The organism is Leisingera sp. XS_AS12, assembly GCF_041224635.1.
Lineage (GTDB): Bacteria > Pseudomonadota > Alphaproteobacteria > Rhodobacterales > Rhodobacteraceae > Leisingera.
The window spans coordinates 1-43776 of record NZ_JBGFGM010000050.1 but is presented as its reverse complement, the minus strand read 5'-3'; the positions used below and the strand labels follow the sequence as shown (position 1 = coordinate 43776).

Sequence of the window (43776 nt, the reverse complement as noted above, 5' to 3'; positions counted from 1 at the left end):
CTCGCAATCCGAAAATTTGAGAAGGATGGCCGGAACGTACGGGAATGGTTTGCGGCCCGCAATCAGTTCGCCATAATGTTCGGCGAGCGCTTCGACGCTTGAGTATTTGAAACCGCATGGGCCGGGCCAGATACACAGACTGCAGGACACTCCCCATCCCACTAGCTCAACCAGCCACCTCAGCTTGAAGGAGCCGACGTATCCTAAGCATAGTTGGCAACCCACCCTGTAGCATCGCCTCTATTGGTTTGCGTCCATTCATGATTGCTCCCGAATTCTTAGCAGCGATCCATCTTGCTACGCGAGAAATATCGCCCGAATAGACTCTCATCAACGCGGCGTGCACGCCAATGAGGACTGCCACACGCTGCATCTGTTCGCTACCTAGGGGAGAGTTTGGCTGATCGTTTTTGAGGCAATCCCACTCTTCGGTTGTCAAGCGGAGCAGTTGGACACATTCGTCGTCATTCAGCTTCCAAGCTTGTAGAAGTCGAGGTGCAACCCTAGACAGGGCGTGCTGCTCAGGTACGGTCAGTTCGTCGATCATCGGTTCTCCCCTCATGACTCTGGTCATAACGTCGTGCCGAATAGTATAGACACTTTCGATATCCCGGTGCGCTTGGTCGCAGATTAGACCCGGATCATTCCGGGTTCTGCGGAACATCCCTCTTTTTCGCTTCAATCGCGGAAAGTTGGCATTCCCAAGTAGAAAGAACTTCGAAGAGTGTGTTCGAACTTTCTCCAGTTAAGCGCACCATCAGCTTTCCTTAAAAGCCCAACTTTCTTCGATCGACATGCACGAGCACTTCCGCTCCCAGCGGGCATTCCGGGGCAACTTGAAAGATACGGGCATGCACGCGTTTGCACCAAGTACAAGGCAGAGAAAGAGATCCAATCGGGAAGCGCCGTTCCAGGCGGCGTAAACAGAGCCTAAGAAAGTGTAGCCTGAAGGAGCTGACACTCGGAGAGGTCACGGTACAGGCTGCTGACAGGCATCCATTCCGCGATCACACAGGCGGCAACTGTCCTGTGATGGATGTCAAACCCGCGCCAGCGCACTACCGGCCAAGAGGCCAAGCCGCCACGGCCCAGCCGTCCGCGGCCTGCCCGGGGTCCGTCAGGGTCCGCAGGCAGCGCCGAAAACAGCGATCCCGGTTGCAGGCGGGACCATGACAGGCAGACCTGCGGACCGGTGGCTGTGTGGTTGCAGCCTCAGATACTCAGGCAGCAGTATTTCAGTTCAAGGTAATCCTCGATCCCGTATTTCGAGCCTTCCCGGCCCAGACCGGACAGCTTGACGCCGCCGAACGGCGCCACTTCGGTGGAGATCAAGCCCGTGTTGACACCCACCATTCCGTACTCAAGCCCCTCCATCATCTTGTAGATGCGGCTCAAGTCGCGGCTGTACAGATAGGACGCGAGGCCAAACTCGGTGTCGTTGGCCGCGGCCAGGACCTCATCCACCTCAGAGAACCGGAAGACGGGAGCCAGCGGGCCAAAGGTCTCTTCGCGAGCCACCGCCATCTCCTGGGTCACGCCGGTAATCACCGTCGGCTGAAAGAACGTCCCGCCCAACGCATGCGGCCTGCCTCCGGTCGCGACCTGCCCGCCTTTGGCGACGGCATCGCTGATGTGCTCGTTCACTTTGCTCACAGCGGAGGCGCTGATCAGCGGCCCGATGGCGGTTCCTTCGGCGAAACCGTCACCGACCGGCAGAGCCTTCACCGCGGCACAGAGTTTTTCCACGAAGGCGTCGTGGACAGCATCCTGCACATAGATCCGGTTGGTGCACACGCAGGTCTGGCCGGCATTGCGAAACTTAGAGATCAGCGCGCCTTCGACCGCGGCATCCAGATCGGCGTCGTCGAACACGATGAAGGGGGCGTTGCCGCCCAGCTCCAGCGACAGTTTCTTGATCTGGGCAGCTCCCTGGCGCATCAGGATGCTGCCGACGTTGGTAGACCCGGTGAAACTGATCTTCTGCATCGCCGGGTTTTCGCAGAACTCCAGTCCGATCCCCTTGCTGTCGGTTGACGGCAGCACCGAGAAGACGCCCGCGGGAAGTCCCGCTTCCTCGCCGAGCCGGGCTATGGCCAGGGCCGACAGCGGCGTTTCGCTGGCGGGGCGCACCACCATGGCGCACCCGGCCGCCAATGCCGGACCTGCCTTGCGCGTGATCATCGCGTTGGGGAAGTTCCAGGGCGTGATGGCCCCGACCACACCGACCGGCTGCTTCATCACCAGAATCCGCTTGTCCCGCTGATGGCCGGGAATGGTGTCGCCATAGATCCGCTTGGCCTCCTCCGCGAACCATTCGATGAAGCTGGCGCCATACATGATCTCGCCTTTGGCTTCGGCCAGCGGCTTGCCCATCTCGGCGGTGAGGATGGCGGCCAGATCATCGGCATGGGCGACCATGAGATCGAACCACCGGCGCAGGACCGCGGCGCGCTCCTTGCCGGTCCACTGGGCCCAGTCCCGCTGGGCAACACTGGCAGCCGCGATGGCGGCCCTGGCGTCGTCGACGGTGCAATCTGCCACATTGGCCAGCACCGCGCCGGTCGAGGGGTTGAGCACCTGGAACCGGCTGTCGCGGGCCAGCCATTCGCCGTTCACATAGGCATCCTGCAACAGCAGATCGGGACGGGAGAGAGAGAGCACTTGCAAAACTCCTGTGCGATAGAATTGGGGGCGAGCTGTCCCGCCCCCTGTTTGACGTTGGCTTGCGCCGATCAGGCGTGCAGATCCTGGTTGAGGGAAGTGCCATCCGGGGCCTCGTCCGGGCTGCTCGTCACGGCGGCCGGATCCTCCATCAGCGACTTGATCACGCCCCAGGCCATCATCACCACCAGCACCGAGATCGGCAGGGCGGCCGCAATCGCCGCAGTCTGCAGCGCCGACAGCCCACCGGCCAGCAGCAGCACGGCGGCAACCAGCCCCTGAGCCGCGCCCCAGACCACACGATGCAGTTTGGGAGGATGCGCATTGCCCATCGACAGGATGGTGGTCACCACCAGGGTGCCGGAATCGGAGCTGGTGATGAACCAGGTGGCAAGCAGGAAGGTGGTGAGGGCAGAGATGACCCAAGCCAGCGTCCCGCCATCTGCCAGCAGGTCGATGGTGCCGAACAGGGTACCGCCCAGGTTCCAGCTGTTGACCATATCCACCAAGCCCGCGGTTCCGACGCCGCCTTCGGCATTGAGTTCAAGGAACAACGCGCTGCCGCCGAACACCGAGATCCAGATGAAGGCCATCGAGGTTGGAACCAGCATGGCGCCGAACATGAACTCGCGGATGGTCCGCCCCTTGGAGATGCGGGCGATGAACATGCCGACGAAGGGCGCCCAGCTCAGCCACCAGCCCCAGTAGAAGATGGTCCAGCCCCCCTGCCAGGCGACGTCGCCCGGCGTGGAAGCGGTCCAGAACCCCATCGACAGGAACTGGGTCAGGTAGTCCCCGGTTGCATTGAGCAGGAAGCCGGCCAGCCATTGGGTGGGGCCTGCGAAGACAAAGAAGAGGATGAGGGCGATGGTCAGCACGACATTCCATTCCGACAGGATCTTGATACCCCTGCCAATGCCGGACACCGCCGACAGCGTCGCAATGACCGAGATGATGACGATCAGCGCGACCTGGGTGCCCACGCCCGGATCGATCCCGAACAGCACGTTCATGCCATGCGCCATCTGGGTCACTCCAAGCCCCATCGAGGTGGCGATGCCGAACACCGTGCCAAAGACTGCCAGCAGATCGACGGCGTGACCGGCCGGACCATAGATCCGCTGGCCAAGGACCGGATACAGCGCCGAGCGGAAGGTCAGCGGCAGCTTTTTACGAAAGGCAAAATAGCCGAGGGCCAGACCGGTCAGCGTATAGATCGCCCACCCATGCAGCCCCCAATGGAAGTTGGTCACCCGCACGGCGTCCGCCGCGCGCTGCACATCCATCTCGGTGTGGCCCGCCGCATCCGCGAAGGGGTTGTTGGGATACCCCCACCCCGCCGAATTGTCGAAGTAGAACAATGGTTCGGCAACGCCAAAGAACATGATGCCGATCGACACCGATGCGGAAAACAGCATGGCGAACCAGGAAAAACGGCTGAACTCCGGCTTGCTGTCGTCATCGCCGAGGCGGATCGACCCGAACCGGCTGAACATCAGGAACAGGCAGGCAGCCAGGATGACGATCACGGTGCTGATGTAATACCAGCTCAGCGCGCCTTCGATCCAGGCGCGAATGCCGCCATAGATGCGGCCTGCATAATCCACGTTCAGGATCGTGAACACGACAAAGGCAGCCACCATCGCCTTGGACGCGATGCTCATGCCGTTGTGAAGCCCTTTGAAAACCCCTTTGTCGGAGACCAGCTGGCCTCCCTGTCCTATTTTGTCGTCGCTCGCCATGGTTTCCTCCCTTTGACAATGACTGGGTGACCGGAGGCGCGACAGGCGCCTCCGGCAAGCAATTTTCTTCTGTTGGGATCAGTCCCGCTTTACCGCATCACGAAAGGGTCCGGGATGGGATCGTCGCTGGTGCGCAGCCAGACCGCTTTCAGCTTGGTGTAATCCAGCACCGCCTGAAGCCCGCCCTCGCGGCCGTGGCCGGACAGGCCGTGGCCGCCGAAGGGCGCAATCGGGCTTACCGCGCGGTAGGTGTTGACCCAGACGATGCCCGCCCGGATCTTGCGGATCATCCGGTGTGCGCGGGTCAGGTTCTGGGTGAACACGCCCGAGGCGAGGCCAAACGCGGTGTTGTTTGCGATCTCCACGGCCTCTGCCTCGGTCTCGAAGTCAACCACCGAGAGGACCGGGCCGAAAAACTCGTTCGACAGGCACGGCGCAGTCGGCGCATCGGAGCAATCCAGCACGGTGGGCGGAAAGAAGTAGCCCTGCCCCTCCGGCACAACGCCGCCCGTGACCAGCCTCGCGCCCGCCTGAAGCGAGGCCTCGATCAGCCGCACCGCGTGATCGCGCTGCCTCAACGTGCACAAAGGCCCCACCTCGGTGTCCATGTCCTGCGGCATGCCGATCACCACGGCCTCGGCCTTCTCCTTCAGCCGCTGGAGAAATTCCGCCTTGATCCCTTTCTGGATCACCAGCCGGGATCCCGCAACGCAACTTTGCCCGGTCGCGGCAAAGATGCCCGAGACCTGGGCATTCACGGCGCTTTCAAGATCGGCGTCGTCGAACACGATGAAGGGGGACTTACCCCCCAGCTCCAACGAGGTGGACGCGAGGTTCTCGGCCGAGTTGCGCACGATATGGCGCGCCGTCTCCGGCCCGCCGGTGAAGGCCACATGGGCGACCGATGCATGGCTGGTCAGCGCGGCACCGGCCTGCGGGCCGCCGGTGATGACGTTCAGCACGCCGGGCGGAAAGCCCGCCTGGTCAAAGATCCGGGCGAATTCCAGCATTGGCGCCGGGGCTTCCTCGGAGGCTTTCAGAACCACCGTGCAGCCTGCTGCCAGTGCCGGGGCGATCTTTACCGCGGACAGGAACAGCTGCGAGTTCCAGGGCACGATCGCGGCCACCACGCCCACCGGTTCGCGGCGCAGCCAGACTTCCATGTCCGGCTTGTCGATCGGCAGATGGGCGCCCTCGATCTTGTCGGCAAGGCCCGCGTAGTAGCGATAGTATTCCGCCACATAGGCAATCTGTGCCGAAGTCTCGCGGATGATCTTCCCGGTATCACGGGTTTCCAGTTCCGCCAGTCGCGGAGCGTTCTCCGCGACCAGGTCCGCCAGGCGCATCAGGAGCTTGCCGCGCTGGGTCGCCGTCATCTCGGCCCAGTCAGGGGAGAAGAACGCAGCCTCCGCCGCCGTTACCGCCCGGTCCACATCCGCCTCAGAGGCCGCGGGCATTTTTGCCCAGGGCGCGCCCGTGGCGGGGTCGCGACTGTCGAAGGTGGTGTCGGCATCCTCAAATGCGCCACCGATATACTGCTGGAAGGTCTGCATTCTCAGGCTCCCTTACTGAAACGCGGGCATCACGTGCGCAATGAAACGCTCGAGCGAGGCCTTCTTACGCTCGAAACTCATGCTGCTGTCGATCCAGAACGCATATTCATCGTAGCCGAGCGACTCGTATGTCTTCAGCCGTTCGATCACCGCTGCCGGTTCCCCGATCACCAGGTCCCGCTCCATCGCCTCGGGCGAGTAGAACGGATGCGCGGCGATCTCCTCGTCCGACAAGGGAGCAATGAGACCCTGCGAGATGTCCCGCTTGTTCATGAACCACGCGCCGAAGTAGTTGTAGAAGCGGTTCAGCTCCTCCGCGCCGCGTTTCACATCGGCGGCGCTGTCCGCGACATAGGTGTGCTGCAGCAGCATGATCTTGGGCCGCGGCACGTCGTTATGCTTTTCACAGGCCGCGTTGAACTTGCTCATCAGGTCGGCGATTTCCTCGTCGCCCTTCCACAGTGGTGTCACCTGAACGTTGCAGCCATTGGCCACCGCGAATTCATGGCTGTTCGGATCGCGCGCTGCGACCCAGATCGGCGGGCCGCCGTCCTGCAACGGCTTGGGCGAAGACGTGGTCTTGGGGAAGGAGTGGAACTCCCCCTCCTGCGCGTAATCGCCCTGCCACAGCCCCTGCAGTGCCGGGATCAGCTCCCGCATCCGCAGGCCCGCCTCCCAGGCGTCCATACCCGGCATCATGCGCTCGTATTCAAAGGAATACGCGCCACGGGCGATACCCAGATCCAGGCGACCGTCGGTGATGATGTCGGTCATCGCCGCCTCGCCCGCCAGCCGGATCGGATGCCAGAAGGGCGCAATCACCGTACCCGTGCCGAGGCGGACATTCTTGGTGTGTCGCGCCACATCGACGAGGTTCAGGAACGGGTTGGGCGCAATCGTGAAATTCATCCCGTGGTGTTCGCCGGTCCACACCGCGTGCATGCCGCCGTCATCGGCGATTTTGCAAAGCTGGATGAACTCGTCGTAGAGCTGTTTCTGATCCTGATCCGCAGAAATCCGCTCCATATGTGCAAAGAGAGAAAATTTCATGCCCGCGTGCTCCCTGTCCCCACGGGGCGCACTTGCCCGGTGGTCTGGTTTCCATAATACACCCCGAAATTGCCGATCCGGCTTTCGTTGGCGAACCGCTCCAGCATGGTGCAGACCGCCGCATCCGCGATGTCCATCAGCGTGGTCTGGCTGAGCTGGGTGAAGGTGCCCTTGGCCGGGGTGCCCCCGGCAGACTGACACAGAAACGAAATATGCTGATGTTCCCGCGCTTCGTCTTCGAACACCGAGTAGATGAACCCCGGCTCCGCTTCGACACCGGTTTCGGCAATCAGCCGGGCCAAGGCCGCGGAGGCTCCCTCCTTGCCGACCCGCGTTTCCGGCAGCGTCAGCTTGCCGAGGTCATTGCCCATCAGCAGCACCTTGCCCTCATGCTCGATGAGGGCAGAGACGATCAGCTTGGCACCCTGTGTCAGAGCCTCGGCTTCGGCCGCCGCCGTCACGTAGGCGCCGCGGGCATAGCCCAATCCCGGCGCGGGCGAGGTCTCGAAGGCCTCTACCTGCCCGATCAGGATCAAATGGTCGCCCGCTTCCACGCGTTTGTGCATGGAGCAGTCGAACCAGGCTGAAACGCCTTCGAATACTGGGCTGCCTTGCGGGCCTTTCTGCCATTGAACGACCGAGAAACGATCCTCGACCGGCCTTGCAAAGGTGTTGGAGACGTCCTTCTGGTCCTCTGCCAGCACGTTCACGGCAAAGCCGTCGGCCTGTTCGAACGCGGCATAGTTCCTGGAGGAATTGGCGAGGCACACCAACACCAGTGGCGGGTCCAGCGACACGGAGGTGAAGGAGTTGGCGGTGAAACCGATCGGATTTCCGTCGGGATCATGTGTCGTCACCACCGTAACGCCTGTCATGAAGGTGCCAAAGGCATTGCGCAGCGCGCGTGGATCGATGTTGCTCATGACAGCTCCTCCTCTGTGTTGAGCCAGGTCCGCAGGGCGGTGTTCACTTCCTCCGGTGCGGTCAGGTTCACCATGTGGCGGTGGCCTTCGATGACCACTGCCCGCCCGTGGGGCGCAGCATCCGCCATGGCCCGCGCCATTTCCGGCGTCGAGTTCGGGTCACCATCACCGGTCAGCGCCAGGAGCGGGCAGCGGATGTCGGAAAACCCGTCGGCATAGGTGCTGTCACCGCGCGCAAAGGCGGTATAGGCCGCAGCATAGCCCGCGAGGTTCACCCCCGACAGCCATTCAGCCACCTGCGCCCGGGCGGCCAGGTCGGCCTTGCCTTCTCCGAACCATCTGGCCAAGGGCGTCTCGAGGTCGAAGCCACCAGCCCGGATCAGGGCGGCGCGGGCCTCGACGGCCTCGCGCGCCGCAGGATCCCGGCGGAAGACCCCGTTCAGCAACGCCACGCGAGAGACGTGCGCGGGATGGCAGACGGTATATCCACCGGCGATGAGTGCCCCCATGGAATGGCCCGCCAGCGACACGGGCCCCAGATCCAGCTCCGTAAGCACGGCATGAAGCCAGGCCACGTAGTCCGGCAGCTCCGCGCCGTCCGGCAGCAGCCCGCTGCCGCCGTGTCCGGGCAAATCTAGCGCAATCACCCGATGGGTCTGCGACAGCTGCTCGACCTGCGGCGCCCAGGCCGCGGACTGCATGCCAACACCGTGAAGCAGCACCACAGGTGCCCCGTCACCGGCCGACTGGCAGGTGACGGGACCAAAGGGATCAGACAGCTGCAGGGTTGTCGACGTCATGGCCCAGCTCCTTGAGGTCCTGATAGCGATCGCCGATGCGGTGATGCGGCCGTCCACCTATGGACGCCCCCAGCGCGATCACGATCTCGTCCGGCCCGGGCGCATCCGCCACAGCGAGCTGGATGGTCAGGTAATGGCTGCGCCGCCCGCCGTCGTTCTTGTCCATCAACGGGATTTGCAAGGAAGCGTTGGCCGGGCCACGGGTGTTGGTGAAGGCAAGATAGGACTTCGCCCCCACCGCCTCGCGGAAGTGGTTGCCAAAGCGCAGCGTGTGGATCAGGGCGGAGGCGTGCTCGACCTCGCCATTGACGCCGACGATTGCAGATTTGCCGTAGCCTTCGACCTTGTCACCGCCACCTGCGGCCTCAAGGATCATTGCCGTCAGCTTCTCTCCCAGCCCGGGCGCGCAGTCATGGATTGCCGGGCGCAGGTCTTCGACAAACCCCTGCCCCGCCCAGGGGTTTTTGATCACCGCCACCGCGGCAATCATCTTTAGCGGCGTCTGAGCAGCTTTACCGCCCTCGATCAGGGTCTCTTCGACATGCAGCAACGTTTTGCGGATTTCGGCGGGCATGGCTGAGCCTTTCCTATCTGATTCCAGTTGCCGTCATATGGTATACCATAGGACTGCATGTCAACAGACACTTGCCTGAGGCCACGGCTGTTGGTATCGACACAGGCATGAGCAAACCCGCCCCCCAGCCCGTAATGACCCGGATCGACCAACCTCAGACGCTGCGCTGCATCGTGCAGGAGCGAATGCGCGAGGCGATCATTTCTGGCCAATTCGCCCCCGGCGAACGACTGGTCGAACGCGCCCTCTGCGACCAACTGGGCGTCAGCCGAACGGTGGTCCGCGAGACCATCCGCTACCTCGAGGCCGAGGGGCTGGTTGAAATCCTGACGGGCAAAGGGCCGATCGTCGCGCAGCTCAGCTGGGAGGACGCACGGCAGATCTATGATATCCGTCAGATGCTTGAGACCGCCGCCGCCACCGCCTGCGCCGAGAACATGACACCGCAGCTGGCAGAAGAACTGAAAGAGGCATTGACGGTACTGAAAGACGCGGTAGCGGCAGGCGCCCCCGGCCCAATGTTGCGCGCCTCTACCGACTTCTATCGCATCATCTTCGAGGGGGCTGGCCATCACGTCGCCTGGGAAATCGCCCAGCGCCTGAACGGTCGCATCAGCCGCCTGCGGGCGGTCACACTGTCGACCGCGGACCGGCCGAAACCCGGCCCCTCCCATATGGAAGAAATCTGCGAAGCCATCACCTCGGGCAACGCGGAAGCTGCCAAAAAGGCCGTCCACGACCATCTGACGGAAACAGCCGCCGTTGCCAAACGAGTTCTCACCCAAGAGAAAGCCTGAAAAGCCAATGCCCAAAGCCTACTGGATTGCCAATGTGACAGTCACTGACCCCGAGCGTTACCGGGGGTATCAGGCAATTGCCCCGGCGGCGTTTGCTGAATTCGGCGCGCGCTTTCTGGCAAGAGGTGAAGCGGACACCCTTGAAGGTCGCGCATGGCAGCGCAGAGTTGTCATCGAATTCGACAGTTTGGACCGCGCCCGCGCCTGCTACAACTCCGCGGCGTACCGGGCCGCGCGCGCCGAGCGTGCCGGTGCCTGCGAGGCGGACATCGCGATCATCGAGGCCCTGGACTAAGGCCAAGCCCCCGTCCCAGAGTCCGCAACGGTGCCCGCAGGCGTGGGCACGTCTGCCCCACGGCATGCGCCCGCGCCTGTTGACTTGGCCAGCGTGGTGGCTCTTGCGGGCCAGAGAATGCTGCCAAGGGCCGCGCCCGCCCTTCGGCAGGGCGGCGATTTGCTGCAAAGGCGGGCCCAGGCCTGCGGAGCCTCCGCCCCGCCATCGCTCAGCCAGCCAGCAAACAGGCCGCCTTGTGACCGTCTGAAAGGTCTCGCAGGGGGGGCACAGTCTTCCGGCAGGCGTCGGTGGCCAGCGCACAGCGTGGATAAAAGGCGCAGCCGGACGGTGGGTTCAGCGGACTGGGCGGTTCACCATTGTCGACGCATCTTGCACGCTTGGGCGCATGGATGTCCGGTATCGTATTGAGCAGAAGCTGCGAGTACGGGTGCAGAGGCTGGTTGAACAGGGATTCGACCGGGGCCATTTCGACGATGCGCCCCAGGTACATCACCGCAATCATGTCAGACATGTGCCGCACCACGCTCAGGTCGTGGCTGATGAACAGATAGGTGAGCCCCAGCTCCTGTTGCAGGCGCCGCATCAGGTTCAGGATCTGGGCCTGCACCGACACGTCCAGCGCCGAGGTCGGCTCGTCACAGACCAGCAGTTCCGGCTCACACGCCAGCGCGCGCGCGATCGAAATGCGCTGCCGCTGCCCGCCGGAGAATTCATGCGGAAACTTGCGTGCGTCATCCGCAGCAAGGCCCACGGTTTGCAGCAGTTCTTCCACGCGCGAGGTGGTTTCAGCCTCGTTGCGGCGCAACTTCATCTCGCGGATCGGCTCGGCGATGATGTCGCCGATGCGCCAGCGCGGGTTCAGACTGGAATGCGGGTCCTGAAAGATCATCTGCACCCGCACCGGACGGCCCTCGGCGCCGCGGCCAAAGCGGATGTCGCCACCGCTGGTGGCGTAAAGCCCGGTCACCAGCCGCGCCACGGTGGATTTGCCGCAGCCCGATTCGCCGACGATACTGAAACAGCTGCCGCGGGCGATGGTAAAGCTGACCTCGTTCACCGCATTGACCAGCAGCCGCGGCTTGCCCTCCAGCAGCCGGTTCAGCCAGGGCGCGGAGACGTCAAAGCGTTTCGACACCCGGTCGACGGTCAGGATTGGATCGTTGATCTGCATCATTCGGTGCCTCCGTCCTGGATGAAACAGGCCGCTTCGCTGCGCGCCGCCGGAACCAGCTGCGGCCGTTCGCGCAAGCAGCGCGGCCCGGCCTGTGGGCAGCGCGGGTGAAAGGCACAGCCCGAAGGGCGGGCATTCAGCCGCGGCATCGCGCCGTCGATCTGCGCCAGCGTACTGCTGCGCGCGTGCAGGCTGGGAATCGCGGCCATCAGCCCGCGGGTATAGGGGTGCTGCGGATCATGCAGCACGTCCTCAACGCGGCCGGTTTCCACCACCCGGCCCGAGTACATCACCGCCACCCGGTCGGCAGTCTCGGCGATCACGCCCATGTCGTGGGTCACCAGCATGATGCCGGTGCGGTGCTCGTCGCACAGGCGCCGCAGCAGCGTGGTGATCTGCGCCTGGATCGAGACATCCAGCGCCGTCGTGGGTTCATCGGCGATGATCAGCTGTGGCTCCGCCGCCAGCGCCAGCGCAATAACCACCCGCTGCCGCATGCCGCCGGAAAACTGGTGGGGGTACTGCTTCAGCCGCTCCTCCGGCGCCGGGATGCCAACCTCGCGCAGCAGGGTAACGGCTTTTTGCTGTGCCGCCTCGCGCGACATCGGCTTGTGCAGGCGGATGGTCTCGACCAGCTGCGCCCCGATGGAGAACAGCGGATTCAGCGCGGTCAGCGGATCCTGAAAGATCGCGCCCATTTCGCGACCGCGCACGCGGGTCAGCTCGTCTTCTGACAGCGTGTCGACCCGGCGGCCGCCGACGCGGATCTCGCCCTTGGCGATCCGGCCCGGCGCCTCCAGCAGACCCAGCACGGCAAGGCCGGTGATCGACTTGCCCGCGCCGGATTCGCCGACAACGCCGAGGATCTCCCCCGGAGAGATGCGGATCGAGACGTCGTCAATTGCGGTGAGCAGTCCGCGGCGGGTCGGAAACTCCACGGACAGGCTGTCGACCTCCAGTGCTGGCGCCCCTTCGGGCACGGGCTGGCTGCCTGGGTCCTGCGGTGCAGGTGCTTGCCTCAGCATCATCTCTTTATCCTTCACGTCTGGGGCCGCGTCAGCGGCGGGTATGTCGGGGGGAAGATCTCGGCCAGCGGCGGATGGCCAACCGTCCGGTCCGGGTATTTGGCCAGCAGCCCCTCGAACTGCGCCTGCGCGCGCAGGCGGGCGGCAGCCATGTCGATGCCCGCAACTTCGCCGTCGCGCATCGACAGGCGGCCATCGACGATGGTGGCCCTGGTGACCCGGCCCGTGGCACCCAGGATCAGGGTCTGCACTGGGTCGATGGTCGGCGCCATGGCAGTGTCGGAGAGGTCAAAGACGGCGATATCCGCCCTCCCCCCGGACCGAAGCACGCCAATGTCGTCGCGCCCCAGCGCCGCCGCACCGCTCAGGGTGGCGGCATCGAACATCTCAGCCGAGGTGATGGAAGTCAGATCGCCCTCCACCATGCGGCACATCATCATGCCCACCGCCATGTTCAGCACCATGTCCGGCGGCGCGGTGTCGGTGCCCATGGCAATGCCGATGCCCTTGTCGCGCAACCGCCGAAAGGAGCGCAGCGCACCGCCATGCCGGGCCGCGACCAGCGGGCAATGCACCACGCTGACGCCATGGCTGGCATAAAGATCAAGATCCGCGTCATCGGCCACCGTGGCATGCGGCGCCAGCAGGCGGGCATTCAGCAGGCCATGGCTGTTCAGCCATTGCGGCGCGCTCATGCCGTGCAACTGCTGTACGGTATCGCGCTCCATCTGGCCCTGGGCCATATGCAGGCGCACCGGACAGTTCAGCTCCTCCGCCGCGGCCATGGTGCGGCGCAAAAGCTCTGCGGTGCAGGTCTCCACCCGGTCCGGCGCCAGCAACGGCGAGATCAAATCGTGCCCCTGCCACTGGGCGGCAAAGCCGAGCGCCGCATCCAGTCCCGCCAGACCGCGCGCCTCGTCGAACTCGGCCACCAAGCGGCCATCGGCCTCGGCCACCATGCCGCCGCTGCGGTAAGCAGGACCCAGCCAGACGCGCAGGCCCAGTTCCTCTGCCGCCTCGGCAGCGGCGGTGAACTCCTCCACCGTCTCGCCCCATTCGCGGTAGAAAAGCGAGGCAATGGGTGCCGCGGTGGTGATCCCGTTTTGCAGCAGCTGGCCAAAGGCAAAGCGCTTCTGAAAGGCCAGTTCTTCAGGGCTGTACATCTCATAGGGTCCGCGCTCGACGTAAGAGCGCGGCCAGACGCGGCCCTTCTTGTCGCCGGGCCAGTTGTCATGCGCCAGCAGCGTCGTGTCGAGGTCGGACAGCGCATCAAGATCCACAAAGCCCGGTGCAATCAGCGCCTGCCCCATGTCGTAGCGGGCCGCGACCTCACCCTCGAACGGCAGGCCCACGTGGATGACACGGCCGCCTTCGACCACCACCTCACCATCCGGCACCAGATGGCGACCGGATGGTGTATCGGCGATCACCCAGGCCGCACGCAGCGCCCAGCGCCCCGGAGGGCGGGCCCCCAGCGGCAGGTCAGCAAAGCGGCTCATGGGGCCTCCATCACGGTCTTGCCACCGCGTGCCGTGACATTGCCGCCCTTGACCACCAGCTGGCGCGGTGCGTGGGTGACCACCGCCTGCACGACAGTTTCGCCCTGCACCAGCACCACATCACCCGGTGCCCCGACCTCCAGCGCGCGGCGCGGTTTCCCCATCGCCTCGGCACCGCCGCCCGCGCAGATATCCAGCGCGGTCTTCACCTCGCTGTCCATGCGCAGGTTGTTGCGCAGGCCGATGAACTTGGCGCGCTCCAGCATGTCGCCGTTGCCATATGGCCCCCAGGTGTCCTGAATACCGTCATTGCCGGCACCAATGCGGATGCCATGCGCCATCAGCTGCTTGACCATCGGCGCGGGCGAGGACGCCGGCGCGGTGGTCATGATCCGCACGTCCAGCGCCGCCAGCCGCTCCAGCATCGCCTCGACCCGCTGAAAGTCGTTCATGCCCAGACAGAAGGCATGGGAAATGGTGACCAGCCCCGTCATGCCCAAGGCCTCGGCGCGGGTCAGGATCTCCTCCATCGAGAACATGCCCATCTCACCGCGTTCATGCAGGTGGATGTCGACGCCCTTGCCGTGTTTTTCCGCCAGCCCGAAGACCACGTCGAGATGCCCCTTGGGATCACGGTCCACGCCGCAGGGGTCCAGCCCGCCGACCAGATCGGCCCCCATCGCCAGCGCCTGATCCATCAGCTCGGCGGTGCCCTCGCGGATCATCAGGCCCGACTGCGGGAAAGCCACGGTTTCGATCTCAACCACCTCGGCCAGTTTGTCAGCAGTTTCCATCACGCCTTCCAGCGCGCGCAGCCCGCCGTCGGTATCGATGTCCACATGGCTGCGGATCAGCGTCGCACCATAGGCGGCGGTTTGCAGCGCATGGCGCATCGATTGCACATGCGGATCCACCCCCAGCCGCGCCTTCATCGCGCGCTCGTTGTCGATCATCGCCATCAGGTTGCCGCCGCCGACATCGTTCTTGTACCACGGCCAGCCAATCAGCGACTTGTCGAGGTGGGTGTGAGCATCCACCAGCCCGGGAATGGCGATCACACCCGCGGCGTCTTCGGTAGCCACGCCGGGGGCGTCCAGCCCCGGCGCGATTTCGGCGATCCGGCCATCGCGGATCAGGATGTCGGCGCTTTCGCCATCCCCGATGCGGGCGTGTTTGATCAGAAGCGAAGTCATCAAAGTCGTCCTTTAGCGAAGTTTCGGGTTGAGGGCGTCGCGCAGCCAGTCGCCCAGCATGTTCACGGCCACCACCAGGATACACAGCTGCACCGAGGGGAAGAGCACGATCCACCAGGAGCCGGAGAACAGATACTGATTGCCGACCCGGATCAGCGTCCCCAGAGAGGGCTGGTTCGGCGGCATGCCGACGCCAAGGAAGGACAGCGTCGCCTCAATCAGGATGGCCAGGCCGAAGTTCAGCGTTGCCGCCACGAACACCGGCGTCAGCGTATTGGGCAGGATATGTTTCAGCATCAGCCGCCGACCGGGGGTGCCCACCAGCCGCGAGGCCTGCACATATTCCTTGCGCCGCTCCACCATTGTCTGGGCCCGCACGACGCGGGCGTATTGCACCCAGGAGTACAGCGCGATGGCCAGCACCAGCACCGCGGCGATGCCTGCCTCGCGCAGCTCCGGCGGCAGCAACGCCTGTGCAACCGAGCTGACCAGGATTGCCGCAAGGATGATCGGGATCGACAGCAGGACATCACCGATGCGCATCAGCACGTTGTCGATCCAGCCGCCATAGTAGCCAGCGGCCAGCCCGGCCAGCAGGCCGATTGCCAGCGACACCGCAACCGAGGCGATGCCGATGAAAATCGAGATCCGCGTGCCATAGAGAATGCCTGACAGGATATCGCGCCCCTGCACGTCAGTGCCTAGAACAAAGGGCATCTGCCCACCCTGCATCCACACTGGCGGCAGCTCTGCGTTCCAAAGCTCCAGTGCGGCGAGATCATAGGGGTTCTGCGGCGCCAGCACCGGCGCTAGGAAGGCGGTGACGGTGACAAAGGCCAGCACCGCCGCCGCGCCCACCGCGGATTTCGAGCTCTTGAAGCTCCACCACAGGTCGCTGTCGGCGATCCGGGCCAGGCGGGCGGCAAGGGGCGCGCGGGTGGTTTCGGGTTGGGTTCGGGTATCGGTCATTTGTCAGCTCCGCGCAGGCGGGGGTCGATCACCGCATAGGTGATATCGACCAGGGCATTGAGGGTGACGAAGATCAGCGCGACGATGCAGAGGTATCCCGCCATGATCGGCACATCGACAAAGGTCACCGCCTGGATGAACAGCAAGCCCATGCCGGGCCATTGGAACACCGTCTCGGTCACCAGCGCAAAGGCGATCAGCCCGCCGATCTGCATGGCGGTCATGGTGACCACCGGCATCAGGCAGTTGCGCAGCGCGTGGCGAAAATGGATGGTGCGCGCCGGAATGCCGCGGGCGCGGGCGAACTTGATGAAATCGGTGCGCAGCACCTCCAGCATCTCGGCCCGCACCAGCCGCATCACCAGGGTGATCTGGAACAGCGACAGCGACAGGGCCGGCAAGATGATCGACAGCCGCCCCGACGGGGTCAGCAGACCGGTCGACCACCAGCCGAGGTCCACCGTCTCGCCGCGCCCGAAGGCGGGGAGCCAGCCGAGCCAGACCGAGAAGATCAGGATCAGCCCGATACCCACCACGAAGCTGGGCAGCGATATGCCGATGATCGAGGTGAACTGCAGCGTTTCCGCGTACCAGCGCTGGCGGTGGATCGCGGTGATCACCCCCAGCGGGATGCCGACAACCAGCGAGATCAGAGTCGCCACGATCACCAGCTCAAAGGTCGCGGGGAAGCGCTCGGCGATCATCGCCAGAACGTCCTGCTGGTTGCGGAAGGAAATGCCGAAATCTCCCTGAGCCGCGTTTTTGACAAAGGTGGTGAACTGAACGATGAACGGATCATCCAGCCCCAGCTTGGCGCGCAGCGCATCCCGCTGGGCCTGGGTCGCCTGCTCGTTCAGCATCAGCTCGACCGGATCGCCGACAAAGCGAAAGATTATGAAGGCGATGAAACTGACGGAGAGCATCACGAAGATCGCATTCGCCGTCCGCTTGATCAGAAAAGCCAGCATCGGTGCCTCTCCCCTGTTGTGTTGAAAAGCAGGGCAGCCCCCGGCAGGCGCTGCCCCAGTGGGGGATTATCGGGTCACGAACCACATGCGCGGCTTGTTGTCCGGGAACTGCGGGAAGTCCTCGAAGTCCGCCGACACCGCCCAGGCCATCGGCTGCTGGTGCAGGGGCATCATCACGATTTCTTCCTTGGCAATGCGCAGGGCCTCGGTTTCCATCGACAGGCGCTTTTCGCGGTCCAGCTCGACCGAGGCGGCCTGGGTCAGCTTGTCGATCTCCGGGTAGGACCAGTTGCCCCAGTTGAACACGCCGGAGTTGCCCTCCTTGCTGTGCAGCATCTGCACAAGGATCGAATAGGTATCCAGCATCGGCAGCGTCGCCCAGCCGATGGTGTAGACATCCGCCTTGCCGCCCGCGCGCTTGGGAGTCTGCTTGGCGGTGGGGCCAATGTCCAGACGGGGGCTCAGCCCGATCCGCGACCACATGGAGGCGATCGCCTGGCAGAACTGCTCCTCGTTCACGTAGCTTTCATTGGTGCAGACGAAGTCGAACTCGAAACCGTCTTCATACCCGGCCTCGGCCAGCAGCGCCCTGGCCTTGTCGGGATCGGCCGCCACCACGCTGTCCAGCGCTTCGGAATAGCCGGGAATCGAGGGGGCAACGAGCGTGCCGGCATTGCGGGACTTGCCGCGCATGACGCGGGACTGGATCAGATCCATGTCCACCGCCAGCTGCATCGCCTGGCGCACGCGCAGATCGTTCAACGGGTTTTCACCACCCGCCACCAGCTCATCCCGGCGGTTGAAGCCCAGCATCACGGTGCGCAGGTCGGTGCGCTCCAGCACCTTCAGGTTGGGCGCCGCCGACAGGCGCGGCAAATCCTGCACCGGGGCGCTGTCGACAAAATCAACTTCGCCGGACAGCAGGGCTGCGACACGGGTCGCGGCGGAAGTGACCGGCTGGAATTCGATCCGGGTCAGATTGTGCTGAGGTTCATCCCACCAGCCCTCATTCACGGTCAGCACCGTCTGTGCTTCGGGGGTACGGCTTTCGAGCACAAACGGGCCAGTGCCGTTGGTGTTGAAGGTGGCATAACCCTCGACCCCGGCGCTGACATCGGTCGGCATTTCGGCGTTGTTCTCGACCAGCCAGTCCTTGTCGAAGATATGGATATTGGTCAGATCGTTCAGCAGCAGCGGATAGGCGCCGGTCAGTTCGATATCAATGGTGTGATCGTCGACCACGGTGGCGCTCTTGTAGGCCGGCAGGTTCCCCTTGAGCGGCGAGCTTTCGTCGCTGACGCGGGTCAGCGAGGCCAGCACGTCCTCGGCCGTGAAGTCGCTGCCGTTGTGGAATTTCACCCCCTTGCGCAGGCTGAACCGCCAAGTGGTGGGGGAGATGATCTCCCAGCTTTCCGCCAGCGCCGGCTCGATCTGCAGATCGCGGTCAAACCGCACCAGCCCTTCGTAGATGTGGTTGAGGAAATTGATCGTGTAGCTGTCGCCGTAGGAATAGGGGTCGAGCGAGACGATGTCGCGCGGCGCGCCCCAGCGCACGGTTTCCGCGGACGCCGTCGAAGCCAGCGTCGCCGCCGCCATGCCGCCCAGAAGCGCGACCTTCAGTCCAGTTTTCGAGATCATTCTGTTGTCTCCCTGTTGTGAATACAAATTTCGTTTCTTTTGCATCCATTTCAAATGCGGCCTTCTCTGTGCCTTTTTGCGGTTCCCGCAGTACCCGGATCGAGCCGGGTGTTGACGTGAGGTTATGGACCCGACCACCATCTGTCTACAAAAATGTTTGCAGATTGTATTCAATGATTGTATCCAACACAAAGCAACCGAAAGCTGCTAGTTTCGCCGAGCCATCAGGCCTCCGTCTGAAAAAGCTTAAATTTCAAGCATGAGAGCACAGTAAATGTACAAATCATCGACCCGCAGCTTTCCAGTTTACGACTCCCTGCGCCAAGCCATCATCGAGCAAGCCCTGAAGCCCGGCGTGAAGCTTCCGGAAGATTCGATCGGCGAGACTTTTGGCGTCAGCCGCACGACCGTACGCAATGCACTGGTACGCCTCGACGCCGAAGGCCTGGTGGACCTGCAGCCGAATCGCGGCGCCTCGGTCGCCGAGCCGACCATCGAAGAAGCCTATGACATCTTCGAAATGCGCCAGTGCCTGGAACGCGAGGTGATACAGCGGCTGTGCAAGATGGATCCCAAGCCGATCATCAAGGCGCTGAAGGCACATCTGAAGGAAGAAGAGAAATACCTCGGCAAGGATCACACCCGCTCGATCCGGCTGGCCGGCGAATTTCACATCCTGCTGGCAGAGCTGACCGGCTCCAAGATCCTGGCCAATTACGTCAATGAAATCGTCTCGCGCTGCTCGCTGATCCTGGCGCGGTTCGCGCAAGTCCACTCTGCCGAATGCGGCGTCGAGGAACATGCCGAACTGATTGCTGCCCTGGCCGAGGGCGACGCCGAACGCGCCAGCGCCTGCATGCACAGCCACCTGCACGGGGTGCAAGACCGCGCCCTGCTCAACCCCGAAGACGCCGAGCCCGACAACGTGGCGCAGATCCTGTCACGCTACCGGCCGGCCAAGACAAAACCATAGACACCGGGAGACCCGCCATGACCGACGACACCCAGCCCGCAACCGGGCAGACGCGTTTCGACTTCGCCAAACTGACGCCGCGCGAACGCTACAAGCTGCTGATCGGTGCCGTGGTGCCGCGGCCGATCGCCTGGGTGACCACGGTCAACGAGGCGGGCATCGCCAACGCCGCTCCCTACAGTTTCTTCAACTGCCTGTCCTCGGACCCCGCCATCCTGGCCATCGGGGTCGAAAACCATGCCGACATGCGGTTCAAGGATACCGCCCACAACATCCGGGTGACGGAAGAATTCACCGTCAATATCGTCGCCCACGCCAACCTGCACGCGATGAATGCCACGGCGGTGCCCTTTGGCCCCGAGGTCGACGAGATCGCCGAAGCCGGGCTGACGATGTTGCCGGGGGAGTTCGTGTCCTGCCCCCAGATCGCCGAGGCTCCGGTGCGGTTCGAATGCCGCCGCCACACCACGCTGAACATCGGCAAATCGCGCGAAATCATCCTGGGCGAGGTGCTGGCGATGCACAGCCATCCGGGACTGGTGAACGACCGCCATCATGTCGACCCGGCGGCGTTGGACGCGCTGGGGCGGATGGGCGGCCACGGCTATTGCCGCTCGAACCAGACGTTTGATCTGCCCACCATGTCGCTGGAGGAATGGACCGCCTTCACCAGCCGCCAAGCCGAAAGCCTGCGCGGATGAAGCTGTGTTTCGTCAACCCGAACTCCACCACCGAGATGACCCGCCGCATGGTCGAACAGGCCCGCGACCTTGCGCCGCGCGGCCTGTCCATCATCGGCGCCACCAACACCGCCGGGCCGCCCTCGATCCAGGGCCAGGCCGACGGCGATGCTGCGGAACCCGGCACGCTGTCGCTGCTGGCGGCGGGCGGCTTTGATCTTGCCGTGATTGGCTGCTTCGATGATACCGGCCTGCCGGTCGCCCGCACGCGCTGCGCGATTCCGATAGTGGGGCTGGGCGAGGCCAGTTTCCAGCGTGGCCACGACCAGGCCGAGCCTTTCATCGTTCTGACCACATCCGAATTGTCGGTTCCGGTCCTTGAGGCAAACATCGCCAGCTACGGGCTGCACCGTCATTGCATCGGCATTTTTGCCTCCGGTGTGCCGGTGCTGGATTTCGAACATGACAGGGCGAACGCGAGGGATCGGCTGGTCTCTGAGGCCAGGCGGCTTTGCACCGAGCACGGGCAAACCCGCACGCTTGTGCTTGGATGCGCCGGCATGGGCGGCTTGGCCGCAGAGCTGACGGAGGCGTTGGGCCTAACCGTTATCGACCCCATCGAAGCAGCGCTGCTTGTTGCGTGCCAACGGTTGCAACGCACCCGTGAACACAGCCACTGAAGGCGCGCTGCGGGCACCCTGCCCCTTTGAAAAGCGCGATAATAGGGGGCTGGCGGCCGCCGTCCGCTCTCGCAGGCACATGCAAAAGCTGATCCACGGGGCGTTGGGGGCGCTGGTTTCCCAACCTGCCGCCCACTAGCCGCTGACGCTGTAGCTTTCAGGACCGCCGTCGACGGTTCTCTTGGATGGGGTGACCCCGCCCGGGGTGTGCATCAACGTCGCAATAAACAGCCCCGCGCCGATGGCGAGAACACAGGCCGCGCCCGCCAGCCGGGCCTGGCGTTCAAACCGATCGGGCGGCTTGTCATCTGTCGCCAGACGGTGCGCCGCCCAGTTTCGCGCCCACAGGGCGCTTACACCGATGGCCGACATCGCCACCGCCATGCCAGCGGAGATCGCGAGCACCATCACGATTGCGGGACCGACCAGATCGTTGGCGAGACCAAACAGCATCACCAGTAGCGCGCCGGTACAGGGCACCGCACCGATGGCGACGGCCACCCAGTTACCCCCTCTCGGCGGCGCGCAGGCAGCACAGCCGACATGGTCATGCGCCGGATGATGGTGGTGCCCCGATGATCCAGCGGCGCGCCACGCCGCAATTGCCTGCCACAACATGGCGGTGCCAATGGCCATGATCAGCGCATAACTGCCCAGCCGGATCGCACGGGTATCGGACGGCGCGCTGCCCGTGGCCTGACGCCAGGCAACGTCAATCAGCGTGACCACCACAACGGCCGAGAGGACATGGAAGACCGCAATTCGGACTCCCATGCCGATACCAAGCTTCAGACTGCCTCCGGTTCCGACAAAATAGGAGATCACAACAGTCTTGCCGTGCCCCGGCCCCAGCGTGTGCAGCACCCCATAGGCAAAGGAAAGCAGGACCGCGATCAGCATTGCACGCACTGAGCCCCCTTCCTGAAGGGTCGACATGCCCGAGGTGAACCACTGGTTGCTGCGAAGCTGAATTTGACTGAGCAGCGGCAGGTCAGACACCGACGCCGCAGAGATTGCACCGGGCACCCCGGCCAGTTCGACCTGCACGAGGGCGTAGGATGCCGGAATTTTGCGGCTGCCATCCACCAGAAACAGACTGTGCGCCGCAGGTTCATAACGCAGAGTGCCGGACAGCCGCACCGGCTCGAACCACTGGTCGAGCCGCAGGCCGTCCGGGTACGAGACATGCACAACTTGATTGGGCGGCGGAGGCGGTGTGTGGATACAGGCACCGACCCAGGGCACCAGCAGAAACTCCACGGCCCGCTCACCCTGCCATTTCAGCGGCAACGCATAGCCATCGAGCAGCACCGCCCGGTCCACAACGGCGGAGGCCACTCCCGTCGCCTCCTGCCGGCGCCGGTCCATGACAACGAGACGCTGTCGCAGCAAGTCATCCGCATCCAGCCCGGCAGCTTGCAGCCTCCAGAGCGCACCAGCCTCCGCCGCCTGCAACGCTGGCGGCACCTTGCCGCTTTTACGCGCCTCGCGGGCGCGCAGCACGTCGCGCAGGTCCGACTTGTGCTCGTATGACATGTCCTCGAACGGGTCGTCGTATGCGGCCACGGGTGGCGCCAGCATATCCCAGGTTACCAGATCGAAGTCGGCGGCGCGCCCCGCAGCTGGCGACAGGGCGACAAGCAGAGCGACAGCGGCGGCCAGAGCGACGGCCACGATACGGCATTGCACACGATCCACTCCACCGGCGCCATGCGAAGACGCCGAAGCCGCGATGTTCGCCTCGCCCCCGCGTGCACGGCTAGACATCAGCGAACTCTGGAAATTTGGTCCGCCGGATCCCCCGGAAAGGCATCAGATCTTCCTCCGCCTACTGACCCAACGCGTTTTTGTAGATCACGCCGTCTTTCATGATCAGATCGAAGTTCGCATCCGGGTCCGCCACCAGATTGATATCCTGCAGCGGGTTGCCATCCACGAGAATGAGGTCGGCATAGGCGCCCTCAGTGATCACCCCGAGCGGGCCCTGCTGATAGGGATGGCGCGGACCGGCTTCGGCCAGCAGCTCGGCGTTGATAGAGGTCGCCATGCGCAGCACCTCATAGGGGCTGTACCACTGTTGCAGCTTGGCGAGGAAGGCCCCCTGGCGTTCGGCCAGCGCCGGATCAAACAGGATGTCGGTGCCAAACGCGACCTTCACGCCAACTTCCTTGGCCAGCGTATAGGCCCTGTCCGTGCCGTCGGTGACTTCGATCCATTTTGCCTGGCTTACGGGATCATTGAAGCTGAAGCCGTCTTCATCGTCTAGAAGCGGCTGGATCGACAGCCAGACATCGTTGTCGCGCATCATCTCCATCGTTTCGCGGCTCATCAGGAAGCCGTGTTCGATGGATTTCACACCGGCCTCGATTGCGATCTGCGCCGCGTCATCCGTGAAGATATGCGAGGCAACATAGGTGTTGTACGTGTCAGCGACCTCGACAAAGGCTTCAATCTCGGCCTTCGTATACTGGCGCACGTCCAGCGGGTCATAGACTGAAGAGACCCCGCCTCCGCCCGATATCTTCAGCTGGGTGGCCCCCATGCGCATTACCTCACGCGCCCGCAAGGTCACCTCCGGCACGCCATCGGCCATCGCCATCAGGCCGACGTTGTACCAATACCACTGGGAATCGGCAGGATTGCTGGGCACGTCCTGATAGGGACGGTAATCGAAATGCCCGCCGGTTTGCCCGATCGGCGGCCCCGAGGGCAGAATGCGCGGGCCCGGAATTTCGCCTGCGTCGATCATCTTCTTGGTCGAAAAGGGATTTCCGCCGACGTCCCGCACGGTCGTGAAGCCGCGCATCAGCGTCCCCTCAGACCCTTTGGCGCCCCGGATTGCGACCTCCAGTATATCGCCCGTCACCACTGTTGCCTGAGCCGCACAGCAGTAAGAGGTGTGCCAATGCACGTCGATCAGACCGGGGATCAAGGTACGCCCGCCGCCGTCAATCACGGTGCCGCCCGCCGCATCCACCGGTTCGGTCGACACCGCGGTTATCAGGTTATCGGTGACCACGACGTTGGCATTTTCGATCAGCTGTTCGCTGGTTCCATCGAACACGTTTACATTGGCGATCAAGGTGACCTTCGGCGCGTCGTCCTGAGCATTTGCAGGCACCGAAGCCACCAACGCAAGCATGGCACCGGTCGCGAAGCATCTCATATGCATAAAAAAATCCTCTGATGGGTGACCCTGCCTCGAACAGCGCGGCCGAATGATGAAAGCTTAGCAAGCTGGCAGCACTCGCGTTAAGGGGAAAAACAACGTCTCCATTGCAAGGAGCCGCGCAACGCCTGCCCTGGCTCCATGCGGGAATTAATCATTCGCTGAAGGAACCGAACGATCGGCGCGTGCCTGCATCAGACCGGAAATGCTCAACCCCCGCAAAGATTTGTCATGCCGAACTCGCCCAGGCACCTTTGCGGAGGTTTGTGAAACCGCGTGCCGCCTATGACGGCGACAGCTGTTTAGGTCTGCGCCATCACGTCCCGAACGGCACGGACCAACCAGCCGATGTCCCTGGTGCCGAGTCGCGCGACATTGACCCGACCGCCTTTGACAACATGAATGCCATGCTCGCGTGTCAGCGCGGCTTCCTGAGGGCCAGTCAGTGGCAGCAGCGAGAACATCCCCTGTTGCCGGGCCAGATACGCAAGGTCCTGCGTGCCGAATGTGTCACATTCCTCACGCGCTATCTCCACACGGACTTGGGCCACGCGCCGCCGCATGAGGTCCAATTCCTGCAACCAGAGCGCCTTCAACTCCTGATCCTGCAGGATCGTGCGCACCACCGACGGGCCATGATCCGGCGCATGTGAAGCCCCTGATCGCACGATGGCCGATACGGCCCTGTGCAGGCCGCCGCGATCCGCCTTGCGGGTTTTCACGAACAGGGCCCCGGCGCGATCGCGGTAAATCCCGAATGACTTGGAGAGCGTGATACAGACAATGCACTCGGGAAAACGTGCGGCGATCTGGCGGGCCATGGCGCAGTCGGCTTCAAAACTGCGGGCAAAACCAAGGTAGGCCAGATCGATCCACGGCACGATGCCCCGCGCCTCCAGAACCTCAAGCAAAGCGGTGAACTGTTCGGCCGTCATGTCCGCGCCTGTCGGGTTGTGGCACATCCCTTGCAGGAGGAAGACGTCACCGGGGCTGACGGCGCCCAACCCGTCGAGCATCTGTTCAAACGTGACCTCGCACCGGATCGGATCGTAGTAGGGAACCTGGCCGAACTTAGCCCCCGCAGCCATCAGGATCGGGACGTAATTGCCATAGGTCGGCGTTTGCAGCCAAACCTTCGGTGGATCCGGCATTTGCGACAGAAGCTCCGCCATGACCCGCAGCGCCACCGCTCCGCCTGCCGTTTGCGCCGCGACCCAGTCACCCCTCCAGCTGGCTCCCAGCACCTCCTGCCCCAAGGCCTCGCAATACTCGGCGTCGCCGGTCAGGGCGAGGTAGGATTTGGTTGTCTGCGTCTCCACCAATCGCTGCTCTGCAGCCTTCACCGCGCGCAGAACCGGTGTCTGCCCCTGCGCATCCTGATAGATCCCGACGGTCAGGTTCAGCTTGTCGCGGCGCGGGTCCTGCGCAAAGTCGTCCGCGCCGATCATGATTGGGTCGACGGGGTAGTCCCCTACTCTCTCGAACATTTTCACCCCTTTTGTGGTGGAGGGTCTGTTTCCGCGGCAAGCGGCGATGCGGTCACGAAGATCGACGCGAACGCACCCTGCACTCAGAAACTTGTGATGACGGTGGCGCCGACGGACCGGAAGTTATCCATGTTCATCAGCGCCGCGGGTGCATCCGCAAGACTGATCTGATCGCCCACCAGCCGCGCCGGATCCAGTTTGCCACTGGCCACCATGTCCAGCATCGCGCCATACCGGTGCGCCTGCATACCGTGTGAGCCAAGCAATTCGATCTCCTGCCCGACGATCTTGGGCATCGGAATCGCGGGGGACGCATGTTCGCCCAGCATCAGGCCAACCTGGATGTGTTTTCCCCGCGGTCGCAGGCACAGGATGGAGTTGGTCATGGTCACCGGATGCCCCAGCGCATCCAGCGAGACATGCGCGCCGCCTCTCGTGATTTCCCTGATCGCTCCGGCCACGTCGGCCTCGCCGCCGTTGACGATTGCCTCGGCCCCCAGGTCTCGCGCCAGATCCAGCTTGGCCGGGTCGAGATCGATGCCGATCACATTGGCCCCGACCGCTGCCGCGATCATCACGGCCGACAGCCCGACCCCGCCGCAGCCATGCACGGCCACCCATTGTCCGGCGCTCACCTTACCCTGATCGATCACCGCACGAAACGCCGTCGCAAAGCGGCAGCCAAGACTGGCCGCGGTCGCGAAATCCATGCTTTCGGGGAGCGACACCAGGTTCAGGTCGGCCTGATGGATGCCGACGTATTCCGCGAAGGAGCCCCAATGGGTGAATCCGGGCTGCTCTTGGTGCAGGCACACCTGTTGCTGGCCCGCGTGGCATTCCGAACAGCTGCCGCAGCCGCAAATAAAGGGCACGGTGACCTTGTCGCCGACCTTCCAATTGGCAACATCCTTGCCAACCGCAGCCACCACACCCGCCAGTTCGTGACCGGGAACATGCGGCAGGTCGATATCGCTGTCATGCCCCATCCACCCATGCCAGTCGCTGCGGCACACGCCTGTGGCCGCGACCTTCAGAACCACGCCATTCGGCGCCGGGGTCGGGTCAGCCACCGTGACCAGTTTTGGGGGTTCCTGGAACTTCTCAAACAGGACAGCTTTCATCGTGATGGGTTTCCGTTTCTGCATTCGCCTTGGGCCAAGAATAACGCCCGGCGCGGAAACAGCTTTGCCAAACTTGCGGCAATCACGCTAATTTGGAGCAGACTCTTTCCAAATTTACGCCACCGACAAAGGATTCTGCCCTTGATCGATTTGGACGCGACGAACGCGAAAATCCTGACCTTGCTGCAAAGCGACGGTCGCATGACGAACACGAAACTGTCCGAGAAGCTCGGCATGAGCGAAACCCCCTGCTGGCGCCGCCTAAAGCGGCTCGAGGAGGAGGGCATTATCGAAGGCTACCAGGCCAATCTGAACCGCCGCAAGCTGGGGCTCGGGGTCATGGCCTTTGTTCAGCTGCGCTGCTCTGAGCACGATCAGGCCGCAACCGCGGAATTTCAACGGATCATCGAAACCACCCCGAACATTCTGGCCTGCCACAATACCACCGGAGCCGACGACTTCCTGCTTGTCGTCGTGGCTCGGGATCTGGATGACTACAGCAGCTTCGTCGACAGTACCCTGCGCCGTCTGCCGGGGGTGACCAGCATTCGCTCGAACCTGTCGCTGAAAGAGATGAAGGCCTCAAACAAGCTACCGGTAATGTAACCGGCCGCGACCCAGCCACGCCCATTGAACAGGCTTCACTGGCCCCCTAAACAACAGAAACGCCCCGCATCATTCGGCAGGGCGTTCCTGGGCGTTCGGGGATTTGATCGCGACGGCAGGCGCGCGCGTCAGGTCCGGCGCGCGATCGCCTTTCGACGGGTTCCCACCGATGTCAGTTGCCGTCGGGCACCTCGATGTCGAACACCACCGAAACATTGTGGCTGAAACTCAGCTCGCCCGCCTCGATCGGCATCGCGTCGCTGCGGGCCATCTCCATCGCCATCATCGGCCGCGGGCCACCGCCACCGCCGTGCTCCGAGATGGACCGGACCGGACCCAGCTCCATGCCCGCCGCCTCGGCAAGCTGCGCAGCCTTGCGGATTGCATCCTTGACCGCCTCTCCGCGGATCTTGTCAGCAACAGCCGCCGGATCCTCGACCCCGAAGGTCAACCCCTGGAAGTTATTGGCTCCGGCTGCCAAGACCGCATCCATAACCGACCCCAGTCGATCCAGGTCGCGCACCCGCAACATCAGCGTGTTGGAGGCCTGGAAACCAGTGATCCGGCGTTTGCCGCCCTCATCATACGAGCGGTCCTGGGACCAGACCGGGTGCATCGAGACATGGCGGGTCTGCATGTCTTCGGGTGCGATACCTGCCGCCTTGAGTTCCGCGATCACTGCCGCCATCGCCTTGGAGACAGCTTGCATGGCCATGGCGGCCTCTTCCGCCTCCTCGGTCACGCCCAAAGTAATCGTCGCCAGGTCCGGCGCAACGGTCAGTGTGCTTTCGCCAGTCACGGAGATCTGGCGCAGCGGTGTACCCTCTGCCGCCGCCAGGCTGCCCGCGCTCATCGACAGCATCAAAGCCGCTGCCAGAAGTGTCTTTGCCTTCATGCTAAAAAGCTCCTCTTGCAATGCCCCTAGATGGGGGTGGCAATCCCCCGCTCGCAAGCCCCCGCGCCTGTCTTTTCCTTTCACTCGGCGGGTTCCTGCTTTATGGTTCGCGCAAAAGAACGGGCATGGCGGGCAGGCCCGGAGCTATGGAATTGGATGGTTTGACTCAGGGCATGAAACCGGCATTTGCGCTTTCGCTTTCCTCAGAGGGTATTGCATTGTTCCACCGCGCTGCAGATGGCTGGCGCGACGTGGGCCGGATCGCGTTTGACAATGAGGACCTGCCAAAGGCGCTGGCAGCGCTGCGTGCCGATGCCCTGCGACTGGAGCCGGACGGCCTGTATTGCAAGCTGATCCTGCCGCGCGACCAGATCCGCTACCTGACGGTGGAAACCGGCGAGGTCGACGAGGACGCGCGGTTGGCGGCAGCGCGTCAGGCCCTGGAAGGCGCCACCCCCTACGCGGTGGAGGAACTGGCCTATGACATCTCGGCAGACGGTCCGCGCACGCATGTTGCCGCGGTTGCGCTGGAAACCCTCGACGAGGCTGAAACCTTCGCGGTGGAGCATGACTTCGGTCCGGTGAGCTTCGTCTCGCAGCCATCCAAGGCGCAGGGGGACGGTTTCCGCGGGGAGCCCTTCTTTGGCACCACCCGGGCCATACGTGGAACCGAGGTGACCCCCGACACGGCGCCGGTCACGGTCGTCGGCCCCGCTCACCTCCCGGCTTCCGCCTCTGCTGCGCCCAAGGACGAGCCGACGCAGGCGCCACCGGCCACCCCGCATGGTCCTTCATCGACCGCCACCGAGACAGCCGCTGCGGCTGAAGACGCGCCCGCTGCGCAGCTGGACGAAGAGGATACCGCACTGGAGCTGGAAGTCAGCCCAGCCCTTGACCTCGAGCCGGAACTTGACCTTGAACTCGCCCTGAAGGCGGCGGAAGACCCGGCGGCGGCGGTTGATCCGCAGGAAGGCAGCGAGGACGGTCCGAAGACAGGTGGGGCACCTGCCGAGACAAAGCGTCCGCAACCTGCTGCTGAAAAGGCGGCGGATGAACAGCACCCTGCCGAGGCGGACAAAACGACCGAGACCACGGCGGCGACGGCGGCAGACAATGAGCGCCCGCCCGAGGCCACCGACCCGGACAAAAAAGAGGCCACGGAGAAAAAGGTCGGCAAGGCCACCGAACACCAGGTGGCCCCGGCGAGCGCCGCGGCAGAGGAAAAGCCTGCACCGGTGGTCCCGCCTGCCCCGCCGGTCAAGCCTGTTGCCCTCGGGGCCGACACACCCGATCCGCAAACAGCCTTTGCCTCCCGCCGCGCTCGTGCCGATGCACCCGCGCCCAAGCCCGCGCCCGCAACCGCGGTGCCGGTCCCGCCACCTGGCGCAGCAAAGCCGCTGATGGCAAAGCCCGAGGAAAGCGGGGAAAATCAGGATGGTGCAAAGGCCGCCAAAGCGTCCGCTGCAGCTCCCATCATCGCGCCTGCGAAAAAGGTGCCAGCGGCGCCCGCCGCCACCCTGCCCCCTGCTCCGGCAGCGCCGTCCTCTGCTGCAAAGACGACGGCCCAGCCCGTAGCCGCGACCTCCCACAGCCAGCCCGACAAAGCGCGTGGCAAGCCAAAGTTTCTGGGTGTCATCCTGACCGCCTTTTTGCTGCTGTTCATGGCCACGGTTGCGGTCTGGGCGGTTTATGGCAGCGGCGACTTCTGGTCCGATCAGCCAGCGCCGGACAGTCCGGACGCGCCGGCAGCCAGCCCGGAAGGTGCCGAAGCGCCGGATGAAAACGGCAAAGCGGGCTCCACGCCGCTGCCGGATGGCCAGGGCGGCGAGGAGGTGCCAGCCATTGCCCCCCAGGTCAGCGTGCTACCGGACCAGCCGGACCCAGGCGTGCGCGAGATCATCCCGCAACCGCCGGAAACAACCGCTGCGCCGCTCGACGCACACGCCCCCGAGCCGTTGCCCGCGGAAACCGCATCGGCAGAGCAGCTGGAAACCGATGCCGTCGACCCCAGCCCCGAAGACGAGGCCGCAGCGGATGGCGTCGACCTGCCCGAGGAGGGCACGGAAAGCGCCTTTGTGGACACCGCCACACTGACGCCAGAGCAAGATCAACCTGAACAGGACCCGGCAGCCCCTGGTCCTGACGCGGTTTCAGAGGCCGAAACCGCTGGCCTGACCGAAACAGCGGACAGCACATCGCTGGACCCGCTTGCCGCGGCGGCCCGCTATGCCGCGACCGGGGTCTGGCCGACCTCTCCCGCAATGGAAGACGCGCCGCAGGTCGTGGCGCTCGACGAGCTCTACACCGCTTCCATCGATCAGATTGATCTGGCAGCGGACGCGGTGGCCCTGCCTCAGGCTGGCAGCTTCGAGGCCGACCTCGAACCCGCCGCCGTGGCCTCCCCCGCAGCCGCGGGACGCGCCTACGAGCTGGACGCACGCGGCCTCGTCAAGGCCACGCCCGAGGGAACGCTGAACCCCGACGGGGTCATGGTCTACCTCGGCCGCCCGCAAAAGGTGCCCCCCGCAGCTCCTGACCGCAGCGATCCGGATGCCGAAGCTCTGGCCGAAGCGGTTGCCCGCAACCAACTGCTATCGCAATTGCGCCCCAAGTCGCGGCCCGAAGACCTGGCCGAGCGCATCGAACGCTCTCAGCTGGGTGGGTTCAGCCGGGAGGAACTGGCGCGCGTTCGCCCCAAGCCGCGCCCGCCCAGCCTGAAGCCCGCGAATGAGAACCAATTGCCGGTGACGGCACAGGCCGTGGGCACCTCCGTGGTGCCCCGCAGCCGCCCCTCGAACTTCGCCAACCTGGTGGACCGGGCGCGGCGGAACTCCCAGAACGACGCCAGCCGGACCACCGCCGCAGTGCCTGCCAGCGCTGCCACTGCCCCGCCCCGGATACCGACCACCGCCTCTGTTGCCCGCCGCGCCACCGTTTCCGGCGCGATCAACCTGCGCAAGATCAACCTCATCGGCGTTTACGGCACGGCCTCCAACCGCAGCGCACTCATTCGTCTGCCCTCCGGGCGCTACAAGAAGGTGCAGGTCGGCGACCGCATCGACGGCGGTCGCATCATCGCCATCGGCGACGGGCAGCTGCAATACCAAAAGGGCGGCCGCAATCGCACCCTGACCATGCCCAAGGGTTGAGCCCCACCACCGGACACAAAAAATCCGGACCCGTGAAACGGGCCCGGACCAGTTGGCTTCCAGTGCGCCTTCAGCTTATTCGGCGGCCTGGATTTCCCCATTGTTGATCTGTTCCTGTTCGATGGATTCGAACAGCGCCTTGAAGTTCCCCTCGCCAAAGCCGTCATCACCCTTGCGCTGGATGAATTCAAAGAAGATCGGCCCGATCACGGTCTTCGAGAAGATCTGCAACAGGATCTTGGTTTCGCCACCATCGACCACGCCTTCGCCGTCGATCAGGATCCCGTGTTTCTTCATCCGGTCGATCGGCTCTTCATGGCCAACCACGCGATCCTTCGACATCTCGTAGTAGGCGTCATTGGGGCCGGGCATGAATTTCAGCCCCTTTTCCGAGATCGCATCGGTGCTGGCATAGATGTCGTTGGTCCCGACCGCGATATGCTGGATTCCCTCGCCATTATACTTGTTCAGGTAGGCGACGATCTGGCCGGTTTCACCGCGGTCTTCGTTGATCGGGATGCGGATGCGGCCGCAGGGGGAGGTCAAGGCGCGGCTCAGCAGGCCGGTGTATTTGCCCTGAATGTCAAAGAAACGGATTTCCTTGAAGTTGAACAGGTCGCCGTAGAACTTGAACCACTTGTCCATGTTGCCCTTGTAGACGTTGTGGGTCAGGTGATCGAGGTAGAAGAACCCGTCGCCACGCGGCTTGGACTGGGCGGTCCATTCGAATTCCTCGTTATAGGGCGAGGTCTCGTAATACTGGTCGATGAAGTAGATCAGCGAGCCGCCGATGCCCTTGATCGCGGGCACGTTCATGGTCTTGCCCGGGCCGTCATAGGGCTCGGCTCCCTTGGACACCGCATGATCGTAGGCTTTCTGCGCATCCACCACGCGCCAGCCCATGGAGGGTGCACAGGGGCCGTGCTCCTCGACGAATTTGGCGGCAAAACTGTCTGGATCGGCATTGAGGATGTAGGTCACATCGCCCTGCTGCCACAATTCAACCAACGGCTGATCCTTGCGGTGGCCCACCAGTGCGTAGCCCATCCGGGTGAACAGGTCGCGCAGCTCCTGCGGCTCGGGGCTGGCGAATTCGACGAATTCGAAACCGTCGGTGCCAGCGGGGTTCTCGGGCGTGATTTCGGATTTCGGGGCGTTGTGCGGGAACGGACCCATGACGTGTCTCCTCCATTGATTGCGTGGGGACAGATGATTGCTGCATCCAGAATATCGCATTGCAGACACGGGTTCTCCGCATTCTGTCGCATTCATTTGTTGAAACATGCAGTGTTTTGACACATTTTGGGCAAATGAAGGAAAATTCACGCATGCTTGACCCAACCGACACGCGGCTGCTTGCCGCGCTTCAGGACAACGCCCATCTGACAGCGCAGGACCTTGGGGAATTGTTGAACCTGTCGCCCAGCCAGGCCGGGCGACGGCGGCAGCGGTTGGAAGCGGAGGGCTTCATCCAGGGGTACGCGGCCCGCCTTGACCCGGCCAAGCTGGGGCTGGCAGTGCAGAGTTTCGTGCAGGTTCACCTCGGCAGTCACGGCCCGGAACAGTCGCAAAGCTTTGCCCGGCTGGTGGCCACACAACCTGAAATCACCTCAGCTTGGACAATGACCGGAGAGGCCGACTACCTGCTGCGGGTCTATTGCGCCGATCTGCAGGCGTTGAACACTCTTATCCATGATATCCTGCTGCCGCACCCTGCCGTGTCACGGGTGCAGAGTCAGATTGTCATGGCGCAATTAAAGCGGGACGCACCGCTGCCGACTTAACGTTCGGGGAAGGATTTCCAGATACAACGGCGCCCAAGGCCAATTGCAGCAAATGGGATATGCCGTGTCTTTTATCGACCGCCGCGTGGAAACGCGGCCAACCAGTGGTGAGGCGCCCTTTGGCCTTCATGAGGTTTTCTTCTCCCGCACTGACAGCCGCGGCGTCATCCAGGCGGGAAACTATGTCTTCCGCCGGGTCGGTGCCTATGACTGGGAAGAGCTGATCGGTGCCCCGCACAAGCTGATCCGTCATCCCGATATGCCAAAAGGCGTGTTCTCGCTGTTCTGGGAGACCATCCAGCGCGGTGAGACCATCGGCGCCTATGTGAAGAACAAGGCCAAGGATGGCCTGTACTACTGGGTTTTCGCGGTGGTCGCGCCCTGTGGCGAGGGCTATCTTTCGGCTCGCATCAAGCCCAGCAGCAAGCTGTTCGAAGAGGTGCGCGGACTGTACAAACAGATGCGCAAGCTGGAACTGGACGAAGGTCTGAGCCCAGAAGAAAGCGCCGGCTACCTGATGGAATGGCTGCATGGGCAAGGCTATGAGGATTATGAACAGTTTGCCACTCACGCGCTGAGCCAGGAGCTGCTGGCGCGTGACCGTGGACTGGGCAATCAGCCTCAACCGCGCATTCAGGAACTGACCAACATGCTGCGCAAGGCCGAGGCACTGGCCGAAGAGACAGACGGCCTGATCTCCGATTTCGACGCCATGCACACGATTCCGCACAACCTGCGGGTCCTTGCCTCGCGGATCGAACCCTCGGGCGGGCCGGTTACGGTGCTGTCGCAGAACTACGGATCGATGTCGCGACAGATGTCGGACTGGTTCGGTGCCCATGTGATGGGAGAGGACAGCAACTTTGCCACCATCAAGTCGTCGGTGACCGGCAGCCTGTTCATCGAAGGGCTCGCGCGCATCCTGATCGACTGTGACACACAGCTGCAGCAGGAACGCCGCGGACTGGGCGAGATCGACATGGAGGCCGAGCGGCGCATCCTTGGGGACCTGGTGTCTTCCCAGGTGGCAAAGGCAAAGGCCTGCATGCGCGAGGTGGATGAAGAAGCCGCGCGGATCACCGGAGCCTGCCAGATCATGCATCGGCATTTTCTTGGCCTCAGCTCCACCCGTGTCCTTCTGAAAATCGAAAGCGCGCGTTTGACCGCCTCCGGGGAAACCTTGGCTGACATCATTGACCAGCTCGGCGGTTTCCAGGAGCGGATCTCGCAGCGGTTGGACCGGATCGGCAAGCTGAGCGAGGACATTCGCCAACCCGACCAGTAAGCCAGCAAGGCTGTCATCAGCGTTGCGCGCACACGGGCTGGGCCCCGTGTGCCTGTTGCCGGGCAGAGCGCCCGGCGGCGCCGGATTGCCCTATTTTAGTCCGGCGCATGGCAAGCCCATTGCCAAGCCCCCGGCCCGCTTGCGATACCTGATACATGGACGCATTCTTCTACCAGGCGACAATCTACCTCGCCGCAGCCGTCATCGCGGTGCCCCTGGCGGCACGGCTGGGTCTTGGATCGGTGCTGGGCTACCTGGCAGCCGGGATCGCGATCGGCCCGGTGCTCGGCCTCACCGGGGCCGAGACCGAAGACCTGCGCCATTTCGCCGAGTTCGGCGTGGTGATGATGCTGTTCCTGATCGGACTGGAACTGGAGCCGCGCGCGCTTTGGGACATGCGCAACAAGCTGCTGGGACTGGGGGGCTCGCAGATCGCCGCCTCCACTCTTGCCCTGATGGGCGCCGCGATGTTGATGGGGCAACCCTGGCACGTCAGCCTCGCGATTGGCCTGGCGTTGTCGCTGTCCTCCACGGCGATCGTACTGCAGACCCTGTCGGAAAAAGGCTTGATGCAGACCGGCGGCGGACGCTCCGCCTTCTCGGTGCTGCTGACGCAAGACATCGCGGTGATCCCGATCCTCGCCTTTTTGCCGCTGCTGGGCAGCTACGCGATTCCGAAATTCGCCGGCGGCACCATCGGCCATGAAACTGCCGGAAGCCACGGCGGTCACGGCTCGCTGTCCCTGGTGGACGGGCTGCCGGGCTGGGCGGTGGCCTTGGTCACGCTGGCCGCCATCGCCTTCATCATCCTCGCCGGGATTTACCTAACCCGCCCCCTCTTCCGCTTCATCCATGCCTCCGGCCTGCGCGAGATGTACACCGCGCTGGGACTGTTGATCGTTGTGGGCATCTCATTCGTCATGACACTGGTGGGCCTGTCGCCAGCGTTGGGGGCCTTTCTGGCGGGTGTGGTGCTGGCCAACTCCGAATTCCGGCACGAGTTGGAAAGCGACCTCAACCCGTTCAAGGGGCTGCTGCTGGGGCTGTTCTTCATCACCGTCGGCGCGGGCATCGACTACCGCCAGTTCCTGGCCGATCCGGGGGATCTGATCGGGCTGGCGCTGCTGGTGATCCTGGCCAAGGGCGCGGTGCTGTTTGCTGTCGGCCGCGCCTTCGGCCTCAGGCGGCGGCGTCTGTGGCTGTTCACGCTAAGCCTGGCGCAGGCCGGGGAGTTCGGCTTTGTGCTGCTGACCTTTTCCACGCAGCTCAACGTGATACCGGTGGACCTGTCCGAGAAGCTGCTGCTGGTGATCGCCCTGTCCATGCTGATCACGCCCCTGCTGTTCATTGTCTATGACCTGCTGTCCAAACGCATGGGGGAGGCCCGGCAAGATTTCGAGCCAGATGAGATCGACGAGGAAGGCCCGGTCATCATCGCAGGCATCGGCCGTTTCGGCCAGATCGTGAACCGGCTAGTGCAGGCCAGCGGCTTCAAGACCGTGGTGCTCGACCACGACATGGAAGCGGTGCAGCTGATGCGCCGTTTCGGCGTGAAAAGTTTTCTTGGCGACCCGACCCGGCCGGAGTTGCTGAAAGCCGCCGGCATTGCCAAGGCCAAGGTGCTCGTGGTGGCGCTCGACGACCCTGAAGGCGTGGTCAAGATGATCACATACGTGCGCCGCAATTATCCGCAGTTGCATATCATCGCCCGCGCCAAGGACCGCAATCACGTCTATGAACTCTACCAGGCAGGCGCCAACGACATCGTGCGCGAGATGTTCGACAGCTCAATCCGGGCCGGGCGCTACGTGCTGGAGAATGTCGGCCTCAGCGAATACGAGGCTGCGCAGGCCGCGCAGACCTTTTACGCACATGACCGCCAGAACCTGCGGGACCTGGCGGAACATTGGATTCCCGGCGTTCCCGCCAGCCAGAACCCCGCCTATATCGAGCGCGCGCAGGAGCTGGAAAAAGCCATTGAAAGCGCCATCTTCCAGATGGCCGAACGGCGGCGCAAGAAATCCTCGGAAGCCGCAGAATGACAAAGCCCCGGCGCAAGGCCGGGGTTTTTCTATTGACAGTCGCCGCATCGTACAGGCGGCACAGGCGGGCTCAGCCGTCGCTGACCCCGGCCTCGGCAAAGGTTGCCATGCCGCTGTGACAGGCAATCGCCCCCTTCAGGACCTGGATCGCCAGCGCGGCTCCCGAGGCTTCGCCGAGCCGCAAGCCCAGCGACAAAAGCGGCTGCTTGCCCAGTTTCGCCAGCAGCGCGGCATGTGCGCCTTCGGCGCTTTCATGGCCTGCCAGCGCGTGATCCAGCGCGCCGTCTGCCGTCTGCACAAGGCAGGCGGCGGCGGCGCAGCAGATAAATCCGTCGAGGATCACCGGGATGCGCAGCACGCGGGCGGCGGCAATGGCGCCCGCCATGGCAGCAATCTCGCGCCCACCGAGGCAGGCCAGCGCGTCCAGACCGTCGCGGATGGCGTCCTTGTGGCGGGCAACGCCCTCGGCCACGACGCGGGTCTTGTTGGCCAGCCCAGCATCATCCACGCCGGTGCCGCGGCCGGTCCAGTCGGCAGCCTCGCCGCCGAACAGCGCGCAGGCCAGCGCCGCGGCGGGCGTGGTGTTGCCGATGCCCATCTCGCCCACCACCAGCAGGTCCGCCGCCGGGTCGACCGCGTTCCAGCCACATTGCAGCGCCGCCAGCAGCTCATCCAGGCTCAGCGCCGGGCCTTGCGTGAAATCCGCCGTCGGCCGGTCCAGCTCCAGCGCGTGCACATCCATGCGCGCGCCCGCCAGCTTGGCCAGCTGATTGATCGCTGCGCCGCCGTGTTCGAAGTTCGCCACCATCTGCGCCGTCACCTCTGCCGGGAAGGCAGAGACACCTTGCGCGGTCACGCCGTGATTGCCCGCAAAGACAATCACCTGCGGCGCGGCAATTTCAGGCCGGTCGCTGCCACGCCAACCGCCGTACCAGATGGCCAGATCTTCCAGCCGCCCCAAGGCACCGGGCGGCTTGGTCAGCTGGCCATTGCGCGCAGCCGCGCCCTCCAGCGCGGTTTGGTCCTGGGCAGGGGCGGCCGCAAGGGCGGCGCGGAAATCATCCAGAGTGGTAAACTGTGGCAGCATCGGTAAAGCCTCGTTGCATCTCGTGCGTCTGACGCGGATAAAAGCGGTTAGCAATCTGTTTAACCTCTGGCCATCGTGCCGCAAGCCCCGCTACAGGCCCGATCATGCGAAAAAACGACATTCAAGCAAAAGACGTCACGCTCGCGCTGGTCCTGCTGACCCGGCTGCCACTGCCGCATTTGCCCGCCGCGGCGTTTCAACGCCAGGCGCAGGCGGTCTGGGCCTTTCCGCTGGCCGGGCTGGCGGTGGCGCTGCCCGCGGCGGCGCTGGCGGCCGTGGCGCTGGCCATGGGCCTGCCCTCCACGGTGGCAGCCGGGTTGGCCCTGGCCGTGCAGGTGATGCTGACCGGCGCCATGCACGAAGATGGGCTGGCCGACACTGCAGACGGGCTGTGGGGCGGATTTGACCGCGCGCGGCGGTTGGAGATCATGAAGGACAGCCGCATTGGCGCCTACGGAGTAATTGCGCTGATCCTCGGGTTCGGGCTGCGCTGGAGCGCGCTGGCGGCGCTGATCGCGGTGGCGGGGGTCTGGCCGCTGCTGGCGCTGGCCATGCTGAGCCGCGCGGTGATGCCCGCGCTGATGGCCGCCCTGCCCCATGCCCGCGATGGCGGCCTGTCGCAATCGGTGGGCCGACCGCGGGCCCTGCCCTGCAATATTGCTGTGCTGCTGGCGTTGCTGCTGTCGCTACCCCTGATCGGCGCATCCGCAATTGCGGCACTGCTGGCAATGGGCGCCGGGGCCGCCGGGCTGGGCTGGCTGGCACGGGTCAAGATCGGCGGCCAGACCGGCGATATTCTGGGCGCCGCACAACAGGTTGCAGAGCTTGCCGGGCTGCTGACCCTGCTGGCGCTTCTGGCCTGACCAGAAGCGCCCCACCCAATCGGGGACGGAGGGATCGACACGAAAAAGGGCCGCGCCCTTGCAGGCACGGCCCCGATCATACTGCTGCGCTAAGTCAGGCGGCGCGGGAGGTCAGAACCTCATCCACCTGCTTGGCGGCAGCGATTTCATCGTTGCCGGACACGGCGGCCACTTCGCGGGTCAGGCGTTCCAGCGCCGCTTCATAGAGCTGGCGCTCGGAGTAGCTTTGCTCGCGCTGGTCGTCGGTGCGGTGCAGGTCGCGGACCACCTCAGCGATGGAGATCAGATCGCCGGAGTTGATTTTCTGTTCGTACTCCTGGGCGCGACGCGACCACATGGCGCGCTTCACCTTGGCCTTGCCCTTGAGCGTCTTCATCGCCTGCGCGATCACGTCGGGCGAGCTGAGCGAGCGCATGCCCACCTCGGTCGCCTTGTTGGTCGGCACCCGCAGGGTCATCTTGTCCTTTTCAAAGGTAATCACGAAAAGCTCCAGCGCAAAGCCGGCGACTTCCTGCTCCTCGATCGAGATGATCTGCCCCACGCCATGCGCCGGGTAGACCACGTAATCATTGGGACGGAATTCGAGCTTCTTCGACTTGGTCATACAGGTTTTTCCTCACTCACAGCCGGGCGGCACCGGCATTGACGCGATACACCGTTTAACACCGGGTGGAACTTTCCACCCAGCCCAACGGGCGCTATCCGCAGAAATTCCGCCCGGAAAAGCACATGTTGCAGGCATGCGCCGGAGCGGATTTCGGTTTGATTATGTCTACTGGGATGCATTGTAACACAAAAACGGCCCCGTCGGAAGACGGAGCCTTATCGCTGGAACGCTCTTCGCGCCGTCAAAACGGCGCAAAGGCGCCGATCTGCGGCGGAACAGCAATCGACCGCGCGGAGAATCAGCCGCCCTCGCCCGGCGCCTCGGAGAAGTATTTCTCCAGTTTGCCTTCTTCGCCGTCGCGTTCCTCGTGCCCCGGAAGCGGATCCTTCTTGGACACGATGACCGGCCAAAGCTCGGCGTATTTGCGGTTGAACTCGACCCACTTGTCCATGTCCGGCTCGGTGTCGGGGCGGATCGCATCAGCCGGACATTCCGGTTCGCAGACGCCACAGTCGATGCATTCGTCGGGGTGGATCACCAGCGTGTTCTCGCCCTCGTAGAAGCAGTCCACCGGACATACCTCGACGCAGTCGGTGTATTTGCAGGCGATGCAGTTATCCGTCACGACATAGGTCATAATACCGAGTCCCGTTTTTCGTTTGCGCCTAGCTAATCCAGTCAGCCCGGGGCTTCAAGACGTCAAAGCGTATGCCGCCTGCGAGTAAGATCAAGCGCCCTGCGCGCCTTTTTGTCCGGCCGGCCCTTTCCTTCGAACTTGGGGTTTGCAGGAATTTTTTCCTGCTTTTCCGTCATATCAAAGTACAGCGCCTGAGCCTCCGGCGCCGGACCGCGGCGCTCGGCGAGGGCTTCGATCCGCACCACGCGGATCAGCCGTCCCTGGGCAAAGGTCAGAACGTCACCGGCAGCGACGTTCTGAGCCGGTTTCAACACCTTGTCACCGTTGAGACGCACATGACCCGCAGCGACCTGCTTGGCGGCCAGGCTGCGGGTCTTGAAGAACCGCGCGTGCCACAGCCACTTGTCGATGCGGGTCTTGGGCGCACCCTCGGCCATCGGCGGTTCAGTCGCGCTGTTTCAGACCCATCAGTGCCGCGGCAAAGGGGTTGTCGGGGTCGATCTGCTTTTCCTTCTTTGCGGGACGCGCGGAATAGGTCTTGGCGCCCTTGTCCTGGCGCGGACCGCCCTTGCGGCCCGGTTTGCCACGGCCACCGTCGCGGTCGCCGCCCTTGGCGCCACGCGGTTTGCCCTTGCCGCCGGGTTTGCCCTCGCCACCCGGAGCACGGCGCCCCTGCTGGCGCTGGCCGCCCTGACGGCCGCCACGGTTGCCGCCCCAGGTAAAGGTGTAGAACACCTCCAGCTCCGGCTCGTCAACATTGGCATCAGCCGCTTCGCCGACCGGGGTTTCATCCGCGGCCGTCTCGGCAACCGGAGTGTCCGCAACCGGCTCGGCTGCCTCTTCGGCCACCGGCGCAACGCCCGCGTCTTCAATCGCCTCGGTGCCTGCGGGCACATCAGCGGGCGCGGTTTCGCTGCCTTCGTCCGGGGCTGCGGCAGGCGTGGTTTCGGCCTCGGCCGCGGCATCCATCACCGGCTGACCTTCGGCGGGGGTGCCGGTCTCGGCAACCACCGCGTCCACCGGCTTCACCTTCTGGCGCTCGCCCTTCTCGGCCTTGTAGCCCAGGCCCTGCATCAGGTCGGCGAACTGCTCCAGCGTCATGCCGGTGATCGACAGCATGTCCGCCTTGGCTTCAAAGCCGCCGCGGCTGTCTTCGGCGCGCAGCATGTCGGCCAGACGCTCCAGCATGTCGATGCGGATCATCCGCTCGCCTGCGGCGCGGTAGCCACACATGGTGTCGAGCCCTTCCGGCGCGTCCTTGACCGTCGGCACGGTGACCAGACCCGGCGGCGGGGCTTCGGGGAAGTCCTGCAGACCATTGGCCAGCGACCACAGCACCAACCGCAGACGGGTCGGCGCGGGTTTCAGCAGCAACGGCATGAAAATGGTGAACTGGCCAAAACGGATGCCATGCTTGCGCAGCGCACCGCGAGCATCCTGGTCCAGATCCTTGACCTCCTGCGCGACCTTGGCGCGCGGCAGCACACCAAAGTTTTCGACCATGCGGAACGCAAAGCCCCGGGCAAGCCCGGTCAGTTCTTCGTCCTTCTGCAGGTTCAGCAGGGGCTCGAACAGCGCGTTGATCTTGCGGGAAATGAAATGCAGCAGGCGGCGTTCGACCTTCTGGGCAACCTCCGGCCCGGCGGCGTCATCGACAAAAACCTCGATCTGCGGGTTCAGCGGATCGGCGCCGGCAACCAGCTTGCCCACCGCGTGCTCACCCCACATGAGGCCGCCCTGTTCGGTAAAATCAATCTCGGTATCGGGCGCATTGTAGAACCGGTCTGCGCGCAGATGAAATTGCGGCGCCAGAGCCTGCAGCGAGGCCGCTTTCAAGGCTTTCGCCTCGGCGCCCTGCTGGCCTTTGTCCGGGCTGAACCGGAATCCTTCCAGACGGCCGACGAATTCGCCCTCGACCATCACTTCACCCTTGTCATTTACTTCGGCCAAAAGGGCCTCCTTCTGTTTGAGCCGCCGCAGCAAAACGGATGTGCGCCGGTCCACAAATCTTTGAGTCAGACGCTCATGCAGCGCATCCGACAACCTGTCTTCTACAGCGCGTGTCTCGCCGCGCCAATGGCTTTCGTCACGCAGCCAACCGTTTCGCTGCGCCACATATGTCCACGTGCGAATATATGCCAGACGCTTGGACAATGTGTCGATATTTCCGTCAGTGCGGTCAATCCGCTTTATCTGCCGCGCCATCCAGTCATCCGGCACCACGCCACCGCCGTGCAGATGCTCGAAGATAACGCCCAGCAGCGAGGAATGTTCCGCGTGACTGATGCCACGGAAATCGGGAATCCGGCAGACATCCCACAGCAATTTAACCGATTGCGCGTTGGTGGTGCGCGCCATGATGGCGGATTCGCGCGACAACATCTTCAGCGCCCCGAGGTCGTCCGCCTCGCGCGCCTTCACGAGATGCTCGTTCTGCGGCGCTGATTCGAGCGAGTTGATCAGGGCTTCGACCGAGCCGAACTGCAACTTGGCCGATCGCCAGTTCAGCTTTTTCAGCGGTGTGAACTGGTGGTTCATGATCGCCTGCGCGGTTCCCTCGTCGAGCGGCCGGGCATCACCGGTGACGCCGAAGGTGCCGTGGCTCATGCCGCGGCCTGCGCGACCGGCGATCTGCGCCAGCTCGTTTGGGGCCAACGGACGCATCCGGCGGCCATCGAACTTGGTGGTGGAGGAGAAAGCCACGTGGTCGATATCAAGGTTCAGCCCCATGCCGATCGCGTCGGTCGCCACCAGGTAATCGACCTCACCATTCTGATAGAGCGCCACCTGCGCATTTCGCGTGCGCGGGCTCAATGCGCCCATCACCACCGCCGCGCCGCCCTTCTGGCGGCGGATCAGCTCGGCAATTGCGTAGACATTATCCACCGAGAATCCGACGATTGCGGTGCGCGGCGGCATCCGGCTGATTTTCTTTGAACCGGCATAGACCAGGTCGGACATCCGCTCGCGGCGGACAAATTCGACCCCCGGCACCAGCGCCGCAATTGGCCCACGCATGGTGTCCGCGCCCAGGAACAACGTTTCATGGGTGCCACGCGCACGCAGCAGCCGATCAGTAAAGACATGACCGCGCTCAGGGTCGGCGCACAGTTGGATCTCGTCGATTGCAAGGAAATCGCACCCCATGCCCTCGGGCATCGCCTCGACGGTGCAAATCCAATACTGCGCCCGCGGGGGCACGATACGTTCCTCGCCGGTGACCAGGGCCACCACAGAAGGACCGCGAGCCGCCACTACCTTGTCATAGACCTCACGCGCCAGGAGGCGCAGAGGAAAGCCCATTACCCCGGTGCGATGCCCCAGCATCCGTTCAATGGCATAATGCGTCTTGCCGGTGTTCGTCGGGCCCAGCACGGCCACGATGCGCGATGCGTTTGACATAGAATTCGCCCCCGCCTCGACCGAGGCTCAGAGTTCGCGACCCTCGACCTGGGGGGCCAGCCGTTCAAGGGCGCTGCTTACTTCCTCGTGATGCGGATGTATAGCCTTGGCGCGCCGATAGGCGGCAAATGCGCGGTCGGGCATCCGGAACTGTTCGAAAACCAGACCAAGCGCAAAGATCGCATTGTAATCCATCGGGTTGAGCGCCAGCGCACGCTCAAGGTCAGCCACCGCCGGACCATAAAGACCCAGCAAGTGATAGACGCGGGCCCGCTCATACCAGCCGCGGGAAAACTCCGGCGCATGGTCTGTCAGCGCCGTCAGATGCTCAACAGCCTCCAGCAGATCTCCCCGCTCGGCGGCGGGGGGGGAGGGAAGCAGAAAAAGGTCCATCACCGCCGAACCGCTGCTGGACCACCGGGCATAAATTTCCCGATCGATGGCGGCGGTT

Annotated in this window: 38 protein-coding genes; 11 read left to right on the top strand and 27 right to left on the bottom strand. The window is 63.8% G+C overall.

The annotated features are described in order from the left end of the window. Positions 1-166: 166 nt before the first annotated feature. The 8 genes from AB9K35_RS02050 to AB9K35_RS02015 all read right to left on the bottom strand — a co-directional run bounded on the left by AB9K35_RS02050 (position 167) and on the right by AB9K35_RS02015 (position 9303). On the bottom strand, positions 167-547 hold the full coding sequence (locus AB9K35_RS02050) for a hypothetical protein (protein ID WP_369924218.1): 381 nt from the start codon (positions 545-547) through the stop codon (positions 167-169). A 665-nt stretch (positions 548-1212) separates the two neighbouring features. Continuing rightward, positions 1213-2661, bottom strand: coding sequence for an NAD-dependent succinate-semialdehyde dehydrogenase (locus AB9K35_RS02045; RefSeq protein WP_369924217.1), 1449 nt, complete (start codon positions 2659-2661; stop codon positions 1213-1215). Between the two features lie 71 nt (positions 2662-2732). Next, positions 2733-4403 carry a BCCT family transporter gene (locus AB9K35_RS02040; protein ID WP_369924216.1) on the bottom strand — a complete coding sequence of 557 codons (1671 nt, stop codon included), beginning with the start codon at positions 4401-4403 and terminating at the stop codon, positions 2733-2735. Between the two features lie 89 nt (positions 4404-4492). Then, positions 4493-5956 carry an aldehyde dehydrogenase gene (locus AB9K35_RS02035; protein ID WP_369924215.1) on the bottom strand — a complete coding sequence of 488 codons (1464 nt, stop codon included), beginning with the start codon at positions 5954-5956 and terminating at the stop codon, positions 4493-4495. 12 nt (positions 5957-5968) lie between these two features. Beyond that, positions 5969-7006 (bottom strand): LLM class flavin-dependent oxidoreductase, encoded by a 1038-nt coding sequence (locus AB9K35_RS02030; protein ID WP_369924214.1) that lies wholly within the window; start codon positions 7004-7006, stop codon positions 5969-5971. Further along, positions 7003-7929, bottom strand: a complete 927-nt coding sequence (locus AB9K35_RS02025; RefSeq protein ID WP_369924212.1) for a flavin reductase — start codon at positions 7927-7929, stop codon at positions 7003-7005. Before AB9K35_RS02025 ends, AB9K35_RS02030 begins: the two co-directional genes overlap by 4 nt. Further along, positions 7926-8729 (bottom strand): alpha/beta fold hydrolase, encoded by an 804-nt coding sequence (locus AB9K35_RS02020; protein ID WP_369924211.1) that lies wholly within the window; start codon positions 8727-8729, stop codon positions 7926-7928. The genes AB9K35_RS02025 and AB9K35_RS02020 overlap by 4 nt, the downstream gene beginning before the upstream one ends. After that, the gene (locus AB9K35_RS02015) at positions 8701-9303 is read right to left on the bottom strand and encodes an amino acid synthesis family protein (protein ID WP_369924210.1); all 603 of its coding nucleotides are present in this window, start codon (positions 9301-9303) and stop codon (positions 8701-8703) included. Before AB9K35_RS02015 ends, AB9K35_RS02020 begins: the two co-directional genes overlap by 29 nt. A 107-nt stretch (positions 9304-9410) precedes the next feature. Here AB9K35_RS02015 and AB9K35_RS02010 point away from each other — a divergent pair, with 107 nt between their 5' ends. Together AB9K35_RS02010 and AB9K35_RS02005 are read left to right on the top strand one after the other, a co-directional pair. Continuing rightward, positions 9411-10100, top strand: coding sequence for a GntR family transcriptional regulator (locus AB9K35_RS02010; RefSeq protein WP_369924209.1), 690 nt, complete (start codon positions 9411-9413; stop codon positions 10098-10100). 7 nt (positions 10101-10107) lie between these two features. Then, complete coding sequence (locus tag AB9K35_RS02005) at positions 10108-10395, top strand: DUF1330 domain-containing protein (protein WP_369924207.1); 288 nt, start codon at positions 10108-10110, stop codon at positions 10393-10395. A gap of 208 nt (positions 10396-10603) precedes the next feature. Here the strand turns inward: AB9K35_RS02005 and AB9K35_RS02000 are convergent, their stop codons facing one another. The 7 genes from AB9K35_RS02000 to AB9K35_RS01970 form a co-directional block, all read right to left on the bottom strand. After that, a complete protein-coding gene (locus AB9K35_RS02000) occupies positions 10604-11569 on the bottom strand; it encodes an ABC transporter ATP-binding protein (RefSeq protein ID WP_369924206.1) in 966 nt (321 codons plus the stop codon). Then, positions 11566-12591 (bottom strand): ABC transporter ATP-binding protein, encoded by a 1026-nt coding sequence (locus AB9K35_RS01995; protein ID WP_369924219.1) that lies wholly within the window; start codon positions 12589-12591, stop codon positions 11566-11568. The genes AB9K35_RS02000 and AB9K35_RS01995 overlap by 4 nt, the downstream gene beginning before the upstream one ends. Before the next feature lie 14 nt (positions 12592-12605). Beyond that, positions 12606-14090 carry a chlorohydrolase family protein gene (locus AB9K35_RS01990; protein ID WP_369924205.1) on the bottom strand — a complete coding sequence of 495 codons (1485 nt, stop codon included), beginning with the start codon at positions 14088-14090 and terminating at the stop codon, positions 12606-12608. Next, entirely contained in the window at positions 14087-15283 is a 1197-nt protein-coding gene (locus tag AB9K35_RS01985) for an amidohydrolase family protein (RefSeq protein ID WP_369924204.1), read from the bottom strand. Before AB9K35_RS01985 ends, AB9K35_RS01990 begins: the two co-directional genes overlap by 4 nt. Positions 15284-15295: 12 nt before the next feature. Beyond that, complete coding sequence (locus AB9K35_RS01980; protein ID WP_369924202.1) at positions 15296-16252, bottom strand: ABC transporter permease; 957 nt, start codon at positions 16250-16252, stop codon at positions 15296-15298. Next, positions 16249-17220: an ABC transporter permease gene (locus AB9K35_RS01975; RefSeq protein WP_369924200.1), complete on the bottom strand. Its 972-nt coding sequence runs from the start codon at positions 17218-17220 to the stop codon at positions 16249-16251. Before AB9K35_RS01975 ends, AB9K35_RS01980 begins: the two co-directional genes overlap by 4 nt. Before the next feature lie 66 nt (positions 17221-17286). Further along, the gene (locus tag AB9K35_RS01970) at positions 17287-18858 is read right to left on the bottom strand and encodes an ABC transporter substrate-binding protein (protein ID WP_369924199.1); all 1572 of its coding nucleotides are present in this window, start codon (positions 18856-18858) and stop codon (positions 17287-17289) included. Between the two features lie 274 nt (positions 18859-19132). On the opposite strand from AB9K35_RS01970, the gene AB9K35_RS01965 reads away from it, so the two are divergent. Genes AB9K35_RS01965 through AB9K35_RS01955 form a run of 3 tightly spaced genes read left to right on the top strand, consistent with a single transcriptional unit; the run spans position 19133 to position 21191 of the window. Continuing rightward, on the top strand, positions 19133-19831 hold the full coding sequence (locus AB9K35_RS01965) for a GntR family transcriptional regulator (RefSeq protein ID WP_222454101.1): 699 nt from the start codon (positions 19133-19135) through the stop codon (positions 19829-19831). Between the two features lie 17 nt (positions 19832-19848). Beyond that, entirely contained in the window at positions 19849-20532 is a 684-nt protein-coding gene (locus tag AB9K35_RS01960) for a flavin reductase family protein (RefSeq protein ID WP_369924197.1), read from the top strand. Continuing rightward, entirely contained in the window at positions 20529-21191 is a 663-nt protein-coding gene (locus tag AB9K35_RS01955) for an aspartate/glutamate racemase family protein (protein ID WP_369924195.1), read from the top strand. The genes AB9K35_RS01960 and AB9K35_RS01955 overlap by 4 nt, the downstream gene beginning before the upstream one ends. Before the next feature lie 135 nt (positions 21192-21326). On the opposite strand, the gene AB9K35_RS01950 is transcribed toward AB9K35_RS01955, so the two are convergent. From AB9K35_RS01950 to AB9K35_RS01935, 4 genes are all read right to left on the bottom strand, one after another. Beyond that, complete coding sequence (locus AB9K35_RS01950) at positions 21327-22958, bottom strand: DUF3299 domain-containing protein (protein ID WP_369924193.1); 1632 nt, start codon at positions 22956-22958, stop codon at positions 21327-21329. Between the two features lie 61 nt (positions 22959-23019). Further along, positions 23020-24363: an amidohydrolase family protein gene (locus tag AB9K35_RS01945; protein ID WP_369924191.1), complete on the bottom strand. Its 1344-nt coding sequence runs from the start codon at positions 24361-24363 to the stop codon at positions 23020-23022. Positions 24364-24662: 299 nt separating this feature from the next. Further along, on the bottom strand, positions 24663-25847 hold the full coding sequence (locus tag AB9K35_RS01940; RefSeq protein ID WP_369924190.1) for an aromatic amino acid transaminase: 1185 nt from the start codon (positions 25845-25847) through the stop codon (positions 24663-24665). Between the two features lie 83 nt (positions 25848-25930). Beyond that, positions 25931-26968 carry a zinc-dependent alcohol dehydrogenase family protein gene (locus AB9K35_RS01935; RefSeq protein WP_369924189.1) on the bottom strand — a complete coding sequence of 346 codons (1038 nt, stop codon included), beginning with the start codon at positions 26966-26968 and terminating at the stop codon, positions 25931-25933. A 141-nt stretch (positions 26969-27109) separates the two neighbouring features. On the opposite strand from AB9K35_RS01935, the gene AB9K35_RS01930 reads away from it, so the two are divergent. Further along, on the top strand, positions 27110-27574 hold the full coding sequence (locus AB9K35_RS01930) for an Lrp/AsnC family transcriptional regulator (RefSeq protein ID WP_369924188.1): 465 nt from the start codon (positions 27110-27112) through the stop codon (positions 27572-27574). A gap of 172 nt (positions 27575-27746) precedes the next feature. On the opposite strand, the gene AB9K35_RS01925 is transcribed toward AB9K35_RS01930, so the two are convergent. Beyond that, positions 27747-28469 (bottom strand): SIMPL domain-containing protein, encoded by a 723-nt coding sequence (locus AB9K35_RS01925; protein WP_369924187.1) that lies wholly within the window; start codon positions 28467-28469, stop codon positions 27747-27749. A gap of 173 nt (positions 28470-28642) precedes the next feature. Here AB9K35_RS01925 and AB9K35_RS01920 point away from each other — a divergent pair, with 173 nt between their 5' ends. Next, positions 28643-31618 (top strand): hypothetical protein, encoded by a 2976-nt coding sequence (locus AB9K35_RS01920; RefSeq protein WP_369924186.1) that lies wholly within the window; start codon positions 28643-28645, stop codon positions 31616-31618. Positions 31619-31693: 75 nt separating this feature from the next. Here the strand turns inward: AB9K35_RS01920 and hppD are convergent, their stop codons facing one another. Continuing rightward, the gene (hppD, locus tag AB9K35_RS01915; protein WP_369924185.1) at positions 31694-32794 is read right to left on the bottom strand and encodes a 4-hydroxyphenylpyruvate dioxygenase; all 1101 of its coding nucleotides are present in this window, start codon (positions 32792-32794) and stop codon (positions 31694-31696) included. 152 nt (positions 32795-32946) lie between these two features. Between hppD and AB9K35_RS01910 the strand changes: the two genes are divergently transcribed. The 3 genes from AB9K35_RS01910 (at position 32947) to AB9K35_RS01900 (ending at position 36729) form a co-directional block, all read left to right on the top strand. Beyond that, positions 32947-33402 carry an Lrp/AsnC family transcriptional regulator gene (locus AB9K35_RS01910; protein ID WP_222454111.1) on the top strand — a complete coding sequence of 152 codons (456 nt, stop codon included), beginning with the start codon at positions 32947-32949 and terminating at the stop codon, positions 33400-33402. 64 nt (positions 33403-33466) lie between these two features. Then, entirely contained in the window at positions 33467-34687 is a 1221-nt protein-coding gene (locus AB9K35_RS01905; RefSeq protein ID WP_222454112.1) for a PAS domain-containing protein, read from the top strand. Between the two features lie 155 nt (positions 34688-34842). Next, positions 34843-36729, top strand: a complete 1887-nt coding sequence (locus AB9K35_RS01900; protein ID WP_369924184.1) for a monovalent cation:proton antiporter-2 (CPA2) family protein — start codon at positions 34843-34845, stop codon at positions 36727-36729. A gap of 70 nt (positions 36730-36799) precedes the next feature. On the opposite strand, the gene cobT is transcribed toward AB9K35_RS01900, so the two are convergent. Then, a complete protein-coding gene (cobT, locus tag AB9K35_RS01895) occupies positions 36800-37816 on the bottom strand; it encodes a nicotinate-nucleotide--dimethylbenzimidazole phosphoribosyltransferase (RefSeq protein WP_369924182.1) in 1017 nt (338 codons plus the stop codon). 104 nt (positions 37817-37920) lie between these two features. Here cobT and cobS point away from each other — a divergent pair, with 104 nt between their 5' ends. Then, the gene (cobS, locus tag AB9K35_RS01890) at positions 37921-38679 is read left to right on the top strand and encodes an adenosylcobinamide-GDP ribazoletransferase (protein WP_369924181.1); all 759 of its coding nucleotides are present in this window, start codon (positions 37921-37923) and stop codon (positions 38677-38679) included. A gap of 94 nt (positions 38680-38773) precedes the next feature. On the opposite strand, the gene AB9K35_RS01885 is transcribed toward cobS, so the two are convergent. The 5 genes from AB9K35_RS01885 to AB9K35_RS01865 all read right to left on the bottom strand — a co-directional run. After that, positions 38774-39283 (bottom strand): CarD family transcriptional regulator, encoded by a 510-nt coding sequence (locus AB9K35_RS01885; protein WP_019294694.1) that lies wholly within the window; start codon positions 39281-39283, stop codon positions 38774-38776. A 301-nt stretch (positions 39284-39584) separates the two neighbouring features. After that, the gene (gene fdxA / locus AB9K35_RS01880) at positions 39585-39923 is read right to left on the bottom strand and encodes a ferredoxin FdxA (protein WP_222454116.1); all 339 of its coding nucleotides are present in this window, start codon (positions 39921-39923) and stop codon (positions 39585-39587) included. A gap of 62 nt (positions 39924-39985) precedes the next feature. After that, complete coding sequence (locus AB9K35_RS01875) at positions 39986-40360, bottom strand: RNA-binding S4 domain-containing protein (protein WP_369924180.1); 375 nt, start codon at positions 40358-40360, stop codon at positions 39986-39988. Between the two features lie 7 nt (positions 40361-40367). Next, entirely contained in the window at positions 40368-43325 is a 2958-nt protein-coding gene (locus tag AB9K35_RS01870; protein WP_369924179.1) for a helicase-related protein, read from the bottom strand. Positions 43326-43352: 27 nt separating this feature from the next. Then, on the bottom strand, positions 43353-43776 hold a 424-nt coding region (locus AB9K35_RS01865), incomplete at its 5' end, for a tetratricopeptide repeat protein (protein ID WP_369924178.1).

Bases quoted from the DNA above. Each gene is read 5' to 3' on its own strand.
- AB9K35_RS01960 (WP_369924197.1), top strand. From the start codon at position 19,849: ATGACCGACGACACCCAGCCCGCAACCGGGCAGACGCGTTTCGACTTC.
- AB9K35_RS01925 (WP_369924187.1), bottom strand. From the start codon at position 28,469: ATGAAGGCAAAGACACTTCTGGCAGCGGCTTTGATGCTGTCGATGAGC.
- fdxA (WP_222454116.1), bottom strand. From the start codon at position 39,923: ATGACCTATGTCGTGACGGATAACTGCATCGCCTGCAAATACACCGAC.
- AB9K35_RS01885 (WP_019294694.1), bottom strand. From the start codon at position 39,283: ATGACCAAGTCGAAGAAGCTCGAATTCCGTCCCAATGATTACGTGGTC.
- AB9K35_RS02010 (WP_369924209.1), top strand. From the start codon at position 9,411: ATGAGCAAACCCGCCCCCCAGCCCGTAATGACCCGGATCGACCAACCT.
- AB9K35_RS02050 (WP_369924218.1), bottom strand. From the start codon at position 547: ATGATCGACGAACTGACCGTACCTGAGCAGCACGCCCTGTCTAGGGTT.
- cobS (WP_369924181.1), top strand. From the start codon at position 37,921: ATGCGAAAAAACGACATTCAAGCAAAAGACGTCACGCTCGCGCTGGTC.
- AB9K35_RS01870 (WP_369924179.1), bottom strand. From the start codon at position 43,325: ATGTCAAACGCATCGCGCATCGTGGCCGTGCTGGGCCCGACGAACACC.
- AB9K35_RS02020 (WP_369924211.1), bottom strand. From the start codon at position 8,729: ATGACGTCGACAACCCTGCAGCTGTCTGATCCCTTTGGTCCCGTCACC.
- AB9K35_RS01910 (WP_222454111.1), top strand. From the start codon at position 32,947: ATGCTTGACCCAACCGACACGCGGCTGCTTGCCGCGCTTCAGGACAAC.
- AB9K35_RS01965 (WP_222454101.1), top strand. From the start codon at position 19,133: ATGTACAAATCATCGACCCGCAGCTTTCCAGTTTACGACTCCCTGCGC.
- AB9K35_RS01940 (WP_369924190.1), bottom strand. From the start codon at position 25,847: ATGTTCGAGAGAGTAGGGGACTACCCCGTCGACCCAATCATGATCGGC.
- AB9K35_RS02005 (WP_369924207.1), top strand. From the start codon at position 10,108: ATGCCCAAAGCCTACTGGATTGCCAATGTGACAGTCACTGACCCCGAG.
- cobT (WP_369924182.1), bottom strand. From the start codon at position 37,816: ATGCTGCCACAGTTTACCACTCTGGATGATTTCCGCGCCGCCCTTGCG.
- AB9K35_RS01935 (WP_369924189.1), bottom strand. From the start codon at position 26,968: ATGAAAGCTGTCCTGTTTGAGAAGTTCCAGGAACCCCCAAAACTGGTC.
- AB9K35_RS02025 (WP_369924212.1), bottom strand. From the start codon at position 7,929: ATGAGCAACATCGATCCACGCGCGCTGCGCAATGCCTTTGGCACCTTC.
- hppD (WP_369924185.1), bottom strand. From the start codon at position 32,794: ATGGGTCCGTTCCCGCACAACGCCCCGAAATCCGAAATCACGCCCGAG.
- AB9K35_RS02035 (WP_369924215.1), bottom strand. From the start codon at position 5,956: ATGCAGACCTTCCAGCAGTATATCGGTGGCGCATTTGAGGATGCCGAC.
- AB9K35_RS01950 (WP_369924193.1), bottom strand. From the start codon at position 22,958: ATGTCTAGCCGTGCACGCGGGGGCGAGGCGAACATCGCGGCTTCGGCG.
- AB9K35_RS01900 (WP_369924184.1), top strand. From the start codon at position 34,843: ATGGACGCATTCTTCTACCAGGCGACAATCTACCTCGCCGCAGCCGTC.
- AB9K35_RS01955 (WP_369924195.1), top strand. From the start codon at position 20,529: ATGAAGCTGTGTTTCGTCAACCCGAACTCCACCACCGAGATGACCCGC.
- AB9K35_RS01970 (WP_369924199.1), bottom strand. From the start codon at position 18,858: ATGATCTCGAAAACTGGACTGAAGGTCGCGCTTCTGGGCGGCATGGCG.
- AB9K35_RS01995 (WP_369924219.1), bottom strand. From the start codon at position 12,591: ATGCTGAGGCAAGCACCTGCACCGCAGGACCCAGGCAGCCAGCCCGTG.
- AB9K35_RS01945 (WP_369924191.1), bottom strand. From the start codon at position 24,363: ATGCATATGAGATGCTTCGCGACCGGTGCCATGCTTGCGTTGGTGGCT.
- AB9K35_RS02000 (WP_369924206.1), bottom strand. From the start codon at position 11,569: ATGATGCAGATCAACGATCCAATCCTGACCGTCGACCGGGTGTCGAAA.
- AB9K35_RS01980 (WP_369924202.1), bottom strand. From the start codon at position 16,252: ATGACCGATACCCGAACCCAACCCGAAACCACCCGCGCGCCCCTTGCC.
- AB9K35_RS01875 (WP_369924180.1), bottom strand. From the start codon at position 40,360: ATGGCCGAGGGTGCGCCCAAGACCCGCATCGACAAGTGGCTGTGGCAC.
- AB9K35_RS02015 (WP_369924210.1), bottom strand. From the start codon at position 9,303: ATGCCCGCCGAAATCCGCAAAACGTTGCTGCATGTCGAAGAGACCCTG.
- AB9K35_RS01975 (WP_369924200.1), bottom strand. From the start codon at position 17,220: ATGCTGGCTTTTCTGATCAAGCGGACGGCGAATGCGATCTTCGTGATG.
- AB9K35_RS01990 (WP_369924205.1), bottom strand. From the start codon at position 14,090: ATGAGCCGCTTTGCTGACCTGCCGCTGGGGGCCCGCCCTCCGGGGCGC.
- AB9K35_RS01920 (WP_369924186.1), top strand. From the start codon at position 28,643: ATGAAACCGGCATTTGCGCTTTCGCTTTCCTCAGAGGGTATTGCATTG.
- AB9K35_RS01985 (WP_369924204.1), bottom strand. From the start codon at position 15,283: ATGACTTCGCTTCTGATCAAACACGCCCGCATCGGGGATGGCGAAAGC.
- AB9K35_RS02040 (WP_369924216.1), bottom strand. From the start codon at position 4,403: ATGGCGAGCGACGACAAAATAGGACAGGGAGGCCAGCTGGTCTCCGAC.
- AB9K35_RS02030 (WP_369924214.1), bottom strand. From the start codon at position 7,006: ATGAAATTTTCTCTCTTTGCACATATGGAGCGGATTTCTGCGGATCAG.